This window comes from Actinomadura sp. KC06, assembly GCF_004348735.1.
Lineage (GTDB): Bacteria > Actinomycetota > Actinomycetes > Streptosporangiales > Streptosporangiaceae > Spirillospora.
In genome coordinates, this window is record NZ_SMKT01000070.1 from 1 (window position 1) to 42,804 (window position 42,804).

Sequence of the window (42,804 nt, forward strand, 5' to 3'; positions counted from 1 at the left end):
CGGGAAGGATGACTGATGAGCCAGAAGTCTTCGGTCGACAGAGCAGAAATGGCCCAGGCGGCCCAGCGGGTCGAGGAGGCGGCGCAGGACCTGCGGAAGATCCAGGCGGATCTGGGTCAGGAGCAGTCGCAGCTGTCGGGCCGGTGGATCGGTGAGGCGGGGAGTGCTTTCACCAAGGTCTTCAACGAGTTCAACGGTGAGCTGACCAAGGTGCTCGAGGTTCTGAACGGGCTGCACGAGAAGCTGGTTCAGGTCAAGATCAACTACGAGGGCAGCGAGCAGCAGCAGACCGAGGCGGTCAATCGGGTCGCCGGGCTGCTGAACGGCTGATCGCCATCCATCACCGATCTCGGGACGACACGGAGGAATCATGAGCTATCAGTCGATGGATTTCGGGGCGATGCAGCAGGCGTTCGCCGCGTTCCAGCAGAAGTCCAACCAGATGAACTCCGAGCTGGACGATCTGGCTCGCAGTGTGGAGAGCAAGCTGGCTCAGTGGGAGGACGGCGCGCGGGAGGCCTATTTCCAGGCCAAGCAGCAGTGGGAGGCCTCGGCGGCCGACATCAACAAGATCGTGCAGCAGCTCGGTGCGGTGATCCAGTCCTCGCAGGAGACCGGGCAGGGCACGGTCAAGACCAACGTCAACATCATCGGCTGACACGGCCGACCACACCACGCTTCCCAGGCCGGCCGCCGGAATTCGGGCGGCCGGCCGTGGTGGCGGTCGGACCCGGAACTTATCTGTAGCTGAAGTCAAACACGGGGTAGCGGGTCTCCTGGCCCGCCGGAGGCTCACATGGGTGATCAGAAGAGCGAGATCGACACCGAAGAGGTCAAGAAGATCCTCAAGCGTCTCAGGGCCAATTTGGAAGACTTCGAAAAGGGCCAGGGGAAGCGCAACGACATCTCGATGCACGGCAACATCACGACGGCGGAGCTGGGCCAGTATCCCGCGGTCTCGGGCCTGTCCGCCTCGACCCAGTCGGCGTACAGCCAGATCAAGGGCCAGTACGACGCGTTCCTGCGGAGCTACCAGGGCATCATCGACGCGCTGGATCGCATGGTCAGCAACCATGACGAGAAGGAGCAGCAGAACACCGCGGCCGCCAACAGGGCGATGACGAGCGGTGGCGGCTCCACGCCGACCAACCAGAACACCGGCGCGTACAAGTAGTAGGCGGGATCGATATCTCATGGGTCACACGAAGCACGACGAGCCGATTCGCTCGAATCAGGACAGTCCCACTGAATGGGACGGCGGCATCGATGAGATGAACCAGATCCTCAATGCCACCGACCCGCAAAAGGTCATGGACGCGGGCACGCATTACACGGCGGCCGCGCAGAAGTTCCAGAACGCGGCCGGCATTCTCCGCAGGGAGAAGGCCGCGCTGGCCGGTGTTTGGAAAGGCGAGGACGCGGACGCCACCACCGAGCAGATGGAGCGCCTGCATCAGAGCGCGACCGGCATGCAGGAGGTCGCGCAGACGACCGGCAAGGCTCTGTCGGACCACGGCACCAAGCTCGACTGGTACAAGAGGCACCAGCCGGGCAAGGGGTTCATTGGCAATATCTCTTATGACGATGCCGGTGTCGTGGCCGCGGGCACCATGGTCGCCGGACCGGCCGGTGGAATGATCGCACTCGGCGGCAAGAAGCTCGGCGAGGCCTTCGGCCTCATCGACAGCGCCGAGGAGAAGGCCGCGCAGGAGCACATGAAGCGGCTCGGCGAGCGCACCGTCGAGGCCAACCGCGCGATGCCCGAGAAGATCTCCACCAACATGCCGGAGACCAACATCACGTCGAAGGTCCCCACGAACGACATCCCCGGCGGTGGCGGCATCACCAACCCGGGCGGCGGCGGTGGCGGCGGCAGCATCCCCGGCACCGGCGGAATGCCCGGTGGCGGCGGCAGCATCCCCGGCGGCGGCGGAAGCGGCAACATTCCGGGTGGCGGCGGCAGCATCCCCGGCGGCGGTGGCAGCATCCCCGGCGGCGGCGGTGGCGGCAGCATCCCGGGTGGCGGCGGCTCCGGCAGCGACCTCGCCGGACTGCCTCCGGGCGGTGGCGGCGGCGCCGGCGACCCGTTCGGCCGCACCGGCCTTGGCGGCGGCGGCATGCCCGGTGGCGGTGGCGGCGGTAGCATCCCCGGCGGCGGCGGCCTCGGTGCCGGCGGCCTGGCCGGCGGCATGCCCGGTGGCGCAGCGGGCGGCGGCGCCGGCGCGGGCCGAGGCGGAGGCAGGGCCGGTAGCGCCGGCCGCGGCGGCATGGGCGGCATGCCCATGGGCGGCGGTCGCGGCGGTGGCGGCAATGGTGAGGACGAGCACGAGCGCACCACCTGGCTCACCGAGGACGAGGACGTGTGGGGCGGAAACGATGACGACACCGCCCCTCCCGTGATTGGCTGATTCAGGCTCGATCACGAGACGATGTAGGAGACGGCGTGAGCGGATCGATATCTTCGGACCGCTCACGCCGTGTTCCGTTTAGTGAGGTTTCGCTGTGCGACGGATGACACGATGGCTCGCCGCGATCGGGGCGACGTCCGCCCTGGTCATGACCACCGCGGCGCCAGCCGGCGCGATCCCGGGCCCCCGGAACGACCAGTGGTGGTTCTCGGCGTGGGAGATCCAGCAGAAGGTCTGGCCCGTCACCAAGGGGGCGGGCGTCACCGTCGCGGTCATCGACACGGGCGTCAACGGACGGATTCCCGATCTGCAGGGCGTCCTCGTCCCCGGGACAGATGCCGTGTCGGGTAGCGGTGACGGGCAGGTCGGGCCGTCCACGGACCTTAATGATTCGCACGGCACCGGGATGGCCGCCCTTATCGCAAGTCAGGGCACGGGTTCGGGCTATGTCGGAGTCGCACCCGAAGCGAAGATCATGTCGGTGACCTCCAACCTGTCGGTTTGGGACAAGGCGATCCGCTTCGCGGCCGACCGCGGGGCCAAGGTCATCAACATTTCTCAGGCTTTCGCGGCGTCGGGCGGGTGTCGTCCCGAGGTCCAGCAGGCCGTTTCCTATGCCCTGCAGAAGGACGTCGTCGTTGTGGCGGGTGCCGGCAACAGCGGCGATGCGAGTAACCCGTCCATGGAGCCGGCGAACTGCGCAGGCGTTCTCGCCGTCGGTGCGGTGGACAACAAGAAGGCCGCTTGGAAGTCCACCGAGCGACAGCCTTACGTCGCTGTCGCGGCCCCCGGCTTCCTGGTGAACACCGTCCTCGCCAACGGTCAGGTCACCGACCATGTGGCGGGGACGAGCCAGGCGTCCGCGCTGGCATCCGCCGCGGTGGCGCTGGTCCGATCGAAGCATCCGCAGATGCCGGCACGCGAGGTCGTCCAGCGAATCATCAATACGACCGTAGACGCCGGCCCGCCCGGCAAGGACCAGATGACCGGAACCGGAGTCATCATCCCGGCGGACGCGATGAACGCCTCGGTTCCGAAGAACGCGCCGAATCCTGTCTTCGCCGCCTACGACCGCTGGCTGGCGGACAACCCGCAGGCGGGCGCGAAGCCATCCGCGACCAAACGGCCCAAGGACGCGGCGACCAAGGACTCCGAGCGGGCCGACCGCAACCTCATGATCCTGCTCATCGCCGGTGGCGCGATCGTGGTGATCGGCGGGATCGTGGTCTTCCTCGTCGTCCGGCGAAACAAGAAGAAGAGCCCGCCGATGGGACCCGGATCCGGGTCTATGGGCGGGCCGTCCGGACCGCCGCAGGGCTGGGGCGGCCAGGCACCGCCTCCGCAAGGCGCGCCTCCGCAGGGCGGGTACCCGGTGCCCCCGCAGGGTGGACGGTCCGGTCCGCCACCCGGCTGGGGCGGTCAGCCAGGTCCGCCTCCCGGAGGCCCCCAGGGAGGGCAGCCGTACATGCCGCCGCAAGGCCCGGGAGGTTCGCGGCCCCCGAACTAGAACGCCACGCTCCTCTTTACGGCTGTCTACTCGCTCGGTACCGGGCGCGTAGGCAGCCGTCCTCCCTGGTGTGCGACCAAACCGACAGAAAGAGTAGCCATGAAGAAGCTCCTAGTAATCCCTGTCACCGCTGCCGCGCTCACACTCAGCCTGAGCGCCTGCGGAGGAGACTCGGACGACGCGGGCGGGAGCTCGTCCCCATCGTCCGGTACCAGCACGTCGGCGAGCCCCGGCGGCGGCACCATCACCGGCAACGGTGGCGGCACCAACGGCGGCGGCAGCGGCGGCGGCACCGGTGGCAGCGAGCTCACCCCGGCGCAGAAGAAGTCGCTCACCAAGCTCGTCGAGTGCATGCGGAAGAAGGGCTACGAAATGCCCGAGCCCACCTCGCCCGCCATCGCCCCGAAGAACGTCGAGGGCAAGGACCCCGACAAGGTCAACAAGGACTCCCAGGAGTGCGCCGCCCAGTCCCAGTAACCACCGAAGCGCCACCTTCGCAACGCGGCCTCTCCAGGTGAGCAGCCATGCGTCAGCTGTCTCGCCCATCCCGGAGTTCAACGGAGAAATGGCACCCTCGCCGATCAAATTCCAGGCCCGTAGCCCGGATAACCGCCCAGGCTCCGGGAACAGCAGGGCGAGAAATCGGTGCCAGAACAAGACACTCGGCCGGGTCGGTCCACGACCCGGCCGCTATTTTTCTAGCAGTTGGACCCAGGCTCGCGCGTCGTGCCAGAGGCGCCCCACACACGGTGCACGACGACCACCCCGCCACCGGTAGCTCCCAAGCCAGACCAGCCTGCCCGTGCGACCCATCTCCCAACGAGCCGCCGGATCCCGATCCGCAGAGCCGTTAGGCGCAAGAGCTCCGCTTGTTACCGACGGGATCAAATAGGAGGCAGCGCCCCCGCAGGCGTCGTGGCGAGAAGGGCGATGCGACCTGGCCAGGACGGAACACTCGGCCGGGTCAGTCTTCCGGCCTAGCCGCTGGTTGCTCTCTTCTGCGGACAGTCGCGACGTCCGCAGTGCGCTTCGAGGGGTGATGAGCTGGCCCATTTCCAGCTGGCAATGGATTAACTGGCGAGTTGCCCACCGCTCACTAGGCGCTCGGCGTCCGGGAACAGAGGCCTCGTGTCCGTCCGTGAGCCGGGTGAGTGCCAGCCAGATGGGCTTGCGTGAGGGCGTTCGCGGCAAGCTGGTCAAGTCCAGCGTCCTGTTCGGATCCGGCCAACTCATCCGTGGGCGGCACCCCAGAGCAACACATAGATGGCAGCTCAGCTGTAGCGGCCGGGACCTACGTAGCCGGCGGCAGGGCCAGCAGCAGCCTTACACCGACTGGAGCGGAGATGGGGCAGCGTCGAGGCACGCGATTGTCGATGGTGTCCAGGCACGCCACCGTTGGTCGCTGTCAGCCCGAACGCTGCCGGCAAGTCTCGCAGCACCGCCATATCGGCCTAGCTGACGTCGTCCAGCGCCGAGCGGCACCGCCAGATTGGTGGCACCTTCCCCTGGAGAGCCGTGTGTCGTCCCGGTTGACGCGACTGCTTCAGCACCTGCGGCTTCACAGCCCGCGCCGCTGACCTGAAACATCTCTGCCTGCAGACTCGCTGACCTACCACGCGATACACCGCTGCCCGAGACATCCACGATCTTGGTCCGGCCGTCGTCGACTGTACGTGAGTGCTTTCCGCCCGGGGGCGGCTGAAGGCTCAGCGAGCCAATATCCCAGCTCGGAGACGCTTTTCGCATATAGCCTTCTCATGATCAACTTGCCCGCCTTGTCTGATCAGCATGAAAGGGCAGGTATCACGATCTAGTGCCAGATCCTGACATGTTCACCGACGTAACGGTCATGCCGGTGTGGTGTTGCGACGAGCCTCGCTGGGTGCCGTGCTCTGACGGCTTCTGGAGACGGTTTTAGCAGGTCAGCCCGGCAGATGGCGCCGTGGGTGAGCGGTCAAGCTCCCAGGTCAGGAGGCTTCGGCGGTCACAATTCATCCGATGTGGTCTTCCGTAAACGCCATTGCCAACGATCCAGCGCTTCCGGCCCCTAATATCGCTTTACGGGGATGTGTGCTCTGCTTGACGATAGGTTTCAAGTCGTCCGGATGGCGAGGAACCGGCGGGGGCCCGCATCGCGTCGAACGAATGCCGGGAAGGATGACTGATGAGCCAGAAGTCTTCGGTCGACAGAGCAGAAATGGCCCAGGCGGCCCAGCGGGTCGAGGAGGCGGCGCAGGACCTGCGGAAGATCCAGGCGGATCTGGGTCAGGAGCAGTCGCAGCTGTCGGGCCGGTGGATCGGTGAGGCGGGGAGTGCTTTCACCAAGGTCTTCAACGAGTTCCACGGTGAGCTGACCAAGGTGCTCGAGGTTCTGAACGGGCTGCACGAGAAGCTGGTTCAGGTCAAGATCAACTACGAGGGCAGCGAGCAGCAGCAGACCGAGGCGGTCAATCGGGTCGCCGGGCTGCTGAACGGCTGATCGCCATCCATCACCGATCTCGGGACGACACGGAGGAATCATGAGCTATCAGTCGATGGATTTCGGGGCGATGCAGCAGGCGTTCGCCGCGTTCCAGCAGAAGTCCAACCAGATGAACTCCGAGCTGGACGATCTGGCTCGCAGTGTGGAGAGCAAGCTGGCTCAGTGGGAGGACGGCGCGCGGGAGGCCTATTTCCAGGCCAAGCAGCAGTGGGAGGCCTCGGCGGCCGACATCAACAAGATCGTGCAGCAGCTCGGTGCGGTGATCCAGTCCTCGCAGGAGACCGGGCAGGGCACGGTCAAGACCAACGTCAACATCATCGGCTGACACGGCCGACCCAAGCCACGCTTCCCAGGCCGGCCGCCGGAATGCGGGCGGCCGGCCGTGGTGGCGGTCGGACCCGGAACTTATCTGTAGCTGAAGTCAAACACGGGGTAGCGGGTCTCCTGGCCCGCCGGAGGCTCACATGGGTGATCAGAAGAGCGAGATCGACACCGAAGAGGTCCGAAAGATAATCAAGAACTTGAGGGCGACCCGCGATAGGTTCGAGGAGGGTTCCGGATCTACGTTCGATGTCCAGCAGAACGGCAACATCACCATGCGGGATCTCGGAGATTACCCTGCAGCAAGGACTCTAAGCGAATCGACTAGCGCGGCTTTTGCCCAGATCTCGGGGCAGTACCAGGCATTTCTCACAAGCTTTGACGGTGTGCTCGATGCTCTGGACAAGATGGTCGGGAACCATGATGAGAAGGAGCAGACCAATACCGCTGCCGCCAACAGGGTCGCGCCGGGCGCCAGCGTAGGCCGTCGAGCCACGAAAGAATGGGGGTGAGAGCTAACCATGGGTGATAAGCAACACGACCAGCCCATTCGTGCCACCACCGATAACGGGCAGGAATGGTCGGGCGACATGGACGCCATGAACCGGCTGCTCGAGAGCATCAACTCGGAGAGGGTGATCAAGGCCGGATCAGTGTACAAAGGCACCGCTGCTAAGTTCGAAGGCGCTGCCGGAGACCTGGGGGCCCAGATCTCTGCACTGGCCCGCGTTTGGAAGGGCGACGACGCCGAGGCCACCATCAGGCAGCTGCAGAAGCTGCAGAAGAGCGCCGAGGTCCTGAAGCAGGTTTCTCAACAGACAGCCACGGCTCTTTCGAGTCACGGAGAAAAACTTCAGTGGTACGAGAAAAATCAGCCAAAGGAAGGCTTCTTCAAGGGACTCAGTTGGGATGACGCCGGGGTCGTCACTGGGGGCACTCTCCTGGGAGGGGCCGCCGGAGGCCTCGCAGGGCTGAAGGTGGATAAGGCCTTTGGGCTCATCAAGGACAAGGAGTCGGAGGCTGCCGTTGAGCACATGAAGCGCTTGAGTGAACGTACTCGTGAGGCCAACGCCGCAATGCCTGAGCGGGTGAGATTGGTTCTTCCGAGCACAAACTTCTTTCGTGGAGATCCGAGACCCGGCGGGGGTGGTCTCCCCGGTGGCGGTGGCGGAAACCTCCCGGGCGGTGGCAGCCTGCCTAGTGGTGGCGGCAGCATCCCCGGCGGCCTGGATGGCGTCGGAAACAGTGGCGACGGCACCATGCATGGTGGCGGTTACGGTGGCGGCCTCCCCGGTGGCGGTACCGCCGGGAGCGACCTCGCCGGCCTGCCCGGTGGCGGTGGCGGGGCCGACCCGTTCGGTCGCGGTGGCCTTGGTGGCGGCCTGCCCGGTGGCGGTGGTGGCGGCGGCCTGCCCGGTGGCGGTGCCGGTGGGCTCGTCGGCGGCCTGCCCGGAGCCGGTGCTGGTGCCGGAGTGGGCGCGGGCCGAGGCGGTACTGCTGGTGGAGGCAAGGGGCTAGGCAAAGGTGGTTCTGCCGGTCGTGGCGGTATGGGTGGCATGCCCATGGGTGCTGGTCGCGGCGGTGGCGGTGGTGGTGAGGACGAGCACGAGCGCACCACCTGGCTCACCGAAGACGAAGACGTGTGGGGTGGAAACGATGAGGACGCCGCCCCTCCCGTGATTGGCTAGCCCCATATCAGACACGAGACGATGCGGGAGCTGGCGTGAGTGGATCTTCAGCCCGCTTACGCCGTGTTCCGTGTAGTGAGGTTTCGCTGTGCGACGGACGACGCGAGTGCTCGCCGCTATGGCAGCCAGTTCAGCCTTGGTTTTGACGACGGCGATGCCTGCGGCTGCGGCTCCCAGGGGACGGGAGGACCAGTGGTGGTTCTCGGCTTGGGCGATTGAGAAGAAGGTCTGGCCGATCAGCAAGGGAGCAGGCGTCACTGTCGCCGTAATCGACACCGGAGTTAACGGCAAGATTCCTGATCTCCGTGGGGTACTGGTCCCTGGAACGGATCTGACATCGATGAGCGGCGGGGACGGACAAATCGGACCAACCTCGGACATGGAAGATTCGCACGGTACGGCGATGGCCGGTCTGATCGCATCTCAGGGGGCTGGCACCGGGTATGTAGGTGTAGCGCCTGAGGCGAAGATCATGTCGGTTAAAGCTAACCTCACTGTATGGCACAATGCGATCCGTTATGCGACTGATCACGGCGCTAAGGTGATCAGTATTTCACAAGGATTTCCTGCGGTAAATGGATGTCGCCCTCATATTCAGGAGGCAATTTCTTACGCTCTCCAGCGAGACGTTATCATCCTTGCAGGTGCTGGCAATGAAGGCGACAGAAGGAATCCGTCAATGGAACCGGCAAACTGTGCCGGTGTTTTGGCGGTTGGGGCGGTTAACAATCAAAAGGTGCCCTGGGTAGGTAGTGAGCGGCAACCTTATGTTTCGGTGGCGGCGCCCGGTACCAGCGTTAACGCGCTTTTTGCTGACGGTCGAGTGGCCACAAATGTGAGTGGGACAAGCCAGGCAACGGCCCTGGCCTCTGCAGTAGTGGCTATTCTCCGGTCGAAGCATCCACAAATGTCAGCTCGCGAAGTGGTCCAGCGCATTATTAATACCGCGCAGGACGTAGGTCCTCCAGGCCGGGACAGTCTTTCTGGCGAGGGCGTAGTCATTCCTCATGCTGCTTTGACCGCAGAGGTTCCTAAGTCCGCACCGAATCCGGTGTTCGCCGCTTACGATCGGTGGGCGAAGGCCAATCCCGGGCAGGCAGGTGCCGTGCCGCCGGTGAAGAGGTCGAAGACGGCGGCTGAGAAGGCGGCTGATGAGAGTAGTGAGCAGGCGGCGCGTAATACCAGGTACCTGATCATTGGGCTCGTTGTGGCCGGGGTGCTTGGTGTGCTGGTCCTTATCTTTATTGTGTTGAGGAGCAGGAAGAAGGTTACGAGCGCGGTTGGTCTTGGGCCTGTTGGAGGGGCGCAGCAGTATGGTCCCCCGCCTGGGGCGGGGCCGCCGCCTGGATGGGGTGGGCCTGCCGGGCCGCCGCCGCCACCTGGTCAGCAGGGTGGGCAGGCGCAAATGCCGCCGCAGGGGCCGGGCGGTGCCGGTCCCTATCCTCCGAGGTAGAGCCACGAATGTTCTGGCCGTTTTTGGTGTTGTGCTCGCGCTCTCCCCTGGAGTGGGTGAGTGCGGCTCGGAGTCGGGCGCTCTGCGGGGGTGACGGGCAGCGCGTCGGCTACGAGCGAGCTTGAGAAGAGGCTGTCCGCGCCTACGGGGTGGGCTGGCGGCATCCAGGGCGATCCGCTGACACCGGAGCAGGTCACGATGACCACCAAGTTCGTAGCGTGCATACGCCCAGGGCATGGACAGGTAGGGCTGTTGAAGGTCCGCTTGAGCTTGGCGATATGCCACGAGGAGGCGGGCTGTGGTCGGTGGGTGAGGTTCGTGGTTCCTGTTGTTGAAAAGCTGCAGTTGACTCAGTGTGGCGAGGTCAGCGGGCGGGTGGTCTCTTCGGGTGATGTGGGCGTTCGCGGACAGGCTGGGAACCCCTAGGCTGGCACCAGGACGAAAGGAGGGCGGGTGCCGGACTCGAGCTGGCAGCACTCCGTGTTGCGTGATCTCGGCGTGTCGCAGCGGGGCCTCGCGGCCTTCGGGTCCGCGTCGGCGGTTCTCGCCGACGCCGGCTGGGGGGCTGAGGCGGTTGAGCACAGCGCGCGGCGGCCGTCGCCGCCGCCGGCCGTGCAGGAACCCCTTGCCGCGCCTCCAGCGCCTCCTGTGGCGCCGCAGCCGGTACCCGCTGAGGTGGAGCAGCCTCGGTCCTATGACCCGTTCCCCGACCCGCCGCAGCCGGTTCCCGCAGAGCCCGAGCCGCCGCGGTCGTACGACCCGTTCCCGGATGCACCGCAGCCGAATGCGCCGACGCAGGGGTCTGGTCCGTCGCCTGTCGTCCAGGAGCCTCCGCGGCAGGATCCGCAGCCGAGCGCGCCCGCGCAGCAGCCCGATCAGCAGGCCCCCGAGGCGGAAGTGCCGCTGGTCAACGAGGAATTCAGCTGGGATGCGGCGATCTCCCCGATCGGCGGCTCCGCGCCGCAGGCTCCCGGTATGGCGCAGGCCCCGGGCGTCGGCGAGGACGAGGACGACGGCCAGGAACGGGATGCCGCCGCGTCCGCGCATTCAGCTCCTCCGGCTCAGGGTCCGGCTGCGCCCGTCCCGCCGCCGCCTCAGCACCCGCAGACGCACGGTGGAGGGGCCGTGCCCATGGCGAACGAGTTCGTCCGTAAGAACCAGCATGGGGACGCGCTGGTCCGCCGCGTGGGCCGGGGCATGCGAAAGGCCGTCGGGGCGTCCAGCCAGATCCGGACGCAGGCGGAGATCTCGGACTACCTGCGGCGGCCCGTCGGCGGCTTCCGGCAGATCACGGTGGTCAGCGTCCGCGGTGGCGCGGGGAAGACGACCGTGGCCGCGCTGCTGGCGACCGAACTGGCGCGGCACCGTCCAGACCGGGTGCTGGCGATGGACGCGGACGCCGAGCTCGGGTCGCTGCCGTTGCGTCTGGGAGTTCGGTCTGAGCTGTCGCTTTTTGATCTCGCCGCGCAGCGGCCGCGCTCGTTCGAGGAGGCCGCGCAGTATCTGCAGCAGACCCGGGAGGGGCTGTGGGTGCTCGCGGCGACGCGGGGCGGACGGATCACCGGCGAGTTCACGTTCGAGACATATCAGGCCGCCTTCAGCGCTGTCAGCCGCTACATATCCACTGCGGTGACGGACTGTAGCGCGGGAATCCTCACTGAGTTGCACCGTGGCATTCTCGGGCAGTCGCACAGTGTGGTTCTCGTTACTCCGGGCACGGTCGACGGCGCGTTGAGTGCGCGGGGGGCGCTGGAATGGTTCTCGCAGGGGGTGCAGCGCAGCCTGCTGCCCCGGACAGTGATCGCGATGGTGTCGCACGCTCCGCAGGTAGGGGCCGACCTCGCGCGCGCGACGCAGATGCTCACCGCGTGGGGGACGCCCGTCGTGCAACTGCCGTATGACCGGCAGATCGCCATGGGTGCCGCGGTCGACATGTCCCGGCTCGGGGAGGCCACGCAGGCTGCCGTGAGCCGGATCGCCTATGAGGCGTTCGCGCGGTCGCTTGGCGACGTTACGCCGGGCCAAGTCCCAGGCCAGGGTGTTCACCCGGGTCAGGGTGCGGCCCCAGGCGCTGGTCCGCGCCGGGGCCGCTAGGACATCGCGCTAGGGCACCGGACGAATCGACCGGATGGCGGAAGGGCGGCCGAGGGCGGTGGGGCGTGTTCCGGCCCGGCAGGGCATCCGGCCTCGCCGCAAGGTCGCCTTCCGCAGGGTCGTTCCCTGCAGGGTGCAGATCGTCCAGCCGCGCGGGCTGGTCTTGTCTGAAGGCTGGTCGTCCGCCTGTGGCGAGGTTTGTCCAAGTGTTGGCCGTCTGCCGTTCGGAGGTGCGCCCGTCCGGTGGTGCTCCGACTGCAGTGGGCATCCGGCTGCAGAGTGGTTGGTTTGGTGAATGAGGGTGGGCTAGTCCGTCCAGACGAGGGTGTTTTTGACCTCGACGCCTAGTTCGCCGGCGGTGGTGAAGACGCTGCCGGTGCGGCCGCCGGTTTGGGCGCCGCTGGACCAGTACGACTGGGCGTAGACGACGCTCGAGCCCTGCGGCCATGAGCGCGTCCAGTATGCGGGGTTGGCGCGGGGCTGCGGGAGGCCGCTCGCGTCGGACGGGGTGAGCAGCAGCGGCCAGCCCTTGCTGGACGTCACCCGGCTGATGCTGCTCGCCGCCGACGGGCTGGAGAACTTCGCGATGGACACCGAGGTGATGATGTTCCTGGACGGGTTGGCGTAGACGGCCGAGTGCATCACCCCGATGCAGGGGTACGTGCTCAGCGCCGAGCGCAGTTTGGTGTTGGCGCGACTGGTGCACGACGCGGTGCGGGTGCCCGCACGGGTGAAGGTGTTGCCCTTCGCGGTCCGGATGGTCGGGCCGAGGATCGAGGCCGGGTCCGACCCGCCGCCGCTGGACTCCGTGGGCCTGGGCTCAGGGGAGTCGATGGTCGAGGACGGCGGTGTGTACGAGGGGAACGAGGACGTCCTACTGGGATCGTCGTCGTCGCTTTCCAGAACGAAGAAGGCGCCGATGCCGACGAGGGCCAGGACCCCCACCACACCGATGATCAGCAGTGGGACGAGCGCTCCTCCGCCGCTGCGGGGCGGGCGAGGCGGCGGGAAACCGGGTCCCCCGGGCAGCGGCGGACCCGGTGGCGCGGGCGGCGGGAAGCCGGGGCCGCCAGGGGGCTGACCAGGCCATTGGGGGGAATTCATGAAGGCTCCGTGCTGATCTCTGTGGCGGGGTGGCGATTTCGGTCGGACCAGAGTAGCGGTCGGGAGTTGGCGATTTCACAGGGGATGGTAGGTATGACAGGGATGCGCGCTGTCCGCGGACGGCGGCGGTGCGCGCGGATGTCTCATAGGGTTGCGTTGGAGAGGGGAGGCAGGTGTCCGACTCAAGCCGGCGACCGTCCGCCGTGCGCGGTGACGGCCCGCTCAGTCCGCCCGACGCTGGGGTGACCCGATGAGCAGTGACCTGGTGGCGCTGGTGCGCCGCCGTCCGGATGTGCACGCCGTGGCCGACGGCATGATCGCCATGGGTGAGGCGCTGGAACTGCGCGGCGGGGAACCGGAGCCGACGCTCGTGTACGACACCGAGGGTCGGCTGCTCATCTCGATCGAGGACGCGGTGCAGGTGTCGGCGCAGAGCGAGATCCGGCGGCTGCTCGGCGCCGACTTCGCCGAGCGGGTCACGGCCCCCGTGTGGTGGGTGGACGTCCGCGCGGTCGCCGACCTGCCCGATGCGACGCGGGTCGCCCGCAAATTCGCCGAGTCGCTGGTGCACTGGGCCGGTGGGACCGTCTACCCGGACGGGACGAGCGAGGCTCCGGCGCGCAGCTGGAAGGCGTCCGATCAAGGCGGTCCGGGCGGCGGGGCCCCCGGGCAGGACGGTGCCGCCTACCACGGTGGAGTCATCGGCGGTTAGGCCGCCCGGTCTGGGGCACCGCCTATGGCCGCCCGGTCTGGAGTGCCGCCTATGGCCAGTCGCGGGTCAGGTCCAGGTCCCAGGGGACGGCGTTCCAGGGGCTGTTCGGCTCCGTGGCGAGGTCGTCGATGAGGCGTTGGTACTCGGTTTGTGACTTTCCGCCGCCGCCCGACCAGAGCAGCCGGCCCTGCACGTAGCAGGTCGCCATGTCCCTCCAGGACGAATAGCGCCGCTGGATGTCGATCGCCAGCGGAAGCATCCGTTCCCAGCAGTATTCCTCTGTGAGCCAGCCCACCATGTGTCCCCACCGGTAGAGCATGAGGGCTCGTCCGTAGTCCCAGATGAGGAAACGTCCCACGTTGGCCCGCAGCGCCGGGTCGGCGAGGACCTTGAGGCGGTGCAGTTCCTCGGACACGTGGTTGCGGTCGTTGAAGAGGTGGTGGAGGAACTGGGCGAGTTCGGCGCCCTCCTCGCTGACGTCCGCGCCGGGCTCGTCGCGCAGCACCCGCGGGACGAGTTTCGCGTACGAGGCGCCCTCGTCTCCGTACCGGACGCGCACCAGCTCGATGAGCCGCTCGACGAACGGTGGTTCGAGCTCGTCGCGGGCGATGAGGCCGTCGACCTCGCGCAGCAGCGTCCCGTACTCCTCCTGCGCGGCGGGGGAGCGGGCGGCGAGCTCGGCGTCCTGGACGAAGTCGGCGCGGTGCCCGTCCTGGACGAGCCAGTTGACGGCGCCGAGGAGCTGTTCGAGGTCGTAGGCGCCCCACGGGTCGTGGAGGAGTTCCTGCGCGGTGCGCCGGTCGGCGGTCGCGGCGTCCGCGCCGGGGGCGGTGCCGAGCCGGTCGAGCCGGAACCCGTTGATCGCGCCGTAGGGGGCGCCGGCCGCGACGATCCAGCGCTGCACGGGGGTGAGGTCGCCGCCGGCGGCGACGCCGGGCAGGTTCGGTGCGGAGATCAGCTCCCACAGCCGCCGCTGGAACTCCCTGGCCTGCCGCTCCTCGCCGCCCGAGAACCCGGCGAGAAGCTTGCGGAGGGACGGATGCCGGACGTAGAGGCGGCGGAGGAACCGTCCGTCCTTCCATACGAGGTGCTCGGGCCGCAGGTCGCCGAACGGGATGCGGGTCCGCCGGTGCACCATCGCCTGCTCCGCGAACCGCAGTTCCAGGACGGACCACAGGCGGCGCAATGGCGTGAAGCGCAGCAGCAGGACGAGCCCGAACAGGCCCGCGCCGGGGGCGAGTGCCCATCTCGCCGCGTCCTGCAGGCCCGTCAGGGAGAGGACGGCGCCTGCCAGCAGCAGTCCGATTCCGCAGCCGCCGAGGGCGCGGAGCCAGCCGGTCGTCAGGGCGCGGGAGCCTTCGATGCGGAGCACCGCCTCGTCGCCGTCGAACGCGAGCGATCCTTCGGCGAGCGTCCCCCTGACGGCCCGCTCAAGCGCGTCGAGCTGACCGGCCTGTCCCATGGGCAGGACCGTACATCATCCTTTACCGGTAGATCATCAGCGGTGTGCGGAGTCTGTTGCGGCGAGCACCGAAAGCCCGTTTCGGGTGTTAAGGCGGTGCCGCCGCCGTGGGGCGGGTGGGTGTCGCTCAGGCGCCGTTCGCTCAGGCGGACTGGAGGTGCTGCATGAGGATGCTGTGCCGCTGCCAGCCGTCCGCGGAGCGTCCGTCGCCGAGCGGGAAGAACGTCAGCGGGGAGCGGGGCGGGCCGACCTGCTGGCCGGGCAGGCCGTTCGGGCCGCTGACGGTCCCCGCGACGGCGAGCGCGACGGGGGCCGGGGCGCCCGTCCAGCGGGGTTCGGTGGTGAGGTCGGCGCGGCCGGGGGTGAGCTGGACGAACAGGGACGCGATCGTCTGGTCGGCGGCGAGCGCTCCGACGAGGGTGGGCAGGTGCTGCAGGGGCGGTGGGTCCTCCGGCATGTAGCCGACGGTGACGGTGCTGACCTCGGCGACGACGCCGCCCGCGCTGGAGGTGAAGTCGCAGATCGCCTGGGCGGGACGGGGGCCGTCTCCGCCGACGATGAGCCGGGCGGTGGACCGTCCGCGCGCGTACTCGGTGAACCGGTCGGCGCGCCACGGGTGCTCCAGCGGCTCGGCCGCGCCGAGTGCGCCGGGGGGCTTGCCGGTGAGGAGCTGCAGGAGGCGTTCGACGGGCCCGCCGAGGTCGCCTTCGGGGCCGTGCCTGGTGCGGTAGACGAGGGTGAGCTGCGAGCCGATCGGCGCGGTGGGACGGGTGGTGAAGCCCGGCGCGTAGTCGCGGGCCTCGGGGACGGGAATGAACGTCGTGCCGTTCCACTTCAGCGGGCGTCCGGTCAGGCCCTCGTAGTAGCCGTCGCCGTTGCGGACGACCCATTGCATCTCGTTCCCGGACGCGGCGGTGCGCAGGGGGAGGGAGAGCCGGGAGTCCAGGGGCGTGACGAGCTGCAGGGTGCGGCCGCTCGCGGTGCAGTCGCCGAGAGCGTTGTTCAGCCAGGCGCTCAGCGGCACCAGCGGCCTGTCCTGCAGCACGACCATCGCCTGGTCGGTCAGCGCGTCTACTGTGCTCATCTTCGGAGGAGTCTAGCGACCGGGGCCCGCCCGTGGCGGCCTCACCACCGTCCCGCCGCTCCACCGGCGGCATTCGACTTTGCTGTGACCACCGTGACTCCTGTCCATCTTGTGCTGAAATGTTACGGATGCAGCGAGCCGCCGCGCCGTCCTCCGTGTACCTCGCGGACCACGCCCCGACGCCACCGGAACCGCCGGTGCGGGGGCGTCTGTGGCGCGTGCTCGGCTGGGTGTCGATCGTGCTGTCGGTGGTGCTGGTCGGCACCAGCCTCACCGCCTACGGGTTCTGGCGGCGTCTCGACGGCCAGATCGACCGCGAGAACGTGGACGGACGGCTCGGCGACGACCGTCCGGAGAAGCTCAACAACTCGCTGAACATCCTGCTGATGGGGTCGGACAGCCGCAAAGGCGAGAACGGCCGCTATGGCTCGGAGGCCGGGCAGCGGTCCGACACCACGATCCTGCTGCACATCTCGCCCGGCGGCGAGAGCGCCATCGGCATCAGCTTCCCGCGCGACTCGATGGTGCAGATGCCGCCCTGCAAGAAGAAGAACGGCGCCACCGTCCCCGCCCAGTTCGGGATGATCAACATGGCGTTCTCCAACGGCGGCCCCGCCTGCACCTGGCGGACCATCGAGTCCCTCACCAAGATCCACATCGACCACTACGTCGAGGTGGACTTCGCCGGGTTCAAACGGGTCGTGGACGCACTCGACGGCGTGGAGATCTGCGTCCCCCGCCGCATCGACGATCCCAAGGCCGAACTGCACCTCAAGGCGGGGCGCCAGGTCGTCCGCGGCGAGCAGGCCCTCGGCTACGTCCGCACCCGGTACGTCCTCGGGGACGGCTCCGACCTCGACCGGATCAAGCGGCAGCAGGCGTTCATGGCGTCCGTGGTGAAGAAGGCCACCGACAAGGGCATGCTCACCGACCCGGGACGCACCTACGAGTTCCTCTCCGCCGTCGCCAAATCGATCAAGGCGGACGACAAGCTCACGCTCTCGGTGATGCAGAAACTCGCGGGCAGCCTGCGCGGCATGAGCGCCGGGAAGGTGCGGTTCGTCACCGTCCCGGTGCAGGCGTATCCGCAGGACACGAACCGCGTCCAGTTCAACATGGCCCTGGCCGAGCCGCTGTTCCGGGCCGTCCGGGAGGACAACAAGCTTCCCGAGCCCGCCCCTCCGGCGCCTGTCGCGGCGCAGAACAAGGTCCGGCCCGTCCCGCCGGAACAGGTCAGGGTCGGCGTCTACAACGGGGCCGGGACCCCGGGCCTGGCGCAGCGCACCGCCGACCAGCTCACCGAGCGCGGCTTCAAGGTCGTCAAGGTCGGCACCAGCAAGAAGCGCTACGCCCGCACCCAGATCCTGTACGGCAAGGGCGCCGAACGGCAGGCGGCCCGCATGGCGATCGCGCTGCCGGGCCATGAGCCGCGTCCGGGGAAGTCCGCCAAACCCGGCTACGTCTACCTGGTCATCGGCAAGGACGGCGCCACCCTCCTGGGCCAGAACGCGGCAGTACCGAAGGTCGCCGGAGAAATCCGCGCCGACCGCGACATCTGCGCCAAAACCTGACCCACCGCCCCCGCCCGGGCTGCTCGGCCCCGGCTGTCCGGGTGCGGCCAGGAGAGGGACGCCGGCCAGGTCAGAGCGTCAAGTCCGCGGTTGTCGGGGCACACCGGTATCTTGGCCCGCGCAAACCAACACCCCCGCTGAAGCGTCACATCTAGGACGACCCATCTGATTCCCCCCGACCTCTGCCCCGAGGAGCCGATCCCCGCACAGGGCTCTGCCGGGCGCCTACGCCCCCCTCGGAACGGACGCATGCAGCCCGAACCCTTCACGCTGTTAATGACCGTCTACGGCGGTGATCGCGAGGATCACGTCCGGGTGGCGTTCCGCAGTGCCGTGCACGATCAGACGCTCCGTCCCGACCAGGTCGTCCTGGTCCAGGACGGCCCCGTCTCCGAAGAGCTGTCGGCCTGCCTGCGGGAACTCGTCGCCGGCAGTCCCGCCGAGGTGTCGTTCGTCCAGCTGGAGCACAACCGCGGGCTCGGCCCCGCCCTGGACGCGGGCCTGCAGGCCGCCCGGCACGACATCGTCGCCCGGATGGACGCCGACGACATCGCCATGCCGCACCGGTTCCAGACCCAGGTGCCGCTGGTGCGCTCGGGGGCGGAGCTCGTGGGCGCCGGGCTGCTGGAATTCGGCGCCGACATCTCCGACATCGTCGGGCAGCGCATTCCGCCCAGCGACCCGGCCGACATAGCGCGCTACTCCCGCCTGCACGACCCGTTCAACCATCCGACGGTCGTCTACCGCCGTAGCGCCGTCGTCGCGGTCGGGGGCTACGGCGACCTGCCGCTCATGGAGGACTACTGGCTGTTCGCGCGGATGATCGCGAACGGCGCGCGGGTCGTGAACGTCGCCGAGCCGCTCGTCTACTACCGGGTGGGGGACGGCGCGTACGAGCGGCGCGGGGGCCGCGACCTGCTGCGCTCGGAGCTCAGGCTGCAGCGGGAGATGCTCGGCGAGGGGTTCATCTCCCGCCCCCAGTACTGGCGCAACGTCGTCGTCCGCGGCGGCTATCGGCTCGTGCCGACCCTCGTCCGGCGTCCCTTCTACCGGATGGTCGTCGCCCCGTACGGGGCTCGCCGCAACCGCTCACGCGAACGCGCCGACGCCGCGGCGCCGGCGGCCTTGACGTACGTCCCGCGGCACGCCCGCCAACCCGAGCAGACCCGCGCGCCGGTGGCGCCCCTCTCCTCCGCGCCGCCGGAGCCGCCCGTCCCGCCCGCCTGCTGATCGGGGCGACGCGATCCGGCCGCGCGGCGGGCACGGCGGCACGCGCCGTTCTGCCCGCCGACCGATGACCGCGTTCAGTTCGCGCGCGACCAGAGGACGGGCTGGTCGCCGCCGGCGTCCGCGCTGCGGCCCACGCCGAGCAGCGTCCCTTTGAAGGCGGCGAGGCCGGTGATCTCCTGGTCGCCGGCGCCGCCGAGGCCGGTGCCGCCGGGCGTCGTGGCGGTCCAGGACGAGCCGTCCGTGGACGTCCACGACGCCACGTCCGTGGCGCCCGCCGACCCGGTCGTGCCGGTGGCGGCGAAGCCCTTGGGCGTCGCGGTCAGCGCGGTGACGAAGACGACCGTGTCGCCGCTCGGGGAATTCAGCGGCTTCCACGACCTGCCGCCGTCGGTGGAGACGTAGCCGAGCCAGTTCAGACCGCTCTGCGTCGCCGCGAGGCCGGTGGCGACGAGCGTGTTCTCGCGGGCGGCGACGTGGGTGAGGTGGCCCTCGGTCACGCCCGGGGGGAGCTGAAGCTGCTGCAACGTCCACTTCCTGCCGTCGGTCGACGACCACACCGAGGGGTGGTTGCCCTTGGCGTCGCGGCTGCCGCCGACGGCCGCGTAGCCGGACGAGCCGGCGGCGACGTCCAGCATCCAGCGGGGTGCGGCCTTGTCGCCCTGCAGCATCTTCGGGTCGGTGCCGGCGCCCCGCGCCCAGTTCTTGAGGTCCTTGGTGAACCAGGTGACCACCGAGAAGCCCTGCGTCCCGGCGATCACGTATCCGGCGTTCCCGGCCGCGGCGGCGTAGGTGATCGGTGTCCCGTCCTTGTTGCCCGCGAAGACGGCGGCGGAGTCGGCGGCCTCCCAGGTCGCGCCGTCCTTGGAGGTGACGACGAGCGGACGCCGCGGCGCCGCCTGGTCGTAGCCGACCGCCAGCCAGCCGGCCGCGGCGGCGACGACGTCGTTCAACTGCTGAGGCCCCGGCCGGGTGAACGCGGCGCCGAGGCCCTGGGCGGGTTTCCAGGACGCGCCGTCCTGCGACGACCAGACGGCGGCGTCGCCGCGTGCGCTGCCCACGGCGACGGCGACGGCGTCCGTCGCGCCCACGGACCGGATCGAATGGTCGGGCCGGATCACACCGCGGATCTTCGTCAGGTCGACGGGGACCGCGGCGCCGCCGGCGTCCCAGACGCCGAGCACCGGGTCCATGTCGCCGCCGCCGGGCTCACGGCCGCCGATGATCGCCTGGCCGCCGGCCAGCGCGGCGCCCGTGAACTCGCGGCCGGGCCGCAACTCCGCCGCGCCGGCGTCCTGCCAGGCCGCGCCGTCGGCGCTGCGCGACACCAGGACGTCCCGGCCGCGGACGACGATGGCCGCGTAGCCGCCGCCGTCGCCGATGACCCGGCTGGTCCGCTTGTAGTCGGACGGCTGCAGCGCCCCGGCCTTGGTCCAGGACTTGCCGTCCTTGGACGTGAACGCCTGGCCGTAGAGCTTGCCGGACGACTTGATCTCGCGCATCGCCAGGAACCCGGCCTGGCCGCCGCCGACCATGAGGCCGCGGCTGCCCTTCGGGACGGGCACGTCGGACGTCGCCCAGGTCCGGCCGCCGTCCTCGGAGCGCCAGACCACCCGGTAGGGGCCGGGCTTCCCTGAGTCGGGCGTGACGAGCCCCTCCAGGAGGATCACGTTGCCGCTGGCGGCGGCCTCGACCAGCGAGAACTTGCCCTTGCTGACCTGGACGCCGATCTGGTCGCCGACGCGGGCCTCCCACCTCTGACCGTCGCCGGACAGCCACACCGCCGGCCGGGAGTCGGTGAAGTCGCCCTTCGGGGAGTTGTCGCCGACGGCGAGGTAGCCGCTGTCGGTCGCGACGATCCGGCGGACGCGGTTGCCCGCGCCGAACACGTCGCCAACGGCGTCGGGCTGCCTGCGCCACGTGCGGCCGTCGTCGCTGGTCCAGACGGCGCCGCCGCCCCCGGCCCGGGAGCCGATCGCGATCCAGCCGCGGGACGAGCCGCCGACCGCCTCGGGGACGCCGCCGGACGGCGCGACGCCGCCGTCCGTGCTCTGCTGGGCGCCGGACTCGAACGTGCGTCCGCCGTCGCCTGAGACCAGGAACAGGCCCCGGGCGTTCTGCGGGTCGGTCTCGCCGCCGATCGCGACCACCGTCGAGCCGACCGCCGCGACGCCGGTGATCTGCTGGTCGCGGCCGTCGGTGCGGGCGGCGCCGCTCACGGGGAACAGGGAGGCGGCCAGCTTCGCGCCTTCGCCGCCGTCACCCTCGCCGTCGCCTTCGAGGAGACCGGGCACGACCAGCACGCCGGCAGCGACCAGGCCGGCGACGGCGAGCGTCGCCGCGCCGATCAGGAGCGGCTTCTTGACGCTTCTGCGGGACCTCGGCGACCTGCCCTGCGTCCGCCACGGCTCTTCGATCGCGGGCGGCGGCGCGACCGGCTGGACGGCGCCCTGCCCCGGTTGGCCCGGCTGCCCGAACTGCCCCGGTTGGCCTGGCCCGGTCGCGCCGGGGATCTGCTGCGCCCACGGGAACGGCTCCGCGGCCGGGGGAGCCGGCTGCTGCGCGCCAGGGATCTCCTGCGCGTAGGGGAACGGCTCGTGGGCGTCGGGAGCGGGAGTGCCGGGGATCTGCTGGGCGTACGGGAACGGCTCGTGCGCCGGTGGGCTCTGGGACGGTGACGCCGGCGGGCCCGGCGGGTGCTGCGGGGGCGCCGAGGACGGCTGCTGCGTCGGGAAAGGCTCCGCCCGGGTCGCGTCCGGGATCTCCTGCGCGTAGGGGAAGGGCGGCGGCGCGGGGGACTGCACGCGCGTCGCGTCCGGCATCTCCTGCTCGAACGGGAACGGCGGCGGCGCCGGGATGTCGGTGGACGTGGCCGGTGGAATGCCGGCGGCCGGGGGCCGACCGGCGGGAGGCGCCGGCGTGGGCGGCTGCGACGCGTTCCCGCCGGAGGTGTCCTCGTCCGAGGGGCCCGTACTCGGGGCGGGCGTGTGGCCTCCCAGGACCACGGTGTGCATCGCCTCGTCCATGCCGGAGTCGGAGCCGGGGGCTGCTTCGGGCGCTCCGGCGGACGCGGCTTCGCGCTCCGGCTCGGCCTCCTCGGCGCCGTACTCGGGGAGCAGCGGGGCGGCCGCGGACTGCTGATCGTTCAGCCACTGCGGCGGCGGCGGTGCCTGAGCCGGCTGCCCGGGGTCGGGACGCTCCACCTCGTGCTCGTCATCCGGCTTTCCGGTTGGAGTCACACCCGCTCTCCCCCGCCTCAGCTCATGTGCACGATCGGCGTGCATTCGCAGTCGTCAGCGATGATAGCGGCGCATAACGGACGCGATTCCCTCAGCGGCTCCGCCCCGCGGTGGTGCAGCTCTCACCGGTGCAGTGCGTGAGCGCGTACAGCAGGTCCGAGAGGTGCCGCCGCCGCTGTTCCGGCAGCGTGCCGGCGATGTTGTTCAGCTCGTGGGGGTCGCGGCGGCGGTCGTAGTACTCGCGCTCCCCGTTGGCGTACTCCACGTACAACAGGTCGTCGTTGCGAAGCGCGTTGTAGGTGGTCGGGGCACCGGGAGCGGAGTCCTGCCGGTCCGGGTCCGCGGGCGACGGCGGCGGTTTGACGTGCTCGACCAGCGCCGTCTCCCGCCAGCCTGACGGCTTGGCGCCGCGCAGGAACGGGACGAGCGACCGGCCGTCGGTCGCGGGCGGCGGGCGCACGCCGCCGAGCTCCAGGAACGTCGGGGCGAGGTCGGTGTTCTGCGCGGGCTCCCGGACCCGGTGACCAGGAGGGACGCTCGGTCCCACGACGACATAGGGGACGCGGATGTCGGTGTCGAACGCGGTCATCTTGCCCCCGGCCAGCCGGTGCTCGCCCATGTGGAAGCCGTTGTCGGAGCCGAAGACCAGATAGGTGTCGCGGTCGAGGCCGAGCTGCTTCAGGGTTGTCCGGATCCGGCCGATCATCTCGTCCACGGACTGGACCATCCGGACCCGGTCGCGGAAGCCCGCGTCGATGCGGTCGATCCCGGGCCTGCGGAGCGGGCGGTGCGACCGCAGCCAGGACGGCTTGTCTCGGATGTCCGTCTCGTTGAACGACGGCGAGCGCGGCGCGCGGAGGTTGGGGAATCCGCCGGCGTGCCGCGGCGCCGGGACGAACGGCCCGTGCGGCGCGAACGTCGAGATCTCCATGAAGAACGGCTGCGCCGACCCGTGGGCCTTCTTGATGAACTCCAGTCCCTTGTTCGCGAGGACGTCGGTCAGATAGTCCTGCGGCCTGCTGCCGTAATGGACGATCTGTCCGTTCTCGTTCAGGTTGTAGTTGTACTCGGGGTAGCCGTTGCCGGTGACGTACCACTCGTTCCAGCCCGGCGGGACGTACGGACGCGTCCCGCCATGCGTGTCGTGCGGCCGGTAGCCGTTCATGTACTTGCCGAGCAGCGCGGTGCGGTACCCGGCCTTCTGGAGGAACGGCGCGAACGACGCCTGCTCGCCGCCCTTCGCCTTGAAGACCTCGTAGCCGCCGTCGGGCGGGAAGTTGGTGCGCACCCCGGTGTTGTGCGGATACCTGCCGGTGAAGATCGTCGCGCGGGAGGTGCAGCATAGCGAGTCCGCCATGAGGAAGTTGTCGAAGGTGAGCCCGTCCCGCTGCATTCCGAGCACCTGGGGCATGTGCGCGATCAGGTTCCAGGAAAGGTCGTCGGTGAGGACGAACACGACGTTCGGCTTCTTCGCCGGCTTGGTCTCCTTCTGCCCGCCGCCCGGATTTCCCGGCGGCCGGACGCTGTTGCAGCCGCTGAGGCCGAGTGCGGCGACCAGGCAGAACAGGGCCGCGAGCCGCCGATGTCGGATCAACGTCCGTCTCTCCTTCGGGATGCGGGTGCTGATCAAGCGTAACGAGCGCGGGGACGTTTCGCGCATGATGGACGTTTTCCCTGCCGGGCGACGATGCCGCCATCTGCGGCGACCCCGCTGGTTCGCCGTACCGTGCGGGTTATTGGCATGATTCGGGTGCTATGAGGAGGACGGGCGGGGACCTGCGTGCGCTCGCGCCGGTGCTGCCGCTGGTCGCCGGGGCCGCGATCAGCGTGCTGGTGGCGTTGATCGTCGGGCTCGCCGTCTCGTGGGGACCGCTGTCCGGCGGGGCCGACGCCCGGTCCTCCCCGGGCGCGTCGAAGGAGCGGCCGGAGGACGAGGGGCCGCCGCTGCCGAGCCCGGCCGGCTCCCCGGCGCCGATCGACCCGCCCGGCTATTCGCCGGTGAAACCGGTGATCCACGGCTCGTTCGCCGATCCGACCGTGATCAAGGTGGCGGGCGGGTACTTCGCGTACGGCACCAACAACGCGGCCGCGACGATGCCGGTCGCGACGGCGACGTCCCCGACCGGGCCCTGGAAGGTGCTGCCCGGCGACGGCTTCGCCAGGCTCCCGGCCTGGGCGATGGAGGGGCGGACGTGGGCGCCCGAGGTCGTCCCGCCGAGCGGCGGGTCCGGCTCGTACGTGCTGTACTTCTCGGCACGCCGCAGAGGCGGCGACGAGCAGTGCATCGGCGTCGCGACGGCGTCGTCACCGGCCGGGCCGTTCATCCCGCGAGAAGGCGCGCCGCTGGTGTGCCCGCTGAACCTCGGCGGCGCCATCGACCCGGCGTCCTACATCGAGGAGGACGGCACGCGCTACCTCCTCTACAAGAGCGACGCCCGGAAGACGGCGGCGATCTACCTGGTCAAGCTGTCGCCGGACGGGCTGACGCTGGCCGGCCCGGCGAAGCAGATCATGGCGCGACGCGCGGACGAGCCCGTGCTCGTGGAGGCCCCCGACCTGGTCCGGCGGGGCGGCAAGTACGTGCTGTTCTACGCGTCCGGCTGGTACTTCAAGCCGAACTACCAGACCCGCTACGCGGTCGCGTCGTCGATCGAGGGGCCGTACCAGAAGGCGGCGTGGCCGCTCCAGTCGACCGGCGGGTACGAGCGGAAGATCGAGGGGCCGGGCAGCGCGGACGTCCTCGCCGACGACAGCGGCGACTACCTGGTCTTCCACGGCATCCGTGACTACCGCGGCGGTTCCCGGGTGACCCGGAGCATGTACGTCGCCCGGCTCGGATGGGACGGTGCGCGTCCCGCGATCCGGGGCGTCCCCGTCCGGTACGAGGCGGAGCGGGCGCGGCTGAACGGCTGCGTGTCCGCGCCGGTGCGGCCGTACGCGTCGGGCGGCCGGGCGATCGGTCCGTTCACCCACGACGGCTGCCGTGTGGACGTCCCCGTGTTCGCGCCCGCTGCCGGGCGGTACTCGGTCGCGGCGCGGTACGCCAACGCGACGGGCTACGACGCCGACCTGGAACTCTCGGTCAACGGTTACGCCGCGGAGCCCTTGCGGCTGCCCACCACGGCGAAGGCCGGCTGGGCGTCCGCGACGGCGAAGGTGGAACTGGCCGCCGGATGGAACACCGTCAGCCTGCGGAGGCTGGCCGGGCAGGGGCAGATCGACTATCTCGAACTCCGGTAGGGCTCACGTCTCCGGGTGAGTCGCCGTCATGGACGGGAAATCGACTCCGACCTCGCGCAGCACCACCGGGGTGGGCCTGGGGCGACCGGACAGCCCCGCCTTGACCCCGCGGAGCATCGCACGGCGCAGCACCGTCCGGTTCGAGGACCGGGCGAACGTGCGGCCCCAGCGCCGCAGGGTCGATCCCGCGTACAGGACGCGTTCCGCCGGGGCCAGGCCCGGGCTCCGGGAGAACAGCCAGATCTTGTTGCGGACCTCGTAGAAGAAGCGGTCACCGGGGTCGACGTCCGTCCCGCCGAACTCCCTGGTCTTGTGCACGGCGACGCTGTCCGGGCAGAGCAGACCGCGACGGCCGCGCAGGAGCCGGGTCGTGAACTCGAAGTCGTCGTTCCAGAGGAAGTAGTCGGCGACCGGGAGCCCGCGTTCCCGCACGCCCCTCGCGTCCACCAGCAGGGACACGAAGGACGCCGAGCGGATCGGCACGCAGCCCGCGGCCCGCGCGATCCGCGCCTCGGACGCCGTCGGCCTGGGCTTCGGACGCGGCGTGTTCATCGGATGATCGCGTCCGTCCGTCCAAACGACGCGGCCGGCCACCAGCGCGGGCGGCCCGTCCTCATCCGTCGTGGCCTGCTTCCGCGCAACCAGCAGTGCCTCAAGGGCCTTGGGCCCGGGGACCGTGTCGTCGTCCAGAAGCCAGAGGAGATCGGCGCCGCCGTCCAGCGCGCGGGCGATTCCCGCGCTGAACCCGCCCGCACCGCCCACGTTCTGGGGCAGGGTCAGCAGGTCGGCGTCCGGGAACCGGTCGGCGACCATTTCGGCGGTGCCGTCCGCGGACGCGTTGTCGATGACGATGACCCGGTCCGGGACGCGCGTCTGCGCGCCGAGCGCGGTCAGCGCCTCGTCCAAGAGCTCGCGCCGGTTGTAGGTGACGACGACCGCCGCGACGGACACGCCTCTCCCTGAACCCTGGTTCACGGGTTTCGCCTGTTCGCGCGCCGGGCGGCGCGCCGCAGCGGCGGCGACGGGGTCGCGGCCGCCTCCAGCAGCCGCCCCAGGTTCTCCCGGACCTCGGCCATCTCGCTGTGCAGGTGCGCGAGCCCGATGCGTTCGTGCGCCAGCGTCAGCTCCTCCAGCAGATGCGCCACGACACCGACAGAAGCGGTCGCGATCAGCTCGTCCGGGACGTCGCCCGGCAGCATGGCGGGGCCCGGGTCACGGGACGTCGTCAGCTCGCCGAGATCCCCGCGCACGTCGTAGCCCGCGGCGCGCAGGGCGTCCGCGACCTCCCGGGTGCGCTTCGCCGCCCACTCGGCGTGCCGTGCCGGCAGGCCCATCTGCGGACGTCCTGTCTTGGCGGTGCCCTCGGTGAGGCCGTGACCGACGAGGTACTGCCGGACCACGCGCTCGTAGTCGTCGCCCAGCGCCCGTCCGATCCGCTCGTTCAACCGGCGCAGCAGCTCCGCCTCGATCGCCGACAGCGGCTCGTCCGCGGGGATCCCCTCGACGTCGCACGCCCCGGCGTCCACGCCGATCAGGGCGCGGAAACGGTCCCACAGCAGACCCTGGCCGCCGCCCGGCGCGGGCAGGGTGAGCACGTGGACGCGCTCCTTCGGGACGGCGGACTCCCAGACCCCGAGCACCCGCACCGGGTCGTGAAGTCCCCAGAACATCTCGCCGTACGGCTTCGGCGCGTGGACGCCGCGTGCGACGAGGTCGTCCACGAACCGCTCGAACGCGATCGTGTGGCCGTGCCGGAGCTGCTCCTGCCAGTCCAGGATCAGCTGCCAGCCGAGGTCGCGGGTGGCGAACACCACGTGCACGTCGGCCGGTTCCAGCGCCGCGACGGCCCGCTTGACCTGCTGCTCGGTCGCACCGCCCAGCAGGCCCTGGGAGAAGACCACCGTGGGGCCGTCCCACTCACGGGCGCGTTCGGCCATCCGGCCCCATGCGCCGTCCCAGCTCGGCTCGCGTCGCCCGCCCCAGCTCATCTCGCGCAGGTCCATGACGGCCGCGAAGTGCTCCTGCGGACCGGCGACGGGGTAGTGGACGCCGGCGTCGGCGAGGCGGCGCCGGTTGTCCCACAAGGCCCGGTGGAGGAAGTCGGTCTCCGCCGCGGGCGCCCCGATGTGCAGGTAGACGGACTTCCCGGACTCCCCAGCGGCCACCGCGTTCACCTCGTTCCCGTCTCGGCGCCGGACCGTCCCGTCCCGCTGCGGAACCTCCGGTAGGCGCCGTGCAGCCGCCGTGCCGCCGGATAGCGGTCGTTCACGTTCCGCACCGCCCGCTCGGCGAGCGGCGCGGCGTCGTGCGCGAGCCGGCCGGTGGTCTGCGCCAGGTCGGCGGAATCTCTCCGCAGCAGGTCGATCTGGTCGCGGACCGGTAGCTCCGCACCGGGCACGGCGTCGGCGCCGTCCTTCCTCTCCAGGACGCGCCGCAGCAGCGCCGAGATGGCATCGACGCCGACATCGGCCATCTCCGCCCAGCACGGCTCGTCGGGCGGGTGCGCGGGCGCGGTCCCGAGGGCGGGGCCGGACGCGGCCGCGGGCATCAGCTCGTACAGGTCGCCCACCACGTGGTAGCCGGCGGCACGCAGGTCCTCCGCCATCTCGACGGCCCGTTCGGTTGCCCACGGGACGTGCTCGGCGGGCAGCTCGATCCGGACGGGCGACGGCCGCGCCGCGAGCACGTGCTGGGCGAGGAAGAGCTTGACGTCGTCGTTGTAGGCATGCCAGCCGACCCGGTCGCCGAGCGCCTCGTTGAGCCGCAGCAGGAACTGGGTCTCCGGCAGGCCGAGCGAGGGGTTCGCGAACGTGGTGGACAGGTCGTAGTCGTCTGGGACGAGGCCGGTGGCGGTGCAGAAACGCCGCCAGAGGAGGTCGCGCGGAGCGCCGGGCTTGGGCAGCGTGACGACGTGGACGCGCTCCGGCGGCAGGCCCGCGCCCCAGCGTCCGAGCACCGCGACCGGGTCCTGGAGCCCCCAGAAGAGCCGGGCGCTCTCGAACGTGCGCCAGTTCCGCCGCCGCAGGGCCGCCACGAACTCGGTGAACGGCGTGGCGAACCGGTTCTTGACGTCCTCCTGCCAGTGCGCCGGGATCTGCCGGCCGAGGTCACGCACGGTGAAGATCACGTGGACGTCGGCGAAGTCGAGGTCGGCCATGGCCTGCCGGACGTACGCGGGCCGGGCGGGCGCGAACAGCTCCTGCGAGACGATCACGTCGCCTTGCCAGGCGCGGGCCTCGTCCACCAGCGCCCGCCACGCTCCGCGGGTCCGCGGGTCGGACGCGCCGGAGAAGAACGTCCTGCGCAGGTCGAACGCCGCCCTGACATGGGCGGCGATGTCCTTGCCCGGGTAGAGGACGCCGCGCTCGCGCAGCCGGTCCCGGTTGTGCCACAGCACGTGCTGGAGGAACGTCGTCCCGCTCTTGGCGGCCCCGACGTGCAGGAAGACCGCGGGGCGCGGACTCTGCGCCGCACCACGCGCCGCACTGCGGGAAGTGGATGGGGGCACCGCGATCCCTGGACTCCTGCGCCGGTATCGATCGAACCCCGGGTATCTTAGCTCCATCCGGTACATACAGACCGGCCGGCGCCGGGCGCGGCCAGGTCTTCCTCTCCCCCCGCACGGGATGGACGCCGTCCAGTGAATGTTGATCTCGTGGTGGCCGGTTCCGGCTTCTTCGGGCTCACGGTCGCCGAGCGCTGCGCGGCCGGACTCGGGCTGCGCGTGCTGGTGCTCGACCGGCGCGACCACATCGGCGGCAACGCCTATAGCGAGACCGAGCCGGAGACGGGAATCGAAGTCCACCGCTATGGGGCGCACCTGTTCCACACGTCCAACGAGCGGGTCTGGGAGTACGCGAACCGGTTCACCGCCTTCACCGGCTACCGGCACCGCGTGTACTCCACGTTCAAGGGCCGGGTCTACCCGATGCCGATCAACCTCGGCACGATCTGCGCGTACTTCGGCCGCGCCTTCACCCCGGACGAGGCGCGCGCGCTGATCGCCGGGCAGGCCGCCGAGGTGCGGAACCCGGCCAACCTGGAGGAGAAGGCGATCTCGCTGATCGGACGCCCGCTGTACGAGGCGTTCATCCGCGGCTACACCGCGAAGCAGTGGCAGACCGACCCGCGGGACCTCCCGGCGGAGATCATCACCCGGCTGCCGGTGCGGTACACCTTCGACAACTCGTACTTCAACGACACCTACGAGGGTCTTCCGGTCGACGGCTACACGGCCTGGCTGGAGCGGATGGCCGACCATCCGAACATCGAGGTCAGGCTGAACACCGACTTCCTCGACCTGCGCGACGACGTCGTCGGCAACGTGCCCGTCGTCTACACCGGGCCCCTGGACCGCTACTTCGGCCACTCGGAAGGCGAACTCGGCTGGCGCACCCTGGACTTCGAGATGGAGGTCAAGCCGACCGGCGACTTCCAGGGCACCCCGGTCATGAACTACGCGGACGAGGACGTCCCGTACACGCGGATCCACGAGTTCCGCCATTTCCATCCCGAACGGGACGGCTACCCGTCCGACAAGACGGTCATCATGCGGGAGTTCTCGCGGGCCGCCGAGCGGGGCGACGAGCCGTACTACCCGGTCAACACCGCCGCCGACCGCGCCCGCCTGCACGCCTACCGGGAACTGGCCGCGCGCGAGGACGGCGTCCTGTTCGGCGGGCGGCTCGGCACCTACAAGTACCTCGATATGCACATGGCCATCGCGAGCGCGCTCGGAATGGTCGACAACAAACTGCGTCCCCATTTCGGCAGTGGTTCGCGTCTAACAAACGCAAGGCCCCGGGGGTCTGGGGAGCCGTCTTCCCAGAAGGAACATGGAGGTGTGGACGAGTGAGCCGATCCGCCGAGGCGGCCGAGCCGGGGGGCGCCGCCGGAGACCTGCGCGTCCTGCAGCGGGTCGTGATGCCCGTGGACCGCGACCTGGACGTCCTCAAGCTGTACGTCGAGGGCGACATCGCGCGGGGCGCGGAGGCGTTCGCAGCCGAGGCCGCAGTCGAGGCCGGTCTCCTCTCCGGCCCCGCCGACATCGTCGGCCGGCGCAGCGTGGTCGTGCCGGTGGGACGCCGTGCGTCGTTCGCCACCTACTTCAACGCGTTCCCGGCCAGCTACTGGCGGCGGTGGACGACGGTGAAGGAGGTGGTCCTGCGGGTCAGGCTGCGCGGCCAGGCCAGCGTGATCGTCTACCGGTCCAGCGCGAAGGGCCACATCGAGCGCGTCGACTCCGTCCGGATCGACTCGGAGGACTCCCGCGAGGAGACGATCCGGCTGACGCTGCGCCCGTTCATCGACGGCGGCTGGTACTGGATGGACGTCGTCGCGGGCGAGGGCACCGCCGTCCTGGAGCGGGCCGACTGGTGCGCGGACCCGAGCGCTGCCGGCCGCGTCCGGCAGGGTCGGGTCAGCCTGGGCATCACGACGTTCAACCGGCCGGGCTACTGCGTCGACCAGCTCATCGCGCTCGGGCAGGCGCCCGAGGTCCTGGACGTGGTGGACGAGATCTACGTCGTCGACCAGGGCGCCCAGCGGGTCCGCGACGACGGGGACTTCGCGCGGGCGGCGGAGTCGCTCGGGCCGCGGCTCCGCGTGATCGAGCAGGGCAACCTCGGCGGGTCGGGCGGCTTCTCCCGGGCGATGGACGAGACGGTCCGGGCCGGGAAGAGCGACTACGTCCTCCTGCTCGACGACGACGTCGTCACCGAGACCGAGGGCGTGCTGCGCGCGGTCGCGTTCGCGGACTTCGCCCGCACGCCGACGATCGTGGGCGGGCACATGTTCAACCTGTTCGCCCGCTCCCAGCTGCACGCCTACGGCGAGACCATCGGCCGGTACCGCTGGTGGTGGGAGGAGGCCCCGCACACCAAGCGGGAGCACGACTTCGCCGTCCCGCCGAACCCGTTCCCGGTCCTGAACCCGAACACGAACCGGCGCGTGAGGAAGAGCTCGGGGAGCCTGCGGCAGACGAAGTGGCTGCACCGGCGCGTGGACGTCGACTACAACGGCTGGTGGATGTGCCTCATCCCCACCGACGTGGTCCGCAAGGTCGGCCTGTCCATGCCGATGTTCATCAAATGGGACGACGCCGAGTACTGCGTCCGCGCGGGCGAGGCGGGCTTTCCGACCGTGTCCCTTCCCGGGATGGCCGCCTGGCACGTCCCGTGGCAGGACAAGGACGACGGCATCGACTGGCAGGCGTATTTCCACGAGCGCAACCGGCTGGTCACGGCGCTGCTGCACTCCCCGTACGAGCGGGGCGGCAACCTTCCCAAGGAGAGCTTCATCATCTCGGTGAAGCACGCCCTCGCGATGCAGTACTCCACCGCCGAGCTGATGCTGTCGGCGATCGAGGACGTGCTGACCGGGCCGGAGCACATGCACGGCGGGATCGCCACGAAGCTCCCCGAGCTCCTGGCGTTCCGGGCGGCCTTCCCGGACGCGCAGAGCCGCGTCAGCCACGAGGAGTTCCCGCAGGTCCGGATGACCAAGCCGCTGAAGCGGGGACGCGGGTTCAAGCCGCCGAAGGGGAGGGTGAACGTGCTGGCGAGCGCGATGCTCGGCACCGTGAAGCAGCTCCGTCCCGTGGACGCGGCGGCGCTCGGCAACCCGCAGGCGGTGGTGCCGAGCATCGACCGGCACTGGAGCCTGCTGGCGCAGCTCGACAGCGCGCTGGTCTCGTCCGCCGACGGCACGAAGGTGGCCTGGTACCAGCGCGACCCTGAGCGGTTCAGGGCGTTGCTGAGGCGGACGTCGGTGCTCCACGCCCGGCTCAGCCGGGAGTGGCCCGAGCTGAGCCGCCGGTACCGGGCGGCCATGACCGAGCTCGCCTCGCCGGAGGCGTGGCGCGCGACGTTCGACGCGTCTCCGCCCAGCCCGCCGCCCGCCGCCGGCTCCGCGAATGCCGCCGACTCCGCGAACGCCGCCGGTTCCGGAGGCGGACGGGAATGACGGTCACGCCGATCCACGCGGACGCGGGGCTCCGGCCTCCCGGACGCGACGGCGGGCTGCGGCAGACGTTCCGGAGCAAGTACCTGCTGCGGCTGCTGGTACGCCGGGAGCTGCGGGCCCGCTACAAGGGGTCCCTGCTGGGTCTCGGCTGGTCGTACGTGCGGCCGGCGGTGCACTTCGCCGTCTACTACTACGTCATCGGCGTCTTTCTCGGCCTGGACCAGCTGATCGAGAACTTCCCGGTCTACCTGTTCTCGGGCATGGTGCTGATCAACCTGTTCACCGAGACGCTGCATTCGGCGACCCGCTCGGTGACCGGCAACGCCGCGCTCGTCCGGAAGGTGTTCCTGCCCCGCGAGCTGTTCCCGACGGCGTCGGCGCTGGTGTCGCTGGTGCACTTCCTGCCGGGCCTGACGATCCTGCTGGGGGCGGCCGTCGCCACCGGGTGGCGGCCTTCGCCGGAGGGGCTCGCCGCGGCCGTGCTCGGGTTCGCGATCATCGCCGTCCTCGGGCTCGGGCTCGGGCTGCTGTGCGCGGCCGTCAACGTGTTCTTCCGCGACCTGGAGCAGGTCGTGGACATCCTCATGATCGTCATCACCTGGTCGGCGCCGATGATCTACCCGTGGACGCACGTCCGGGAGCACGCGCCCGGCTGGGTCCTGGACGTGTATCTCGCCAACCCGCTCGTCAGCGCCGTGTCCCTGTTCCAGCGCGCCTTCTGGTTCCCCGGAACCCGCGGCGACTTCACGTTCCCGCCCGATCTGTACGCCCGCGCGGGCATCTCCCTCGCCGCCAGCGTGCTGGTCTTCGCCGCCGGGCACGCGGCCTTCGCCCGCATGCAGAAGCGTTTCGCGCAGGAGCTGTAGCCGTGGCCCCCTCGATCGTCATCGACCGCGTCACGAAGAACTTCACGCTGCGGCACGCGCGCTCGATCAAGGAGATGAGCGTCCGCGCGTTCCGCCGGCAGAGCCTCTCGGACCGGTTCCGCGCCCTGGACGAGGTGAGCCTCACGATCGGCCAGGGCGAGACCGTCGCGCTGATGGGCCTGAACGGGTCGGGCAAGAGCACGCTGCTCAAGCTCATCTCGGGCGTCATGCAGCCGGACGAGGGGTCGGTGCTCGTCCGCGGCCGCGTCGCGGGGCTGATCGACGTGGGCGCCGGGCTGCATCCGGAGCTGACGGGACGGGAGAACGTCTTCCTCAACGGGGCGATCCTCGGCATGTCCCAGGCGGAGATCACGCGGAAGTTCGACGCGATCGCGGAGTTCTCCGGCGTCGAGGACTTCCTCGACGACCAGGTGAAGTTCTACTCGTCCGGCATGTTCATGCGGCTGGCGTTCTCGATCGCCGCGCACACCGAGCCCGACGTGTTCCTGATCGACGAGGTGCTGGCGGTCGGCGACCCGCCGTTCCGGGAGAAGTGCCTCGACCGCATCCGCGAGCTCCGCGGCGAGGGCCGCACGATGGTCATCGTCGCGCACGACGTCCGGATGCTCGTCGGGCTCTGCGACCGCGGCGTCACGCTGCGCCAGGGCCGGGTGATCTTCGACGGGGCGACGGAGGAGGCCGGCCGGCTGGTGCGCGAGGACCGTGAGGCGCGCCGCGCCGCCGCGGCGGGAACCGCGGTCCGCTCGGGCTTCACGACCGGGCCCGCACACGGAGAAACCGGTGGATAGGGTGTCCCGAGCCGCGGCCGGGGGCCGCATGCGCCGCCGGTGCAGGACCAGGGGAGAGATGCGGTGTTGACCAAGCAGGAGTCCGCGTGCCCGTTGCTCGACGACGTCCATCGCATCGTCGCCGACCGGGCGTGCTCCGTGCTGTCCCTGGACATCTTCGACACGGTGCTGTGGCGGCGCGTCCCTCGTCCGACGGACGCGTTCGCGCTGCTCGGCTCCCGGCTGCGGGACGCGGGGCTCTGCCCGCCGTGGGTGACGGACGCGACGTTCCGCCGGATGCGGATCGCCGCCGAGGAGGCGGCCCGCCGCGGCCGGGACGCCCTCGGCACCGAGGTGTCGCTGTTCGACATCTGGCGCGCCATGCCGGCCGGCGTCTTCGGGTCCGCGCCGCTCGACCAGCTCGCCGGGGCCGAGCTGCGGCTCGAACGCGAGCTGACCGTCGTGGACCTCGACGTCGCCGAGCTCGTGCGGGCCGCGCGGAAACAGGACGTCCAGGTCGTCCTGGTCTCGGACACGTATTTCACCGAGGACCAGCTCGCGCACCTGCTCGACCGTCCGGAACTCGGCCCGCTGGACGACGTGCGGATCTTCCGGTCGAACCAGCACGGCACCGACAAGGCGTCCGGCCTCTGGGAGATCGTCCTGCGCGACATCGGCCGCAGCCCGGAGCAGGTGGTGCACGTCGGCGACCACGAGGTCGCCGACCATGAGGTCCCGTCCGAGCTGGGCGTCCGCACGGTCCACTACCGCCGGTTCGACGAGCCGTACCTGGACGTGCTGGAGCGCGAGCGCGAGCCCGTCGAGCCGTTCGGCGACCACGCCCCCGACCTGGACGACCTGCACGGCGACTTCGGCCTGACCAGCCTGCGCGCCAAGGCCGTCCACTCGGGCGTCCCGTTCACCACGTCCGCGCTGGACGTCGCGTGGCGGTACGGGGCCGGCGTCCTCGGCCCGGTGCTGACCGGCTTCGCGGAGTGGGCCGCGGCGAAGGCGCACGAGGCGGGCACCCGCAGGCTGTGGTGCTCGATGCGCGAGGGCGAGCTGCTGTCCCGGCTGATCAACGAGGCGGCGCGGGCGCGCGGCTGGGACGTCGAGGCCAAGCCCGTCTGGCTGTCGCGGTTCGTGACGTCGCTGGCGGCCCTCGACCCGCACGACACCGACGCGGTGCACGCGTTCATCCGCACCGGCTACCGGCTGACCGTCCGGCAGACCCTGTCGGTCCTGGACCTTCATCCCGGCGACGTGCCGGGCCTGGCGACCGAGCTCGACACCGTCATCGACAACGGAGACATCGCCGGCCGCGTGGCCCGCGCGCTGACCGAGACGCCGCACCTGTGCAACCGGCTCGCCGTGACGGTCACCGCCGCCCGCGAACGCATGATCAAGTCGCTGCGGGACGCCGGCGCGCTCGACGCCGCGGCGCCCCCCCGCCGAGCCGGCGAGGCCGGTGAGCTGACCCTCGTCGACCTCGGCTGGGGCGGCACGATCCAGCGGCAGCTCGCCGCGGCCCTGAAGATCGCGCGCATCGGCGTCCGGGTGTCCGGGCTGTACCTGGCGACGGACGACCGCGCCGAACGCGTGTACCTGGCCGGGCTGCGCGCCGAGGGCTATCTGGCGCAGGCCGGGCACCCGGCGCACATCGCCGCGACCGTCACCCGCAGCCCCGAGATCGTGGAGCAGTGCGTCAACGCGCTGTGCGGGTCGCTGATCGGCTTCACCGAGGACGGCGAACCGGTCCTCGGGGAGACGTCCGACTCGCCGTCCCAGAACGCCGAGCGCCGGACGGTGCAGGACGGCATCCTGGCGTTCCAGCACATGTGGAACAGGTACGTCGCCGCGTCCGACGGCGCCTGGGCGGACCTCACCGGCCCCGGACCGGCCCGCGACCGGCTGGCGAGGATCCTGGTGGCCGCGCTGGAGTCGCCTACCGCCGACGAGGCCGCCGTGTTCGGCAACTGGACGCACGAGGACAACTTCGGCTCCTCGCTCGTCACGACCCTGCTGCCCGCCGACCTGAAGCCCGCCATTCCGTACCTTTCGCCCGGCGACCTCGACGACCTGCACATGCGCGACTCGTTCTGGCCGGCGCTGATCGCCGCGTCCGACACCGGGCTCGGCGCGATGGCGCGGGCCATCGCCGAGGGCGCGATCGGCGCGGAGGCGTTCGAGCCCGCCGGCGAGCCGTACGAGACGCGGCTGCGCTACCGGACGGCGGACGACCGGTGGCACGACCCCGTCCGCCGCCGCGTCAGGATCAACCACAACGGGCTGTCGTTCGCCCGGCTCGCGTTCGAGCACCACGACACCGTCGACATCTCCCTGGCGATCCCCGGCCGTCCCGCGATCGTGCGGGTCGACTGGATCGAGGCCAAGGTCATCGCGGGCGGCCGCCGCCGCGAGCAGGTGCTCCGCTGGGACCGGCCGGAGGACTTCGTCGGCCTCCACTACGCGGACTGCCGCTACCTCGGCGGCAACCTGATGGAGTTCGACACCCCGTACGCGGCGGTGTGGCTTCCGCTCGCCCGCCGCGCGGGGGTCCCCGCGGTGTCGTCCGGGCAGGTCACCGTCGCGTTCGCGATGCTGCCGCAGTCGATGACCGGCATGGCGCCGCGGATGCCGGTCGACCGGAGGGCCGAGCGGTCCGCGCGGGCCGCGCGCCTCACCGAAAGGCTCCGCGAGGAGTACCGGACGGCCGGGGTCAAGGGCGTCGCGGTCGGCGCCGGACGAGTGGCCAGGAGGAAGCTCGGTGACACCCGATGAGTTCACGCGCGCGTCAGGCGCGGACCGACCGGGGCATGAGGTGACCGGATCCCGCGAGGACCCGCACGCGCAGGCCCGCGCCGCCCGCGCGCAGCCCCTGCTGCTGCACTCGATGTCGCTGTTCCGGGAACTGTTCGAGACGATCTTCGCGCACCGCGAGATCGCCACCGTGGTCGAGGTCGGCGTGGAGTCCGGACAGGTCAGCTCCGTGTACGCCGATCTCGGCGCGACGGTGCACTGCGTCGAGCCCGCGCCGGGCGACGAGCTGCGCGCCGTCCTCGCCGAGGACCCGAGGCTGAACCTGGTCGAGGGCCTGTCCCCGGCGGTGCTCGGCGAGCTGCCGGCCGCCGACCTGTACGTCCTGGACGGCGACCACAACTACGCGGTCGTCCGCGAGGAACTCGCGTGGATCATGGCGAACGCCCCTGACGCGGTGGTCGCCATGCACGATGTGCTGTGGCCGTGCGGCCGCCGTGACTTCTACTACCAGCCGTCCCCCCTCGCGCCCGGGGACGCGCATCCCGCCACGACGGACGGACCGACGGTCTGGCACGACGACCTCACCCCCGCCGGGTTCGTGGGCGACGGCGTGTTCACGGCCGCCGTGGACGCCGGCGGGCCGCGCAACGGCGTCCTCACGGCCGTCGAGGACGCGCTGGCCGATGACGGCGCCGCCGGCGGCTGGCGGTTCGCGATCGTCCCCGCCGTGTTCGGGTTCGGTGTCCTGATGAGGACGTCCGCGCCGGGCGCGGAGCAGATCTTCGACGCGTTGCGTCCCCTCACGTCCTCGAACCTCCTCGCGGCCCTGGAGAACAACCGGATCGCGCTCTACACCCGCGTCCTGCAACTGCAGTACGAGGCGGCGGCCCGGACGGACGACGCGGACCGCCTGACCGAGACCGTCAACAGGCAGCAGCAGGAGATCGTGGACCTGCGAGCCGAGCTCGACCGGGCCAAGGCCGAGAACGCGACGAGGCGTCAGGAACTGGACAGGTTGCGCGGCGCCTCCGTCCCGCAGCGGGTCCGGGAACCGGAGCTGAGCGAGGCCGTGACGCACCTTGGGCGGGCCCTGTCCGCCCGTATCCGCAAGCCCCCCGGGAGCGCGCGATGAAACAGGAACCCGCGCTCCCCGATAAGCGCCTCCGGCTGATCGCGCTGCTCGCCTTCCTCGGCTTCTTCGCGGTCGGCGGCGGATGGGCGATCGCCATGCCGTGGGACGGCGGGACGGACGAGCAGCCGCACGTCACCAGGGCGGCCGGCGTCGTCAGCGGCGGGATGTTCGCACCACCCGAGGAGATCCGGGTGCCGAACATCAAGGATCCGATTCCCGGCGTCTTCCAGTCGGTCCCGGCGGGCGTGGCGCGCCGGTCACCGGCCTGCTTCGCGTTCGATCCGAAGAAGTCGGCCGCCTGCCTGGAGGAAACCGCCACGGATTCGCCGCACGACCAGGTGAGGGTGTTCACCTACACGGGCCGCTACCCGCCCACCTACTCCTTGTTCGTCGGGTGGCCGTTGAAGTGGTGGCCGAGCGAGACCGGGCTCCTGCTGGCCCGGCTGATCAGCGCCGCGCTCTCGGCCGCGTTCCTCGCCGCCGCGGTGTACAGCGTGCTGGCGTGGTCCCGCAGGCCGTTCCTGCTCGCCGGGCTGCTCGTCGCCACGACGCCCATGACGATGCAGCTCGCGGGCATGGTCAACCCCAACGGCCTGGAGATCACCGCCTCCATCGCCATGTGGACGGCGGTGATCCCCCTCGTGCTCGGACGCGGCCCCGTCGATCGGCGGCTGCTGATCCTCTTCGCGGTCTCGGCCGTGACGGTCGCCTGCATCCGGCCCGCCGGTCCCATGGCCGTAGCGGTCGCGCTGGCGGTCCTGCTCGGCACGGCCGGCCGCGCCCGCCTCGGCGGGCTGGCACGCGACCGGCGGGTGTGGGCGACGGGCGCCGTCATCGCGACCGCGTGCGCGGCCTCGGCGGTGTGGACCCTGGTCATGCACGCCACCGGGCTCGTCCCGACGCCCTACGAGTCCGGGCACGACACGCCCGACGCGCTCAAGGTCATCGCCGTCTGGCGGGTCGCGTTCTACTGGAAGTCAATGGTCGGCATCTTCGGGTGGACGGACGTCGAGTTGCCGGACTCCTTCTACGCCCTCTGGTTCGCCGCGACGGGATTCATCCTCATCGCGGCGCTGGCCTCGGGACGGCGCAGCGACCGGCTCCGGCTGGCACTGATCGTCGTGGCGAGCTTCGTCCTGCCGGTGGTGATGGACACCGTGGGCTCGAAGAACATGGGGATGATGGCGCACGGCCGGTACATCCTGCCCGTCGCCGCCGGCGCCGCCCTCATGGCGGCCTACACCGTCGACCGGCGCGGCCCGCTCGCGCCGCGCGCCGCCGGGTCTGCGGTGGGCTGGCTGGCGGTCGTCCTGCTGCCCGCGCACCTGATCGGGCTGGCGTGGACGATGGTCCGGTACCAGCACGGCTTGTACACCTGGGTCGTCCCGCCGGTGAACCCGCTGTCCGGTGACTGGCAGCCGCCGTTCGGCTCGGCCACGGCCCTGGTGACGGCGGTGGCCGGGCTCGCCGCGCTCGGAGCGATGGTCCGCCTGGCCAGCGCCCCGGCGACCGTCGGCACGGTGGCTCTGAGAGAGGGATCTGAAAATGACGGACTACGTCTCGACCGTGGCGATGCAGAAGGACACGTGGGGAACCTTCCTCGACCCTGACCCCCGCCTGGCCGGCGCCGAGAATCCACATGAAGCGCTGGAGATCCCGATCCAGGGCGGGCACCACGCCGACCTGGACGCATTCGCCGGAAAGAACGCGATCTTCGACCGGACGGCCGCCCGGATCCAGAGCGTGGGCCTCGCCTACGAGGACCAGTGCAGCGCCTACCACTACTTCGACCTCTTCGGCCGTGTCGAACGCTGCCACGGCGACCTGTCCAGGCTGGTCGACGTGGGCGTCTTCATGGGCGGCTCGGCGGCCGTCCTGGCCGGCTGCGTCGAGCCCATGGGCCTGGAACTCGACCTCGTCGACGTCAACGACGCCTACCTGCAGTTCACCTACGAGCGGTTGCGCCGCGCCTTCCCGCGCGCGATGACCCGCGTCCGCATGTTCCACGGGGACCTGCCGACCTACGCGGCCGTCGTGCTCGGCTCCGAGCCGCGGACGCGGGCGCTGGTCCACCATGACGGAGCGCACAACTTCGACCAGGTCATCAAGGACTTGAGCGCGTTGTTCTTCGTCCGCGACCGGGTGCACGGCCTGGCGATCCAGGGCACCCACCTGCGCGGCGACATCGGGTACCTCAACTTCGTGGACGCCGCCGTCTACGCGATGTTCGGCGTCGGCGTGAAGTACGAACCCCTCGGCGCGAACTTCCCCGTGGACGCTCCGGTGACCGTCCCGAACGAATGGGACGGGAACTACTTCCTCGCCGGCCAGCCCGAGGGCATGTACGTGCCGTTCGACGGCGTGGAGTGGAGGTACCCCCACCCGACGATGGAGCTGGACGACTTCCTCCCGGTGCAGGCCCCACCCGCCGGCTGACCGATTGTGGCCGGATGTGGACATAGGGGTGGAGAGGGTTGTCCGATCTTTCCCGCAGGTTGGCCTGGTGACCGAATTGGCGAAGAGCGTCACGCATCTGGGGGCCTGTTCCATTGAATGAGACGCGGGGATGCCGCAAGCTCTTTACCCTGTGCTGTGTAGGCAGATGTAGGAAACCAACCCGGCCACCCCCAGGCGTTCCATACATTCCCGCGACTCCAGGGGTCTCTCGACGTGACGGACATGGCGAGCGGGTCCGCGATGGCGCGGCTCACACAGCCCGACCGCGTCTATGTGGGCTGGCGCTACGCGCAGGTGCACCCCGATCCGGGGCCGCCTCCAGGGCGCCCCGAGCGGCCCGAACGGGCCCCGGCGGCGGCTTTGGCGCGGCGGCCGGGCGAGCACATGGCGGCGAGCCCGCTGCGGATCGCGTTCGGCGGGACGCTCGTCGGCGTCGTCCTGTTCCTGCTGTGCGGCGCCGCGGGCGTGATCCCGTGGGCGTTCGCGGCCGTCGCGCTGCTGGCCTTCGCGATCATCCTGGGCATCACCGGCGGCGCGCTGTGGCGGGACGAGCGGAGCGTCCGTGAGCGGATCGCGCACGAGCGGGACATCGAGGAGCGCGAGCGGGCCGTCCGGGAGCGGGAGCTGGACGCGGCCGAGAAGGCGTACGCGAAGGCCCGCTCCGACTGGGAGCGCCGCAGGTCGGCCTACGAGGGCCAGCGCGAGTGGTATCCGGTCGCCGTCCCGCCTGGTGTCGACCGGGTGGACGTCGTCGGCGGCACCCTGGCGGGCTGGTCGGCGGCCGTCACGACGATGGGCGCGGCCCGTCTCGCGGTGGGGGCGCGGCTCACCGTCATCGACCTGTCCGAGGGCGCGGTCGCGCACGACCTGCTCCGCCTGGCCGCCGACCGCGGCGACGACCCGCTCGTGTGGGTCCTGCCCAACGACCTGCCGCGCCTGGACGTCACCCGCGGCCTGAACCCCGAGGCGCTCGCGGACGTGCTGTCGCTGGTCGTCAGCGCGGGCGAGGAGGAGGGCGGCACCCGCGACCTGTCGTTCGACAACTCGATCCTGGAACGCATCATCGACGTCCTCGGCCCGGACGCGACGATCCCGCGGATCACCGCGGCGCTGCGCGTCCTGGCCCAGGTCGGCGACCCGCGTGACGACCTGCGCAAGGGCCTGCTCACCGACGATCAGCTGGAGCGGATCGCGACCCTGTTCGGCCGCGACGCCACCGACCGCATCGTCGTCCGCCGCGCCTGGGCCCTGGAAGCGCAGCTTCGTAAGCTGGAGAAACTCGCCACCGAACCGGTACGGCTGCCGCCGTCCCGCCTCCACGTCGTGTCAATGGACAGGCGCGCCGGCGTCCTCACCAACCGCATCCTCGGGACCTACGTCACGACCGCGCTCACCCACCGGATCAGGGAGGCCCCGCCCGGCGGACGCTGGGACCACACGCTGTTCCTGTGCGGCGCCGAGAAGCTGCGCGGGGACGTCCTGGACCGCCTCATCGACGCCTGCGAAGCCACCGGGACCGGACTCGTCCTGATGTACCGGTCGATCCCCGGCCACGTCCGGGAGCGCCTCGGCCGCCGTGGCCACGCTGCCGTCGGCTTCATGCGGCTCGGCAACCCGGAGGACGCCCGCGTCGCCGCCGAGCACATCGGCGCCGGCCAGCCGCTCCTCATCGCCGAGATCACCGACTCCGCGGGCGAGACGCTGTTCGACGTCGCGGGGGAGAGCTACGCCAGCACCGTCGCGTACGCCCGTCCGTCCGGCGACGGCCTCACCGACCCGGTCTGGTCGCCGCTCCCCGCCCCCGCCGCCGACGACTCGGCCCTCGTCGAGGGCATCAGCTCCGCCACGGCCTGGGGCCGAACCGTCGCCGACCGCCGCGACGACGGCGACACCAACGGCAAGCAGCGTTTCCGCGAACTCATGGTGGAGCCCCCGCAACTCCAGGAACTGCCGCCGACCGCAATGGTCTTCACCCATTCGGGCACGACAGGCCGCCGCATCCTCCTCGTGGACGCCAACCCCGGCATCATCACCCTGCCGACCGCCCATTCAATGGAATTCGAGGAGTACCTCCGCGAGCAGGAGACACGCCCCCAGCCCGACGAGGAATCCCCTGCGGAGGTGCCGACCCCCGCCCCAGTCCCGGAACCAGCGCCACCGGCGACTCCCGCTCCGCGCCTCCTCCAACCCTCCCGAGCCCGCCACGCCCTCCCACGCGGCGCCGCGGCCCCTCGCCCCGTCCGGAT

At 70.5% G+C, this 42,804-nt stretch carries 33 protein-coding genes; 25 read left to right on the top strand and 8 right to left on the bottom strand.

The genetic code is table 11. From position 1 onward, the window contains the following. Window positions 1-15: 15 nt before the first annotated feature. The 12 genes from E1287_RS22330 (at window position 16) to E1287_RS22385 (ending at window position 11,953) form a co-directional block, all read left to right on the top strand. Window positions 16-330 (top strand): WXG100 family type VII secretion target, encoded by a 315-nt coding sequence (locus E1287_RS22330; protein WP_131966999.1) that lies wholly within the window; start codon window positions 16-18, stop codon window positions 328-330. Between the two features lie 40 nt (window positions 331-370). Further along, window positions 371-658: a WXG100 family type VII secretion target gene (locus tag E1287_RS22335; protein ID WP_131967000.1), complete on the top strand. Its 288-nt coding sequence runs from the start codon at window positions 371-373 to the stop codon at window positions 656-658. 138 nt (window positions 659-796) lie between these two features. After that, window positions 797-1,174, top strand: a complete 378-nt coding sequence (locus E1287_RS22340) for a hypothetical protein (RefSeq protein WP_131967001.1) — start codon at window positions 797-799, stop codon at window positions 1,172-1,174. A gap of 19 nt (window positions 1,175-1,193) precedes the next feature. Then, window positions 1,194-2,408, top strand: a complete 1,215-nt coding sequence (locus E1287_RS22345; protein ID WP_131967002.1) for a WXG100 family type VII secretion target — start codon at window positions 1,194-1,196, stop codon at window positions 2,406-2,408. Between the two features lie 103 nt (window positions 2,409-2,511). Continuing rightward, window positions 2,512-3,915 carry a S8 family serine peptidase gene (locus E1287_RS22350; protein ID WP_131967003.1) on the top strand — a complete coding sequence of 468 codons (1,404 nt, stop codon included), beginning with the start codon at window positions 2,512-2,514 and terminating at the stop codon, window positions 3,913-3,915. 99 nt (window positions 3,916-4,014) lie between these two features. Next, the gene (locus E1287_RS22355; protein WP_131967004.1) at window positions 4,015-4,392 is read left to right on the top strand and encodes a hypothetical protein; all 378 of its coding nucleotides are present in this window, start codon (window positions 4,015-4,017) and stop codon (window positions 4,390-4,392) included. Between the two features lie 1,687 nt (window positions 4,393-6,079). Then, the gene (locus tag E1287_RS22360; RefSeq protein WP_131967005.1) at window positions 6,080-6,394 is read left to right on the top strand and encodes a WXG100 family type VII secretion target; all 315 of its coding nucleotides are present in this window, start codon (window positions 6,080-6,082) and stop codon (window positions 6,392-6,394) included. A 40-nt stretch (window positions 6,395-6,434) separates the two neighbouring features. Beyond that, entirely contained in the window at window positions 6,435-6,722 is a 288-nt protein-coding gene (locus tag E1287_RS22365; protein ID WP_131967000.1) for a WXG100 family type VII secretion target, read from the top strand. A 139-nt stretch (window positions 6,723-6,861) separates the two neighbouring features. Beyond that, entirely contained in the window at window positions 6,862-7,230 is a 369-nt protein-coding gene (locus E1287_RS22370) for a hypothetical protein (RefSeq protein ID WP_131967006.1), read from the top strand. A gap of 9 nt (window positions 7,231-7,239) precedes the next feature. Next, complete coding sequence (locus tag E1287_RS43900) at window positions 7,240-8,406, top strand: hypothetical protein (RefSeq protein ID WP_165969139.1); 1,167 nt, start codon at window positions 7,240-7,242, stop codon at window positions 8,404-8,406. A 106-nt stretch (window positions 8,407-8,512) separates the two neighbouring features. Then, window positions 8,513-9,859: a S8 family serine peptidase gene (locus tag E1287_RS22380; RefSeq protein ID WP_131967007.1), complete on the top strand. Its 1,347-nt coding sequence runs from the start codon at window positions 8,513-8,515 to the stop codon at window positions 9,857-9,859. Between the two features lie 453 nt (window positions 9,860-10,312). Further along, window positions 10,313-11,953: a MinD/ParA family protein gene (locus E1287_RS22385; protein ID WP_131967008.1), complete on the top strand. Its 1,641-nt coding sequence runs from the start codon at window positions 10,313-10,315 to the stop codon at window positions 11,951-11,953. Between the two features lie 306 nt (window positions 11,954-12,259). Here the strand turns inward: E1287_RS22385 and E1287_RS22390 are convergent, their stop codons facing one another. Continuing rightward, window positions 12,260-12,898, bottom strand: coding sequence for a hypothetical protein (locus tag E1287_RS22390; protein WP_131967009.1), 639 nt, complete (start codon window positions 12,896-12,898; stop codon window positions 12,260-12,262). A gap of 409 nt (window positions 12,899-13,307) precedes the next feature. On the opposite strand from E1287_RS22390, the gene E1287_RS22395 reads away from it, so the two are divergent. Then, window positions 13,308-13,769, top strand: coding sequence for a hypothetical protein (locus E1287_RS22395; protein ID WP_207934385.1), 462 nt, complete (start codon window positions 13,308-13,310; stop codon window positions 13,767-13,769). Between the two features lie 49 nt (window positions 13,770-13,818). Here E1287_RS22395 and E1287_RS22400 read toward each other — a convergent pair whose 3' ends face one another. Continuing rightward, window positions 13,819-15,231, bottom strand: coding sequence for a DUF1266 domain-containing protein (locus E1287_RS22400; RefSeq protein WP_131967010.1), 1,413 nt, complete (start codon window positions 15,229-15,231; stop codon window positions 13,819-13,821). A 142-nt stretch (window positions 15,232-15,373) separates the two neighbouring features. Further along, window positions 15,374-16,315 carry a DUF6177 family protein gene (locus tag E1287_RS22405; protein WP_243719327.1) on the bottom strand — a complete coding sequence of 314 codons (942 nt, stop codon included), beginning with the start codon at window positions 16,313-16,315 and terminating at the stop codon, window positions 15,374-15,376. 128 nt (window positions 16,316-16,443) lie between these two features. Here E1287_RS22405 and E1287_RS22410 point away from each other — a divergent pair, with 128 nt between their 5' ends. Together E1287_RS22410 and E1287_RS22415 are read left to right on the top strand one after the other, a co-directional pair. Next, window positions 16,444-17,886: an LCP family protein gene (locus E1287_RS22410; RefSeq protein ID WP_131967011.1), complete on the top strand. Its 1,443-nt coding sequence runs from the start codon at window positions 16,444-16,446 to the stop codon at window positions 17,884-17,886. A gap of 249 nt (window positions 17,887-18,135) precedes the next feature. Continuing rightward, window positions 18,136-19,116, top strand: coding sequence for a glycosyltransferase (locus E1287_RS22415; RefSeq protein ID WP_131967012.1), 981 nt, complete (start codon window positions 18,136-18,138; stop codon window positions 19,114-19,116). Between the two features lie 74 nt (window positions 19,117-19,190). On the opposite strand, the gene E1287_RS22420 is transcribed toward E1287_RS22415, so the two are convergent. Next, window positions 19,191-22,352, bottom strand: coding sequence for a hypothetical protein (locus E1287_RS22420; RefSeq protein ID WP_131967013.1), 3,162 nt, complete (start codon window positions 22,350-22,352; stop codon window positions 19,191-19,193). A gap of 91 nt (window positions 22,353-22,443) precedes the next feature. Continuing rightward, complete coding sequence (locus E1287_RS22425) at window positions 22,444-23,946, bottom strand: sulfatase (RefSeq protein WP_165969140.1); 1,503 nt, start codon at window positions 23,944-23,946, stop codon at window positions 22,444-22,446. A 161-nt stretch (window positions 23,947-24,107) separates the two neighbouring features. On the opposite strand from E1287_RS22425, the gene E1287_RS22430 reads away from it, so the two are divergent. Further along, window positions 24,108-25,592, top strand: a complete 1,485-nt coding sequence (locus tag E1287_RS22430) for a family 43 glycosylhydrolase (protein WP_131967015.1) — start codon at window positions 24,108-24,110, stop codon at window positions 25,590-25,592. A gap of 3 nt (window positions 25,593-25,595) precedes the next feature. Here the strand turns inward: E1287_RS22430 and E1287_RS22435 are convergent, their stop codons facing one another. Genes E1287_RS22435 through E1287_RS22445 form a run of 3 tightly spaced genes read right to left on the bottom strand, consistent with a single transcriptional unit; the run spans window position 25,596 to window position 29,100 of the window. Next, window positions 25,596-26,543: a glycosyltransferase gene (locus E1287_RS22435; protein WP_131967016.1), complete on the bottom strand. Its 948-nt coding sequence runs from the start codon at window positions 26,541-26,543 to the stop codon at window positions 25,596-25,598. A gap of 20 nt (window positions 26,544-26,563) precedes the next feature. Then, window positions 26,564-27,757, bottom strand: coding sequence for a hypothetical protein (locus tag E1287_RS22440; RefSeq protein WP_131967017.1), 1,194 nt, complete (start codon window positions 27,755-27,757; stop codon window positions 26,564-26,566). A gap of 5 nt (window positions 27,758-27,762) precedes the next feature. Then, window positions 27,763-29,100 (bottom strand): hypothetical protein, encoded by a 1,338-nt coding sequence (locus E1287_RS22445; protein ID WP_131967018.1) that lies wholly within the window; start codon window positions 29,098-29,100, stop codon window positions 27,763-27,765. Window positions 29,101-29,232: 132 nt separating this feature from the next. Between E1287_RS22445 and glf the strand changes: the two genes are divergently transcribed. The 9 genes from glf to E1287_RS22490 all read left to right on the top strand — a co-directional run. Continuing rightward, the gene (glf, locus tag E1287_RS22450; RefSeq protein ID WP_131967019.1) at window positions 29,233-30,447 is read left to right on the top strand and encodes a UDP-galactopyranose mutase; all 1,215 of its coding nucleotides are present in this window, start codon (window positions 29,233-29,235) and stop codon (window positions 30,445-30,447) included. Further along, complete coding sequence (locus E1287_RS22455) at window positions 30,444-32,555, top strand: glycosyltransferase (protein WP_243719329.1); 2,112 nt, start codon at window positions 30,444-30,446, stop codon at window positions 32,553-32,555. Before glf ends, E1287_RS22455 begins: the two co-directional genes overlap by 4 nt. Next, window positions 32,552-33,421, top strand: a complete 870-nt coding sequence (locus tag E1287_RS22460) for an ABC transporter permease (RefSeq protein WP_131967020.1) — start codon at window positions 32,552-32,554, stop codon at window positions 33,419-33,421. The genes E1287_RS22455 and E1287_RS22460 overlap by 4 nt, the downstream gene beginning before the upstream one ends. 2 nt (window positions 33,422-33,423) lie before the next feature. Then, window positions 33,424-34,230: an ABC transporter ATP-binding protein gene (locus E1287_RS22465; RefSeq protein WP_243719330.1), complete on the top strand. Its 807-nt coding sequence runs from the start codon at window positions 33,424-33,426 to the stop codon at window positions 34,228-34,230. Window positions 34,231-34,293: 63 nt separating this feature from the next. Next, window positions 34,294-36,990 (top strand): HAD family hydrolase, encoded by a 2,697-nt coding sequence (locus E1287_RS22470; RefSeq protein WP_131967021.1) that lies wholly within the window; start codon window positions 34,294-34,296, stop codon window positions 36,988-36,990. Window positions 36,991-37,030: 40 nt separating this feature from the next. Continuing rightward, window positions 37,031-38,101, top strand: coding sequence for a class I SAM-dependent methyltransferase (locus E1287_RS22475; protein ID WP_207934387.1), 1,071 nt, complete (start codon window positions 37,031-37,033; stop codon window positions 38,099-38,101). Next, complete coding sequence (locus E1287_RS22480) at window positions 38,098-39,711, top strand: DUF2142 domain-containing protein (RefSeq protein WP_131967022.1); 1,614 nt, start codon at window positions 38,098-38,100, stop codon at window positions 39,709-39,711. Before E1287_RS22475 ends, E1287_RS22480 begins: the two co-directional genes overlap by 4 nt. Beyond that, entirely contained in the window at window positions 39,647-40,537 is an 891-nt protein-coding gene (locus tag E1287_RS22485) for a class I SAM-dependent methyltransferase (protein WP_131967023.1), read from the top strand. The genes E1287_RS22480 and E1287_RS22485 overlap by 65 nt, the downstream gene beginning before the upstream one ends. A 243-nt stretch (window positions 40,538-40,780) precedes the next feature. Then, a partial coding sequence (locus E1287_RS22490; protein ID WP_165969141.1) for a hypothetical protein occupies window positions 40,781-42,804 on the top strand: 2,024 nt, incomplete at its 3' end.

What these genes read in the sequence shown, in the direction of transcription:
- E1287_RS22330 (WP_131966999.1), top strand. Translation starts at nt 16, where the DNA reads ATGAGCCAGAAGTCTTCGGTCGACAGAGCAGAAATGGCCCAGGCGGCC.
- E1287_RS22335 (WP_131967000.1), top strand. Translation starts at nt 371, where the DNA reads ATGAGCTATCAGTCGATGGATTTCGGGGCGATGCAGCAGGCGTTCGCC.
- E1287_RS22340 (WP_131967001.1), top strand. Translation starts at nt 797, where the DNA reads ATGGGTGATCAGAAGAGCGAGATCGACACCGAAGAGGTCAAGAAGATC.
- E1287_RS22345 (WP_131967002.1), top strand. Translation starts at nt 1,194, where the DNA reads ATGGGTCACACGAAGCACGACGAGCCGATTCGCTCGAATCAGGACAGT.
- E1287_RS22350 (WP_131967003.1), top strand. Translation starts at nt 2,512, where the DNA reads ATGACACGATGGCTCGCCGCGATCGGGGCGACGTCCGCCCTGGTCATG.
- E1287_RS22355 (WP_131967004.1), top strand. Translation starts at nt 4,015, where the DNA reads ATGAAGAAGCTCCTAGTAATCCCTGTCACCGCTGCCGCGCTCACACTC.
- E1287_RS22360 (WP_131967005.1), top strand. Translation starts at nt 6,080, where the DNA reads ATGAGCCAGAAGTCTTCGGTCGACAGAGCAGAAATGGCCCAGGCGGCC.
- E1287_RS22365 (WP_131967000.1), top strand. Translation starts at nt 6,435, where the DNA reads ATGAGCTATCAGTCGATGGATTTCGGGGCGATGCAGCAGGCGTTCGCC.
- E1287_RS22370 (WP_131967006.1), top strand. Translation starts at nt 6,862, where the DNA reads ATGGGTGATCAGAAGAGCGAGATCGACACCGAAGAGGTCCGAAAGATA.
- E1287_RS43900 (WP_165969139.1), top strand. Translation starts at nt 7,240, where the DNA reads ATGGGTGATAAGCAACACGACCAGCCCATTCGTGCCACCACCGATAAC.
- E1287_RS22395 (WP_207934385.1), top strand. Translation starts at nt 13,308, where the DNA reads ATGAGCAGTGACCTGGTGGCGCTGGTGCGCCGCCGTCCGGATGTGCAC.
- E1287_RS22400 (WP_131967010.1), bottom strand. Translation starts at nt 15,231, where the DNA reads ATGGGACAGGCCGGTCAGCTCGACGCGCTTGAGCGGGCCGTCAGGGGG.
- E1287_RS22405 (WP_243719327.1), bottom strand. Translation starts at nt 16,315, where the DNA reads ATGAGCACAGTAGACGCGCTGACCGACCAGGCGATGGTCGTGCTGCAG.
- E1287_RS22410 (WP_131967011.1), top strand. Translation starts at nt 16,444, where the DNA reads ATGCAGCGAGCCGCCGCGCCGTCCTCCGTGTACCTCGCGGACCACGCC.
- E1287_RS22415 (WP_131967012.1), top strand. Translation starts at nt 18,136, where the DNA reads ATGCAGCCCGAACCCTTCACGCTGTTAATGACCGTCTACGGCGGTGAT.
- E1287_RS22430 (WP_131967015.1), top strand. Translation starts at nt 24,108, where the DNA reads ATGAGGAGGACGGGCGGGGACCTGCGTGCGCTCGCGCCGGTGCTGCCG.
- E1287_RS22460 (WP_131967020.1), top strand. Translation starts at nt 32,552, where the DNA reads ATGACGGTCACGCCGATCCACGCGGACGCGGGGCTCCGGCCTCCCGGA.
- E1287_RS22480 (WP_131967022.1), top strand. Translation starts at nt 38,098, where the DNA reads ATGAAACAGGAACCCGCGCTCCCCGATAAGCGCCTCCGGCTGATCGCG.
- E1287_RS22485 (WP_131967023.1), top strand. Translation starts at nt 39,647, where the DNA reads ATGACGGACTACGTCTCGACCGTGGCGATGCAGAAGGACACGTGGGGA.